The organism is Ammoniphilus sp. YIM 78166, from assembly GCF_004522215.1.
Taxonomy (GTDB): domain Bacteria; phylum Bacillota; class Bacilli; order Aneurinibacillales; family RAOX-1; genus YIM-78166.
Map to the genome: position 1 here is coordinate 459,112 of NZ_SDLR01000001.1, position 56,937 is coordinate 516,048.

The 56,937-nt window shown below is 44.1% G+C and carries 64 protein-coding genes and 1 other annotated feature (2 of these 65 cut by a window edge); of the genes, 55 read left to right on the top strand and 9 right to left on the bottom strand.

Translation table 11 applies throughout. The annotated features are described in order from the left end of the window. Positions 1-526, bottom strand: partial view of a putative lipid II flippase FtsW gene (ftsW, locus tag EIZ58_RS02175; protein WP_134698876.1) — the start only. 623 nt of this gene lie to the left of the window's left edge; only the first 526 of its 1,149 coding nucleotides appear in the window; the start codon lies at positions 524-526; its stop codon lies beyond the left edge, outside the window. Positions 527-685: 159 nt separating this feature from the next. Between ftsW and mce the strand changes: the two genes are divergently transcribed. Then, positions 686-1,114, top strand: coding sequence for a methylmalonyl-CoA epimerase (mce, locus tag EIZ58_RS02180; protein WP_134698877.1), 429 nt, complete (start codon positions 686-688; stop codon positions 1,112-1,114). A 27-nt stretch (positions 1,115-1,141) separates the two neighbouring features. Further along, positions 1,142-2,257 carry a M20/M25/M40 family metallo-hydrolase gene (locus EIZ58_RS02185; RefSeq protein WP_134698878.1) on the top strand — a complete coding sequence of 372 codons (1,116 nt, stop codon included), beginning with the start codon at positions 1,142-1,144 and terminating at the stop codon, positions 2,255-2,257. 21 nt (positions 2,258-2,278) lie between these two features. Here EIZ58_RS02185 and EIZ58_RS02190 read toward each other — a convergent pair whose 3' ends face one another. Continuing rightward, complete coding sequence (locus tag EIZ58_RS02190; RefSeq protein WP_134698879.1) at positions 2,279-2,644, bottom strand: hypothetical protein; 366 nt, start codon at positions 2,642-2,644, stop codon at positions 2,279-2,281. A 74-nt stretch (positions 2,645-2,718) separates the two neighbouring features. Here EIZ58_RS02190 and EIZ58_RS02195 point away from each other — a divergent pair, with 74 nt between their 5' ends. Then, entirely contained in the window at positions 2,719-3,837 is a 1,119-nt protein-coding gene (locus tag EIZ58_RS02195; RefSeq protein ID WP_134698880.1) for a DUF3866 family protein, read from the top strand. On the opposite strand, the gene mciZ is transcribed toward EIZ58_RS02195, so the two are convergent. Then, positions 3,776-3,937: a Z-ring formation inhibitor MciZ gene (mciZ, locus tag EIZ58_RS02200; RefSeq protein WP_240688919.1), complete on the bottom strand. Its 162-nt coding sequence runs from the start codon at positions 3,935-3,937 to the stop codon at positions 3,776-3,778. The genes EIZ58_RS02195 and mciZ overlap by 62 nt on opposite strands. A gap of 41 nt (positions 3,938-3,978) precedes the next feature. Here mciZ and EIZ58_RS02205 point away from each other — a divergent pair, with 41 nt between their 5' ends. The 32 genes from EIZ58_RS02205 (at position 3,979) to EIZ58_RS02360 (ending at position 31,205) form a co-directional block, all read left to right on the top strand. Beyond that, positions 3,979-4,527, top strand: coding sequence for an NUDIX hydrolase (locus EIZ58_RS02205; RefSeq protein WP_134698882.1), 549 nt, complete (start codon positions 3,979-3,981; stop codon positions 4,525-4,527). A gap of 2 nt (positions 4,528-4,529) precedes the next feature. Further along, entirely contained in the window at positions 4,530-5,702 is a 1,173-nt protein-coding gene (locus EIZ58_RS02210) for an endonuclease Q family protein (RefSeq protein ID WP_134698883.1), read from the top strand. A gap of 67 nt (positions 5,703-5,769) precedes the next feature. Then, positions 5,770-6,414, top strand: coding sequence for a stage II sporulation protein M (gene spoIIM, locus EIZ58_RS02215; protein WP_134698884.1), 645 nt, complete (start codon positions 5,770-5,772; stop codon positions 6,412-6,414). A 128-nt stretch (positions 6,415-6,542) separates the two neighbouring features. Next, positions 6,543-6,995, top strand: coding sequence for a ferric iron uptake transcriptional regulator (gene fur / locus EIZ58_RS02220; protein WP_134698885.1), 453 nt, complete (start codon positions 6,543-6,545; stop codon positions 6,993-6,995). Positions 6,996-7,138: 143 nt separating this feature from the next. After that, positions 7,139-7,378: a DUF4227 family protein gene (locus EIZ58_RS02225; protein WP_134698886.1), complete on the top strand. Its 240-nt coding sequence runs from the start codon at positions 7,139-7,141 to the stop codon at positions 7,376-7,378. An 86-nt stretch (positions 7,379-7,464) separates the two neighbouring features. Further along, entirely contained in the window at positions 7,465-8,349 is an 885-nt protein-coding gene (xerD, locus tag EIZ58_RS02230; RefSeq protein WP_134698887.1) for a site-specific tyrosine recombinase XerD, read from the top strand. 115 nt (positions 8,350-8,464) lie between these two features. Then, positions 8,465-9,646, top strand: a complete 1,182-nt coding sequence (gene deoB, locus EIZ58_RS02235) for a phosphopentomutase (RefSeq protein WP_134698888.1) — start codon at positions 8,465-8,467, stop codon at positions 9,644-9,646. A 1-nt stretch (position 9,647) separates the two neighbouring features. Continuing rightward, complete coding sequence (locus tag EIZ58_RS02240; protein WP_134698889.1) at positions 9,648-10,466, top strand: purine-nucleoside phosphorylase; 819 nt, start codon at positions 9,648-9,650, stop codon at positions 10,464-10,466. Positions 10,467-10,478: 12 nt separating this feature from the next. Further along, complete coding sequence (locus EIZ58_RS02245) at positions 10,479-11,303, top strand: purine-nucleoside phosphorylase (protein WP_134698890.1); 825 nt, start codon at positions 10,479-10,481, stop codon at positions 11,301-11,303. Positions 11,304-11,601: 298 nt separating this feature from the next. Continuing rightward, positions 11,602-12,069 (top strand): Lrp/AsnC family transcriptional regulator, encoded by a 468-nt coding sequence (locus tag EIZ58_RS02250; protein ID WP_134698891.1) that lies wholly within the window; start codon positions 11,602-11,604, stop codon positions 12,067-12,069. A 50-nt stretch (positions 12,070-12,119) separates the two neighbouring features. Beyond that, the gene (locus EIZ58_RS02255) at positions 12,120-13,769 is read left to right on the top strand and encodes a peptide ABC transporter substrate-binding protein (RefSeq protein ID WP_134698892.1); all 1,650 of its coding nucleotides are present in this window, start codon (positions 12,120-12,122) and stop codon (positions 13,767-13,769) included. A gap of 242 nt (positions 13,770-14,011) precedes the next feature. Continuing rightward, positions 14,012-14,941, top strand: coding sequence for an ABC transporter permease (locus tag EIZ58_RS02260; protein ID WP_134698893.1), 930 nt, complete (start codon positions 14,012-14,014; stop codon positions 14,939-14,941). Between the two features lie 3 nt (positions 14,942-14,944). Next, positions 14,945-15,871, top strand: coding sequence for an ABC transporter permease (locus tag EIZ58_RS02265; RefSeq protein WP_134698894.1), 927 nt, complete (start codon positions 14,945-14,947; stop codon positions 15,869-15,871). Positions 15,872-15,888: 17 nt separating this feature from the next. Continuing rightward, positions 15,889-16,902: an ABC transporter ATP-binding protein gene (locus tag EIZ58_RS02270; protein WP_134698895.1), complete on the top strand. Its 1,014-nt coding sequence runs from the start codon at positions 15,889-15,891 to the stop codon at positions 16,900-16,902. Between the two features lie 16 nt (positions 16,903-16,918). After that, the gene (locus EIZ58_RS02275) at positions 16,919-17,911 is read left to right on the top strand and encodes an ABC transporter ATP-binding protein (RefSeq protein ID WP_305033848.1); all 993 of its coding nucleotides are present in this window, start codon (positions 16,919-16,921) and stop codon (positions 17,909-17,911) included. A 129-nt stretch (positions 17,912-18,040) separates the two neighbouring features. Further along, complete coding sequence (locus EIZ58_RS02280) at positions 18,041-19,201, top strand: D-alanyl-D-alanine carboxypeptidase family protein (protein WP_134698896.1); 1,161 nt, start codon at positions 18,041-18,043, stop codon at positions 19,199-19,201. A gap of 105 nt (positions 19,202-19,306) precedes the next feature. After that, entirely contained in the window at positions 19,307-19,657 is a 351-nt protein-coding gene (spoIIAA, locus tag EIZ58_RS02285) for an anti-sigma F factor antagonist (RefSeq protein WP_134698897.1), read from the top strand. 1 nt (position 19,658) lies between these two features. Then, positions 19,659-20,105 (top strand): anti-sigma F factor, encoded by a 447-nt coding sequence (gene spoIIAB, locus EIZ58_RS02290; protein ID WP_134698898.1) that lies wholly within the window; start codon positions 19,659-19,661, stop codon positions 20,103-20,105. Between the two features lie 15 nt (positions 20,106-20,120). Next, the gene (sigF, locus tag EIZ58_RS02295) at positions 20,121-20,876 is read left to right on the top strand and encodes an RNA polymerase sporulation sigma factor SigF (RefSeq protein ID WP_134698899.1); all 756 of its coding nucleotides are present in this window, start codon (positions 20,121-20,123) and stop codon (positions 20,874-20,876) included. Between the two features lie 94 nt (positions 20,877-20,970). Next, on the top strand, positions 20,971-21,453 hold the full coding sequence (gene spoVAC, locus EIZ58_RS02300) for a stage V sporulation protein AC (protein ID WP_134698900.1): 483 nt from the start codon (positions 20,971-20,973) through the stop codon (positions 21,451-21,453). Between the two features lie 18 nt (positions 21,454-21,471). After that, a complete protein-coding gene (spoVAD, locus tag EIZ58_RS02305) occupies positions 21,472-22,491 on the top strand; it encodes a stage V sporulation protein AD (protein WP_370297595.1) in 1,020 nt (339 codons plus the stop codon). Continuing rightward, on the top strand, positions 22,488-22,841 hold the full coding sequence (spoVAE, locus tag EIZ58_RS02310) for a stage V sporulation protein AE (protein ID WP_134698902.1): 354 nt from the start codon (positions 22,488-22,490) through the stop codon (positions 22,839-22,841). The genes spoVAD and spoVAE overlap by 4 nt, the downstream gene beginning before the upstream one ends. A 5-nt stretch (positions 22,842-22,846) precedes the next feature. Further along, positions 22,847-23,437: a stage V sporulation protein SpoVABEA gene (spoVAEA, locus tag EIZ58_RS02315; RefSeq protein ID WP_134698903.1), complete on the top strand. Its 591-nt coding sequence runs from the start codon at positions 22,847-22,849 to the stop codon at positions 23,435-23,437. Then, positions 23,418-24,935 carry a spore germination protein gene (locus tag EIZ58_RS02320; RefSeq protein WP_134698904.1) on the top strand — a complete coding sequence of 506 codons (1,518 nt, stop codon included), beginning with the start codon at positions 23,418-23,420 and terminating at the stop codon, positions 24,933-24,935. Before spoVAEA ends, EIZ58_RS02320 begins: the two co-directional genes overlap by 20 nt. A 102-nt stretch (positions 24,936-25,037) precedes the next feature. Next, positions 25,038-26,360, top strand: coding sequence for a diaminopimelate decarboxylase (gene lysA / locus EIZ58_RS02325; RefSeq protein WP_134698905.1), 1,323 nt, complete (start codon positions 25,038-25,040; stop codon positions 26,358-26,360). 105 nt (positions 26,361-26,465) lie between these two features. Further along, on the top strand, positions 26,466-26,903 hold the full coding sequence (locus EIZ58_RS02330) for a peptidylprolyl isomerase (RefSeq protein ID WP_134698906.1): 438 nt from the start codon (positions 26,466-26,468) through the stop codon (positions 26,901-26,903). A gap of 109 nt (positions 26,904-27,012) precedes the next feature. Continuing rightward, entirely contained in the window at positions 27,013-27,774 is a 762-nt protein-coding gene (locus EIZ58_RS02335) for a segregation and condensation protein A (protein WP_134698907.1), read from the top strand. Next, entirely contained in the window at positions 27,767-28,348 is a 582-nt protein-coding gene (scpB, locus tag EIZ58_RS02340) for an SMC-Scp complex subunit ScpB (RefSeq protein WP_134698908.1), read from the top strand. Before EIZ58_RS02335 ends, scpB begins: the two co-directional genes overlap by 8 nt. Before the next feature lie 71 nt (positions 28,349-28,419). Then, positions 28,420-28,764 (top strand): hypothetical protein, encoded by a 345-nt coding sequence (locus EIZ58_RS02345; protein ID WP_134698909.1) that lies wholly within the window; start codon positions 28,420-28,422, stop codon positions 28,762-28,764. A gap of 172 nt (positions 28,765-28,936) precedes the next feature. Continuing rightward, the gene (locus EIZ58_RS02350) at positions 28,937-30,061 is read left to right on the top strand and encodes a D-alanyl-D-alanine carboxypeptidase family protein (protein WP_134698910.1); all 1,125 of its coding nucleotides are present in this window, start codon (positions 28,937-28,939) and stop codon (positions 30,059-30,061) included. After that, positions 30,062-30,658, top strand: coding sequence for a nucleoside recognition domain-containing protein (locus EIZ58_RS02355; RefSeq protein WP_134698911.1), 597 nt, complete (start codon positions 30,062-30,064; stop codon positions 30,656-30,658). It abuts the gene before it with no gap. A 7-nt stretch (positions 30,659-30,665) separates the two neighbouring features. Further along, positions 30,666-31,205 (top strand): spore maturation protein, encoded by a 540-nt coding sequence (locus tag EIZ58_RS02360; protein WP_134698912.1) that lies wholly within the window; start codon positions 30,666-30,668, stop codon positions 31,203-31,205. Here the strand turns inward: EIZ58_RS02360 and EIZ58_RS02365 are convergent. Further along, the gene (locus EIZ58_RS02365; RefSeq protein WP_134698913.1) at positions 31,202-32,062 is read right to left on the bottom strand and encodes an aldo/keto reductase; all 861 of its coding nucleotides are present in this window, start codon (positions 32,060-32,062) and stop codon (positions 31,202-31,204) included. The genes EIZ58_RS02360 and EIZ58_RS02365 overlap by 4 nt on opposite strands. Positions 32,063-32,139: 77 nt before the next feature. On the opposite strand from EIZ58_RS02365, the gene EIZ58_RS02370 reads away from it, so the two are divergent. The 9 genes from EIZ58_RS02370 to EIZ58_RS02410 all read left to right on the top strand — a co-directional run bounded on the left by EIZ58_RS02370 (position 32,140) and on the right by EIZ58_RS02410 (position 40,917). After that, positions 32,140-32,553: an EamA family transporter gene (locus tag EIZ58_RS02370; protein WP_167577444.1), complete on the top strand. Its 414-nt coding sequence runs from the start codon at positions 32,140-32,142 to the stop codon at positions 32,551-32,553. A gap of 38 nt (positions 32,554-32,591) precedes the next feature. Continuing rightward, a complete protein-coding gene (locus tag EIZ58_RS02375; protein ID WP_134698915.1) occupies positions 32,592-33,314 on the top strand; it encodes a pseudouridine synthase in 723 nt (240 codons plus the stop codon). 174 nt (positions 33,315-33,488) lie between these two features. Beyond that, entirely contained in the window at positions 33,489-34,016 is a 528-nt protein-coding gene (resA, locus tag EIZ58_RS02380) for a thiol-disulfide oxidoreductase ResA (protein WP_134698916.1), read from the top strand. A gap of 11 nt (positions 34,017-34,027) precedes the next feature. Continuing rightward, positions 34,028-35,653, top strand: a complete 1,626-nt coding sequence (gene resB / locus EIZ58_RS02385) for a cytochrome c biogenesis protein ResB (protein WP_134698917.1) — start codon at positions 34,028-34,030, stop codon at positions 35,651-35,653. 26 nt (positions 35,654-35,679) lie between these two features. Beyond that, a complete protein-coding gene (gene ccsB / locus EIZ58_RS02390) occupies positions 35,680-36,846 on the top strand; it encodes a c-type cytochrome biogenesis protein CcsB (protein WP_134699605.1) in 1,167 nt (388 codons plus the stop codon). 18 nt (positions 36,847-36,864) lie between these two features. Then, entirely contained in the window at positions 36,865-37,584 is a 720-nt protein-coding gene (locus EIZ58_RS02395) for a response regulator transcription factor (RefSeq protein ID WP_134698918.1), read from the top strand. After that, complete coding sequence (locus EIZ58_RS02400) at positions 37,581-39,395, top strand: ATP-binding protein (protein ID WP_134698919.1); 1,815 nt, start codon at positions 37,581-37,583, stop codon at positions 39,393-39,395. The genes EIZ58_RS02395 and EIZ58_RS02400 overlap by 4 nt, the downstream gene beginning before the upstream one ends. A 58-nt stretch (positions 39,396-39,453) precedes the next feature. Continuing rightward, complete coding sequence (locus tag EIZ58_RS02405; RefSeq protein WP_134698920.1) at positions 39,454-40,581, top strand: HAD family hydrolase; 1,128 nt, start codon at positions 39,454-39,456, stop codon at positions 40,579-40,581. 51 nt (positions 40,582-40,632) lie between these two features. Continuing rightward, positions 40,633-40,917: a hypothetical protein gene (locus EIZ58_RS02410; protein WP_134698921.1), complete on the top strand. Its 285-nt coding sequence runs from the start codon at positions 40,633-40,635 to the stop codon at positions 40,915-40,917. Positions 40,918-40,960: 43 nt separating this feature from the next. Here EIZ58_RS02410 and serA read toward each other — a convergent pair whose 3' ends face one another. Beyond that, the gene (gene serA / locus EIZ58_RS02415; RefSeq protein ID WP_134698922.1) at positions 40,961-42,547 is read right to left on the bottom strand and encodes a phosphoglycerate dehydrogenase; all 1,587 of its coding nucleotides are present in this window, start codon (positions 42,545-42,547) and stop codon (positions 40,961-40,963) included. Positions 42,548-42,653: 106 nt separating this feature from the next. After that, positions 42,654-42,897 (bottom strand) — a binding site (T-box leader). Positions 42,898-43,122: 225 nt separating this feature from the next. Here serA and EIZ58_RS02420 point away from each other — a divergent pair. Continuing rightward, positions 43,123-43,923: a DUF92 domain-containing protein gene (locus EIZ58_RS02420; protein ID WP_134698923.1), complete on the top strand. Its 801-nt coding sequence runs from the start codon at positions 43,123-43,125 to the stop codon at positions 43,921-43,923. A 119-nt stretch (positions 43,924-44,042) separates the two neighbouring features. On the opposite strand, the gene EIZ58_RS02425 is transcribed toward EIZ58_RS02420, so the two are convergent. After that, the gene (locus tag EIZ58_RS02425; protein ID WP_134698924.1) at positions 44,043-44,273 is read right to left on the bottom strand and encodes a ferredoxin; all 231 of its coding nucleotides are present in this window, start codon (positions 44,271-44,273) and stop codon (positions 44,043-44,045) included. Positions 44,274-44,489: 216 nt separating this feature from the next. Here EIZ58_RS02425 and EIZ58_RS02430 point away from each other — a divergent pair, with 216 nt between their 5' ends. The 4 genes from EIZ58_RS02430 to EIZ58_RS02445 are packed head-to-tail and all read left to right on the top strand — an operon-like array spanning position 44,490 to position 47,861. Continuing rightward, entirely contained in the window at positions 44,490-45,074 is a 585-nt protein-coding gene (locus EIZ58_RS02430; RefSeq protein WP_134698925.1) for a CPBP family intramembrane glutamic endopeptidase, read from the top strand. 24 nt (positions 45,075-45,098) lie between these two features. Continuing rightward, positions 45,099-45,716 carry a LysM peptidoglycan-binding domain-containing protein gene (locus EIZ58_RS02435; protein ID WP_134698926.1) on the top strand — a complete coding sequence of 206 codons (618 nt, stop codon included), beginning with the start codon at positions 45,099-45,101 and terminating at the stop codon, positions 45,714-45,716. A 32-nt stretch (positions 45,717-45,748) separates the two neighbouring features. Then, entirely contained in the window at positions 45,749-47,269 is a 1,521-nt protein-coding gene (locus tag EIZ58_RS02440) for a Ppx/GppA phosphatase family protein (RefSeq protein ID WP_134698927.1), read from the top strand. Positions 47,270-47,282: 13 nt separating this feature from the next. Next, positions 47,283-47,861 carry a lysophospholipid acyltransferase family protein gene (locus EIZ58_RS02445; protein WP_134698928.1) on the top strand — a complete coding sequence of 193 codons (579 nt, stop codon included), beginning with the start codon at positions 47,283-47,285 and terminating at the stop codon, positions 47,859-47,861. Between the two features lie 469 nt (positions 47,862-48,330). On the opposite strand, the gene EIZ58_RS33020 is transcribed toward EIZ58_RS02445, so the two are convergent. Beyond that, complete coding sequence (locus tag EIZ58_RS33020; protein WP_167577445.1) at positions 48,331-48,501, bottom strand: hypothetical protein; 171 nt, start codon at positions 48,499-48,501, stop codon at positions 48,331-48,333. 30 nt (positions 48,502-48,531) lie between these two features. After that, on the bottom strand, positions 48,532-48,678 hold the full coding sequence (locus EIZ58_RS33025; protein WP_167577446.1) for a hypothetical protein: 147 nt from the start codon (positions 48,676-48,678) through the stop codon (positions 48,532-48,534). 77 nt (positions 48,679-48,755) lie between these two features. Between EIZ58_RS33025 and EIZ58_RS02450 the strand changes: the two genes are divergently transcribed. The 4 genes from EIZ58_RS02450 to EIZ58_RS02465 all read left to right on the top strand — a co-directional run bounded on the left by EIZ58_RS02450 (position 48,756) and on the right by EIZ58_RS02465 (position 54,575). Next, on the top strand, positions 48,756-50,402 hold the full coding sequence (locus EIZ58_RS02450) for a DNA repair helicase XPB (protein ID WP_134698929.1): 1,647 nt from the start codon (positions 48,756-48,758) through the stop codon (positions 50,400-50,402). Positions 50,403-50,716: 314 nt separating this feature from the next. After that, positions 50,717-51,715 carry a 2-oxoacid:acceptor oxidoreductase family protein gene (locus EIZ58_RS02455; RefSeq protein ID WP_134698930.1) on the top strand — a complete coding sequence of 333 codons (999 nt, stop codon included), beginning with the start codon at positions 50,717-50,719 and terminating at the stop codon, positions 51,713-51,715. Between the two features lie 28 nt (positions 51,716-51,743). Beyond that, on the top strand, positions 51,744-54,044 hold the full coding sequence (locus EIZ58_RS02460) for a thiamine pyrophosphate-dependent enzyme (RefSeq protein ID WP_134698931.1): 2,301 nt from the start codon (positions 51,744-51,746) through the stop codon (positions 54,042-54,044). Positions 54,045-54,140: 96 nt separating this feature from the next. Then, positions 54,141-54,575 carry a hypothetical protein gene (locus EIZ58_RS02465; RefSeq protein WP_134698932.1) on the top strand — a complete coding sequence of 145 codons (435 nt, stop codon included), beginning with the start codon at positions 54,141-54,143 and terminating at the stop codon, positions 54,573-54,575. Between the two features lie 21 nt (positions 54,576-54,596). On the opposite strand, the gene EIZ58_RS02470 is transcribed toward EIZ58_RS02465, so the two are convergent. Continuing rightward, complete coding sequence (locus EIZ58_RS02470) at positions 54,597-55,442, bottom strand: polysaccharide deacetylase family protein (protein WP_134698933.1); 846 nt, start codon at positions 55,440-55,442, stop codon at positions 54,597-54,599. A 275-nt stretch (positions 55,443-55,717) separates the two neighbouring features. Here EIZ58_RS02470 and EIZ58_RS02475 point away from each other — a divergent pair, with 275 nt between their 5' ends. Together EIZ58_RS02475 and EIZ58_RS02480 are read left to right on the top strand one after the other, a co-directional pair. Then, a complete protein-coding gene (locus tag EIZ58_RS02475; RefSeq protein ID WP_134698934.1) occupies positions 55,718-56,320 on the top strand; it encodes a genetic competence negative regulator in 603 nt (200 codons plus the stop codon). A 93-nt stretch (positions 56,321-56,413) separates the two neighbouring features. Then, positions 56,414-56,937, top strand: partial view of a DnaB-like helicase C-terminal domain-containing protein gene (locus EIZ58_RS02480; protein ID WP_134698935.1) — the start only. It continues 967 nt past the right edge of the window; the window shows 524 of its 1,491 coding nt (coding positions 1-524); the start codon lies at positions 56,414-56,416; its stop codon lies off the right edge, out of view.

Below are 56,937 nucleotides of genomic sequence, written 5' to 3' on the forward strand. Positions count from 1 at the left end.
CTAGAGCACTGATAAACAGAATAAACCCGCCTCCGAAATCGTGCGAAGCGATGGCAATGAAAAACGTACCGCTAACAATAAGAGCGGGAAAAAGCCCCTTTTTCCAACTGCGAAACTTGTCTCCTTTTTTGGCAATGAGACCGGCCAGGTAGATAATAAGCCCCAGTTTAGCGAATTCGGCGGGTTGGAATGAGAACGGGCCGATTCGGATCCAGCTTCGTGCCCCGTTGATCACGACACCTAGAGGTGTGTGGAGTAAAAATAGTAAACATACAGAAAGAATAAGGATCAAGGGGAAGTGCTTTTTATAAAAGGTGTACGGAATATTCATCGTAACGAGCATGGCAACAAAGCCTATGATGGCCCACATGACCTGCTTTTTAACAAAGTAAAGGCTATCACTGTAGTTAGGGTCATTGTAGGCAAGGATGTAGCTGGCGCTAAATACCATAAGGATACCAAAGCCAACTAACGCCAAGGTCATAAAAAGTAAAAGGAAGTCAGGGATCCCACGTGATTTGGGCATGAGAGCAGCACCTATTTTTTATAGTTTTAGATCTAGTATCCTATTATAGTACGTTTTAGGTTGGCCTGTAAACCAAAGTAAGAAACATAGAAGAGCAGGATTTTTTGTTCAGGATCTAGAATAGAGTGTGCAATGGATATTAGGATTGGGGGATGTGAGATGGCCACGAAACCGCCGAAGCAGATTGAACATATTGGCATTGCTGTTAGGAATCTAGAAGAATCAGTCAGGTTTTATACCGAGTTAATTGGGTTAAAACTATTGGGATACGAAACCGTTGAAAGTGAGAAAGTAAGAGTGGCTTTTCTAGAAATTGGGGAAACTCGCCTAGAGCTCCTTGAGGCTACCAGCCCTGAAAGTCCCATTGCCCAATTTATAGAGAAAAAAGGGGAAGGCATTCATCATATTGCTCTTCAAGTCGATGATGCAGTTGAGCGACTGGACGGATTAAAATCGAAAGGGATCAAGCTTATCCATGAAGTTCCTAAAGAAGGCGCACATGGAAACCTGGTTGCCTTCCTTCATCCAAAGTCCACGAACGGGGTTCTTTTGGAGCTTTGCCAGCCACAAGTTGAAGCCAAAGAGTAGATCATAATACCCTAGGAGGATACATAGATGATTAATCAGGAAAGATTGCTTCAAGAGTTTATGGAACTCGTCCAGATTGATAGCGAAACCAAGTTCGAACGAGAAATCTGTGATGTACTCAAGATAAAATTGACTGAGTTAGGATTGGATGTTTTCGAAGACGACACGACCTCTATTACGGGACATGGAGCAGGTAATCTCATCGCTACTCTTCCCGGCACGGTACAAGGTCCTACGATTTATTTTACCTGCCATATGGATACGGTTACCCCGGGCAAGGGCATCAAACCTAGCGTGAAGGATGGTTATGTGGTTTCCGACGGAACGACCATTCTTGGAAGCGACGACAAAGCGGGGATTGCGGCCATCCTTGAGGGACTCCGTACCTTGAAAGAACAAGGAATAGCCCATGCTGCCATTCAGTTGCTGATCACCGTAGGGGAGGAGTCGGGCTTAGTAGGAGCGAAGGCTTTTGATCGGAGCCTCCTCCAGGCTGATTATGGTTTTGCTCTTGATAGTAATGGAAAAGTTGGCGATATCATCGTAGCTGCCCCCACTCAGGCAAAAATAAAAGCCGTTGTTCATGGGAAGGCTGCTCACGCCGGCGTGAACCCAGAAGACGGCATCAGCGCAATTCAAGTGGCAAGCCGAGCGATAATGAGAATGCCTCTGGGGCGTATTGATGAAGAAACAACAGCCAATATCGGAAGGATTGAAGGTGGACAGGCGACCAATATCGTATGTCCGCGTGTGGATCTGCTAGCTGAGGCACGAAGTGTAGTTCCAGAGAAGATGGAAGCGCAAGTGGAGAAGATGAAGAAAGCTTTTGCTGAAGCGGCTGAAGAATTCCAAACCCAAATCGATGTGGATGTTCACGTAATGTACCCAGGCTTTAAATTTGGGGAAGGGGATCTTGTCACCCAAAAAGCGATCGCGGCAGTTAAGAAGGTAGGTAGACATCCCCGCTTATTGGCCAGCGGTGGAGGAAGTGATGCAAATGTGGTGGCCGGTTTTGGCATTCCCACGGTGAATCTAGCTATAGGATATGAGGAAATTCATACCACGAATGAAAAAATGCCGATCGAAGAATTGAATAAAGCTGCTGAGCTCGTTGTAGCGCTGGTGCAAACCGCTTTGGAATAATACAGAAAAGAGAGGGAAGAATCAATCTTCTCTCTCTTTTGTCATTTCTTCGTAATGATGTAAAATATAAGGCTCAATGATCTCAAAATCGCCATAACCAAGATTCATGTCTATGTAGGAATCTTGATCCACCATGGGGATATCTTCCGTCTTTTCTGCCATTCCGTAGGCATCTTCCAACTCTTCAGGAAAAGAAGTTCCCTCTTCGAAGCTTCCTCCTAAACCGTTGAGAATTTCATAAGCGGCAATCCAATTCTCTTCATTTATGCCCACCTCAACTTGGGTATCACGAATAGAAACCTGCTCATACCCCGTGTTGATCAGATACGCTCTTGCCCGTTCGGCTTCTTCGGAAGACGAGAAATTTGTACGAATGTGTTGGGTCATGCCGTCATAACCTCCATGTAGAAGCATTATTTTCAATGTTCCCCAAATAAGGAGTGACTATGACGGAGGGATTTATGATTGATACACAAAATGGGAAAGTTCTTTCCATTCTTCATGAGGCTTCCGATATTCAAGAGCTGGTCGTCGAAGTCCAAGGTGAGCAGTCCAAAGCCATTAATTATCCCGGGTTTACAGGCTTCGCATCCGTAGGGGATGAAGTTAGCTTGAATACAACGGCTGTCAATCTCAAGCTTGGGACGGGAGGCTATCACTTTATTGTTCACATTCTGAATAAGCGCCAGCTTCCTTCAGAGGAAGTGAGAGGTCATATCATGAAGCTTAGATATACACCTCTTCAACTAGCAACCGGTTCTTGTGAAGAACAGGGGAGTCCCTATCACAAGCTATTTTGCGAACAACGCTCCTTAGAAGGGATGCCTGTATTAGTTGCAGAGCTTCATAGTATGCTTCCTATTGCTGTTACATATATTAAGAAAATCAATCCAGCCCTTCGAGTAGCGTATATTATGACTGACAAAGCGGGCTTGCCCATTTCCTTCAGCCGACATGTAAGGATCTTAAAAGAGACTGGTGGGCTAGTGGGAACGATTACAATTGGCCAGGCATTTGGCGGGGATTTGGAAGCCGTTAATATTTATACAGGGCTGTTGGCGGCCAAATATATCTTAAGGGCAGACCTCGTGATTGTAGCCATGGGACCCGGGATCGTGGGTACTGGGACGACGTTAGGATTTTCGGGAATGGAGCAGGTAGAACACCTTCACGCAGCCTACTCACTAAGGGGAATGCCGATTCTCGTTCCGCGAGTAGGAAGTGCGGATCCTAGACCACGGCATCAAGGGATTAGTCACCATACGCTAACGGTATTAGAACACACGTTAGTACCAGCTTACATACCGATTCTTGATGAGGTAGTTAAAGACCATCCCCTAAAGATGGGGCAGTCTATATGGGTTATAGGAAGCCAACATCAACTTAGCGGGCTAGAATCGCTTCTGGCTCAATACCCTGAGACCATTACAACAATGGGGAGAACGGTTGAGGAAGATCCGTTATTTTTTTACTCGGTTGGCTTAGCTGCCGATTTTGCCAGCTATATCACGCCAAGGGTTAGTGACCCTTGCGGGATAGAAGATCTTGTACGGTCATGGAGAGATTCGACCATTCTTTAAGTTTGGCTCGAATCTCCCATACTTTTCCTACCACTCGGATTGTATTAGAATGGAAATAGATTTTCAAAGCGGTACCTCCTTTTGGTGTTTTTATAAGCATATGAGTCAGAAGGACAAGCTAGAACATAGGGGGAATCAGGAATGAGTAAGTATCAGGAGAGAACGGTGAACAGTGAACGGATCTTTGAGGGCAAGGTGATCACCTTGCAGGTGGATGAAGTGGAGTTGCCCAATGGTAATTTATCCAAAAGGGAAATTGTCCGCCATCCAGGTGCGGTAGCGGTTATCGCTGTAACGCCGGAGGATAAAATGGTGTTGGTCCGTCAGTTCCGCAAGCCTTTAGAAAAAACCATATTAGAAATTCCTGCTGGGAAGCTTGAAAAAGGAGAAGCCCCCATCGATTGTGCCAAACGGGAGCTAATAGAGGAAACGGGCTACCGGGCGACGGACATGAAGCATGTTAGCTCGTTTTATACCTCGCCAGGTTTTGCTGATGAGCTGATACATATTTATGAAGCAACGGGATTAACGGCGGGGGAAGCTAAGCCAGATCATGATGAATTTGTGGATCTAGTTGAGGTGACCTGGGACGAAGCGAATGGATACATACAGTCAGGCGACATTATCGATGCGAAAACGGTTTTTGCCGTATATTACTGGAAGAACCAACAATTAACCAAGGAAGGTTAGTCATGAAAGATTATTTTGTGGACCTTCATATCCACATTGGGCGAACGAGTAAAGGGAAGCCTGTAAAAATCACCGCATCTCGAGACCTTACCTTTTCTAACATTATAGAAGAAGCTTCACAACGTAAGGGAATGGATATGATCGGTATTATTGACATGCATTCACCAGAAGTACTGGAGGAAGTGGATCAGCTATTGTCTACAGGGGCTCTGGCTCAACTTCCAGAGGGTGGGCTGAAATATAAGAGTACGGTCATCATCATGGGAAGTGAGCTGGAGTTGCGATTTGAGAAGGTTGGAGGCACTGCTCATTTCCTTGTCTTCTTTCCCTATCTAGAGGAAATGAAGGCTTTTTCGGCATGGCTGGGTCAGCGGGTAAAAAATATTACCTTAAGTACGCAACGAGTATACACAACGATGGAAGAGTTGCAAGACCGTGTGTCCTTGGGCAATGGATTGTTAATTCCCGCTCATGTGTTTACGCCATTTAAGAGTATTTTTGGGAATTGTGGAGGGTCATTAGCTGAATTTATGGATCCCTCACGGGTGGCTGCTATCGAATTAGGCTTAAGTGCAGATTCAGAAATGGCCGATCGACTAAGTGAGCTCTACACGAAAACCTTTCTTACCAATTCAGACGCCCACTCTCTTGCGAAAATTGCAAGGGAGTATCAAAAGATACGAATGCACCAGTGCGATTTTGAAGAGCTAAGGAAAGCATTGTGGCGGGAAGAAGGAAGACAAGTCACGGCAAATTACGGCCTGCATCCTAAGCTGGGAAAATATCATCTTACAAGATGCTCCACTTGCGAAGAACTGGTGCGGGACGCTAGTTCCGGGCGATGCCCATTCTGTGGGCATGTGAAGCTTATTAAGGGAGTATTTAATCGCTTGGAAGAAATTGCGGACAGCAAGGCAGCAATACATCCCACCCATCGCCCACCCTACATTCATCAAGTGCCCCTAGAATTTATCCCTGGAATAGGGGCAAGAAAAATCCAGGAGCTCCTCCTCCGCCTTGGAACAGAAATGAAGGTCCTTCATGAAGCAGATGAGGAAAGCTTAACCGCTATTGTAGGGGAAAAAATAGCTAAGCTTATCCTGCAAAATCGTGATGGAGTGATAGATGTCCTGGAAGGTGGGGGAGGGAAATATGGAAAGATCGTTTTAAGCTGATAATCATATTTCAGCTTTTCCCCTCATATAAGTGAAATACATAAGTTTCACGATTGGGGGGAGAGGGATGAAACAAGGTCGATTTGGACAAACTATCCAATCGCATCTAAGGGAGAACTTGTCCTTGTATCTGTTTATTATTGTCCTATTTACGATGGGGGTAAGTTTCGGTGCGATTATCGTCAACTCCCTTTCATTAAGTCAGAAACAAGAGCTGACAGGCTACCTGGGACAATTTTTTCAACAGTTAAAGGGTGGGATTGATGTGAATCCCCAATCTGCATTCCAGCACGCACTGGGAGACCATCTTAAATATATAGGATTTATGTGGATTCTTGGACTTTCCATTATTGGGCTTCCTGTTATTCTTGTGATGATTTTTCTAAAAGGACTAGTGATCGGGTTTACCGTTGGTTTTCTTGTGAACCAGTGGAACTGGAACGGCCTTTTCTTGGCCGGCTTATCCGTACTTCCCCAAAATCTGATTGTCATACCTGCTGTGATTATCATTGGGACGGCTGGAATTTCCTTTTCATTAAGGCTGATTCGCTCACGATTCTTGCGCAGAGGGGAGCCTATCTATCATTACTTTTTGCGCTATTCTGCCTTGATTGTATTTGTGGGTGTTCTCTTAGGAGTGGCTTCCTTATTTGAAGCCTTTGTGTCTCCTCAGATCATGAAGCACATTGTTTTAAGTATGGTGAACTCTTAGTTTTTCCTTCGTACAAATTTCATATTTGACTTCTTTTGCGTGCCTCTTCTATAATGGATAAAGCGGAATGGGTAGTGCCATGACTGGAAAAAAAAGAAGCTTTCGTCAAGGTGCGGGGAGGAATGAACGTGGAAGAAAGAATCGATCGGATTAAACAACAATTGCACTCACATGGATATAAACTAACCCCCCAGCGGGAAGCCACGGTAAAAGTCCTCCTGGAGAATGAAGAAGATCATCTAAGTGCTGAAGATGTCTACTTACTTGTTAAGGAAAAGGCACCGGAAATTGGACTTGCTACAGTTTATCGTACGTTGGAGTTACTTAGTGAGCTTAAGGTTATTCATAAAATTAATTTTGGAGATGGCGTTGCGCGTTACGAATTTCGTGCAGAAGACCAAGCCCATCATCACCATCACTTGATATGCATACAATGTGGAACCGTAGATGAGATTGAAGATGATCTTCTCGATGACGTAGAAGAAATTGTGGAACGAGACTTTAAGTTTAAGATCACGGACCATCGTTTGACTTTCCATGGAATTTGTCATCGTTGTAACGTTGAGGTAGAAACAAACTGATATATTAGGAAATCGAGCGCTTGTGTTTTGAGCGGTTCGATTTCCTTTCTTTTTTTGAGGATAAGTTTTCAATACGTATATTACGCCCATAATAGGAATATGAATGAATTAATCTTGTCCGAAAGGGATTGGGCGGTGAAAAGATGTTTATCTCGTTTCGAAGACTTTTTGAAGGGATTCGTCTTATTATTATTTTTGTGGTTACCACCTTTATATTCTTTAGCGTGATCTCATTTTTTTCTGATGTTATTCGACCTAGCAACCCCTATCGTAAGCCAGAGGGACGAGCAATTAAAGTCATGAAGGTAGAGGAACAGATGTATCCTTCTCAACAAATGGGAGCATGGGAACGACTCAAGTTCTTTTATTGGTATGGGGAATGATATTTTTTTTGTTTGCAGGAAAATGGTTAGATGAAGTGGAATACCTAGGGTAGAATGAAATGCGTAGTCATAAAGGAGAAACAGGAATGCAATCATGGTTGAATCAGTTTATGTCTTACTTGAATACAGAAAAGGGACTTGCTAAGAATTCCATCGACTCCTATCGGAGAGATTTAATTTATTATTTAGATTTCTTGGAATCTAGACAGGTCCGCCATCTGAAGAAAGTAAGAGAAAGTGACCTGACTCATTTCCTATATGACCTGAAGGAAAAAGGACGCGCACCATCAACAATTTCCAGACATCTGGCCTCCATTCGTTCTTTCTATTCCTATCTTCTAAGAGAAAAGGTAGTTCAAAGGGACCCAACAGCCCATATGGAATCACCCAAAGTGATCAAGAAGCTGCCAAAGATCCTGACTATAGAAGAAGTGGAGCTTCTAATGAACGCCCCAGACTTAGATGATCCTTCCGGATTAAGAGATAAAGCGATGCTAGAGCTCCTCTACGCTTCAGGAGCCAAGGTTTCAGAAATGCTAGCCGTTAACCTAGATGAAGTAAATTTGTCACTTGGCTATGTGAAGTGCACGAATAAAACGAGAGAAAGAATTATACCTCTTGGCAAGTATGCGATAGAAACGTTGGATAACTATCTGCAGAAGGGACGTCCTGCCTTCATGAAGGACATTCAGGAGCAATCCTTATTCCTGAATCAACAGGGCAAGAGACTCTCAAGGCAGGGCTTCTGGAAACTAATTAAGAAATACGCACTTAAGGCTGATATCAAGAAGGATATCACGCCTCATACTCTCCGACACTCCTTTGCCGCTCATCTGCTAGAGAATGGGGCAGATCTGAGGTCTGTTCAGGAGATGCTGGGCCATGCTGATATTTCCACCACTCAAATCTATACGAGAGTAACGAAGACAAAATTAAGAGAAGTCTATACTAAAGCGCATCCTAGGGCATAAGCATAAGCATGCCTACGAGCGTTTTTTTGTTCTCCTAAGAATATGGTAATTTTTGATTACATAGGAAAAAATAAATAGAACAACAAAGAACAGTTGAGTTCAGGGGGTTATCAAGATGTTTGATCGTATTTTCCTTATCGTATTGGATAGTGTCGGGATTGGGGAGCTGCCTGATGCTCCCAAGTTTGGCGATAAAGGTGCCCATACGTTGCGGCATATAGCCGAAAAAATGGGAGGATTAAAGGTTCCGAATATGGAATCTATGGGGCTAGCGAATATAGACCCGATACCTCATCTTCAGCCCCAAGTAACTGCGAGCTCCTTTTATGGCAAGATGGCTGAGGTGAGTGTTGGAAAAGACACCAGCACAGGGCATTGGGAGCTCATGGGATTAAAGATTTCTACGCCTTTCAATACCTATCCGGAAGGATTTCCTCAGGATCTTATTGAGGCATTTACCAAGCAGATCGGAAGAGGGGTTATTGGGAACAAGCCTGCATCGGGAACCGAGATCCTTGATGAACTTGGAGAACAGCATATGCAAACAGGTGATGTGATCGTCTATACTTCAGCTGACTCGGTTTTCCAAATTGCTGCGCATGAGGATGTGGTGCCGCTTGATGAATTATATAAGATATGTGAGGCGGCAAGGTCTTTAACCATGGAGGAAAGTGATTATCCTGTACTTCGTGTGATTGCGCGCCCATTTGTTGGGAAACCTGGCCAATTTGAGAGAACGGCAAACCGCAAAGACTATTCGCTCAAGCCACCCGCTCCAACTGTCATGAACACACTTGTGGAAGCAGGCTTGGATTCGATTGCTGTAGGCAAGATCGCGGATATCTATGCGGGGGAAGGCGTGAGTGATTCGATTAAGACAAAAGATAATATGGACGGCGTAGATCAATTGCTTGGAGTTATGGATCGTTCGTTTAAGGGACTAACCTTTTTGAACTTAGTGGATTTTGATGCGAAATTTGGGCATCGCCGCGATCCATTGGGCTACGGCCGAGCGCTGGAGGAATTTGATGCCCGCCTTCCAGAAATTAAAAGCAAGCTGAGAGAAACCGACTTGCTGATTCTAACCGCAGATCATGGCAATGATCCCGTTCATCATGGTACCGATCATACTCGTGAATATGTTCCGTTGCTTGTCTACTATCCTGGACTCTCAAAAGGAGAAGATTTGGGAGTGCGAGAAACGTTTGCAGATGTAGGGGCCACAGTGGCGGAGAACTTTGGAGTAAAAAGTCCTCCGATTGGCAAGAGCTTTTTATCTAACTTAGGAGGAAGATAAGATGTTAAGTATAGAGCAGATTCAAGAGACCAAGCAATATATACAAAATCAACTGAAACAGGTTCCCCAAATTGGACTGATTCTAGGTTCTGGGCTAGGGGTTCTTGCTGATCAGATTGAAGAACCTACGGTTATTCCTTACAACCAGATTCCCCATTTTCCTGCTTCAACGGTTGAAGGGCATAAAGGACAGCTGGTCATCGGAGAATTGCGGGGAAAGATGGTTGTGGCAATGCAAGGAAGATTTCATTATTATGAAGGCTACTCCTTGGATACCGTTACGTTTCCGGTACGGGTAATGGCTGCTATTGGCGTAAAGAGCATTTTGGTTACGAATGCGGCAGGTGGGGTGAATACGAATTTTGCTCCTGGCGATCTCATGCTCATTCAAGACCACTTGAATATGACCGGCAGAAATCCTCTAATTGGTCCAAATGATGCTCAATTGGGTGTGAGATTTCCGGATATGTCAGAGGCCTATTCACGGGAGTTAATTCAAGTAGCGGAACAAGTAGCGAGCCAGCAGGGTATCCCTATCCAAAAGGGCATCTATGCCGGTTTAACCGGGCCGAGCTACGAGACCCCAGCCGAAATTCGGATGCTGCGCGCGCTAGGTGCAGATGCGGTAGGAATGTCGACTGTTCCGGAGGTCATTGTGGCAAGGCACAGCGGGATGAAGGTTCTAGGGATCTCTTGCATTAGCAATATGGCAGCGGGTATTTTGCCACAACCCCTATCCCATGAGGAAGTTATGGAAACGGCGGAGAGTGCAAAAGAGAAGTTTTTAGGTTTGGTCCAAGGAATCATTGAAAAGCTGTAAGGGGATCTGAGAATGCAAAACAGACAACAGAAAATTAACGAGGCTGTACAATATATCCAGAATAAGGTAGGAATAACCCCCTCTATCGGCTTAATTCTTGGCTCCGGTCTTGGGGTGTTAGCGGACGAAATAGAAGGGGCTGTGGCGCTAGATTACCATGAGATTCCTCACTTTCCTACGTCCACAGTGGAGGGTCATGCCGGTCGATTTGTATTTGGTACGCTTCAGGGGAAGCGTGTGGCTGCGATGCAGGGCAGGTTTCATTATTATGAGGGATACGGTATGTCAGAAGTAACGTTTCCCCTTTATGTACTCAAGAGATTGGGGATTGAAACGATCATTATTACGAATGCCGCCGGGGGAATGAACCGCAGCTTTGCTGCAGGGGATCTGATGGTGATCACAGATCACATCAACCTTACTGGTGACAACCCATTAATTGGTCCGAACCTTGCTGAGTTTGGAGCTCGTTTTCCTGATATGTCACAAGCCTACGATAAGAAGTTATCTGCCCTAGCGCTGCTAAAAGCGAAGGAACAGGGAATTTCAATCCAACAGGGTGTCTATGCCGGAATTAGCGGCCCAGCTTATATGACTCCAAGTGAGTTAACCATGCTCGCAAGGGTAGGGGGAGATGCTGTGGGGATGAGCACAGTTCCCGAGGTTATAGTGGCAAGACACTGCGGGCTAAAAATCTTAGGTATCTCCTGTATTACGGATATGGCTATTGGAGAAGAATTGGAGCCATTGTCCCATGAACAAGTAGTTGAAATGGCGAATAAAACGCGTCCTCAATTCATTTCGCTAATGAATGCGGTTATCGCAGAAATTCAATAAAAAAACAATTGAAATCGTGTATTCGCTCTCCGGATTACACGATTTTTTATTCCCCTTGCTAAAGTTCCAATTTTTAAAAAACTAATAATTATACCGTTGTTATCGCTTACATATGTATGGCAATAAGCTTTGGGTTATTTGGTTTGTTTATTAATGCGTGTTTGTGAATGAGTATACACATCAGAAGAACTAAATATATATTTTTTACGAAATGCGTAGAAATTATTGAGGAAAATGTTATAATCGTATTTATGTAAGAGAGAATTTGAGTCATAAACTTAGTACTTGGAGAAATGTTATGAAAAAACTAGACCGTTTAGACTTTGAAATCTTGCAGCTATTACAAGAAGATGGACGCCGTTCTTACACGGAAATGGCCCACTTGCTAGAGGTAAGTGAGGGGACCATTCGTGCACGCATCAACAAGATGCAAGAGGAAGAAGTGTTTGAATTTATTATTCATACCAACCCTAATAGAGTAGGCCTTACTGTCCAAGCCATTATCGGTATAAAGACACAGTTAGGTTTACAAGAAAAAGTAGCGGTAAAGCTTAGAGAATTTCCTTCTGTTCGGTTTATTGGTGCGTTTTCTGGACGGAATGATCTGATAATTCAAGCTTACTTCCGTTCTAATGATGAGTTGGTCCTGTTTGTGAATCACGAACTCTCCAAGATTGAGGGGATTATCTCTGCGGATGTGTCTATAGAGTTAAAACAATATAAAGACTCTTTTTCCTTTATCCGCCCAGATGACTGGGAAGAGTAAGCTCTCGCTAGAAAACAACAACAAGAACACACAATTAAGGGGGTAACAACATGAAAAAACAAACATTCATGAAGATCATGTCTACTGCGATGGTATCAAGTCTATTGCTTACAGCCTGCGGCGGAAATGCTACACCTACCACTTCAGAGAAGCCTGCGGATCAGGGAGCAAAAGAGAAAAACAAAGCACCCCAGCTTCTTCGTTTGAATATCAACAGCGAACCTCCAACTCTTGATCCAGGTCTTGCAGAAGACAGTACATCAGGGACCTTGATCCGTCAAATGTTTGAGGGACTAACCCGGATTGGGGAAGATGAAAATCCGCATCCAGCTGCAGCTGAAAAAATCGATGTGTCAGATGATCTTAAAACCTATACGTTTACCATCCGTGAAAATGCGAAATGGTCAAACGGTGAGCCTGTTACGGCTTATGACTTTGAATTTGCTTGGAAGCGCGTTCTAGATCCAGCGACAGCTGCTAACTATGCGTACCAACTTTATGTGATTAAGAATGCTGAGAAGTTCAACAAAAGTGAGATTAAGGATGTAGCGGAAGTTGGAATCAAGGCTACGGACGAAAGGACCCTAGTGGTAGAGCTTGAGAATCCTACTCCTTACTTCTTAGAATTGACAGCTTTCTATACGTATATGCCTGTTAACAAGAAAGTGGTAGAAGCAAACAAGGACTGGGCGAATGATGCTACAGACAAATATATTTCTAACGGACCGTTCAAGCTAGACAAGTGGGAGCATAACAATGTTGCCGAAATCGTAAAGAATGACCAATATTGGGATGCAGATAAGGTACATCTTGATCGTATTTCCTTTGTAATGATTGAAGATCAAGCCACAGCGTTTAACATGTTTGAAAGCGGAGAGCTTGATTGGGCTGGAGCACCGACTTCCGATCTGCCAACTGATGCGATACCATCCTTGAAAGATCAGGGAAGACTGAATATCTATCCAATCGCAGGTACCTACTGGTACAAGTTCCAAACCGAAAACCCGCCATTTAACAATGCGAAGGTGCGTAAAGCTTTTGCTTATGCCATTGATCGTCAATCCATTATCGACAATGTAACGCAAGCTAACCAACTTCCTGCCATGGGAGCCGTTCCACCAACCATGGGACTTAAAGAAGAAGGGTATTTCAAGGACCATGATGTAGAAACAGCAAAAAAACTGCTGGATGAGGGCCTACAAGAGCTTGGCATGACAAAAGATAAATTAGATATTACCTTAAGCTACAATACGAACGAAGGCCACCAAAAAATAGCCCAAGCTATTCAAGACCAATGGAAGCAAGCCTTCGGAATTGAAGTCAAGCTGCATAACATGGAATGGAAAGTTTACTTGGAAGAAATGCATAAAGGAAACTATCAAATTGGACGTATGGGTTGGCTAGGAGACTTTAATGATCCAATTAACTTCCTAGAGCTTTACAAAGATAAGCTTGGTGGAAACAATGATACCTTCTGGGAAAATGCAGAGTTCCAACGTTTACTGAATGAATCTGCATCTGAGGAAGATCCTGCTAAACGTGACCAATTGTTAGCTCAGGCTGAACAAATCTTGATGGATGAAATGCCGATTGCACCTATCTATTTCTATACGAAATCATATGTTAAGGATGACAAAGTTAAAGGTGTTATGTTGCACGGTCTAGGCGATGTTGATTACAAATATGCCTATATCGAATAGTTTGCTTGGTAATATCTTTCCCTTGTTCACTAGAGTGAGATATGCTAGATTAAGTGAGCGTACGATCAGGAATCTCAACCATACAATAACAAAACTTTAGCAACTAAGAAGTAATTCAGGGTATATGCAGCATGATCAAAAAGGGTTTATTTTGATCTGCCATATACCTTGATTGCTGTTTGAGCAATTCCTGAAAAGTCGAATCTTGTCGAATTAACAGAAAGTTTAGGAGGTGTATTGGGTTGGCACGTTATTTACTGCGACGTTTAATGTTTATGTTCATATCGCTTTTCCTAATAGTTAGCGCCACATTCTTCTTGATGAAGGCCATACCTGGAGATCCTTTTACTTCAGAGAAATCAGTACCAAAGGAAATCCTGGAATCGATGAAAGAGCACTATGGGTTAAATGACCCTCTTCATATTCAATACGTTAAGTATTTAGGTTCTGTAGCTACATGGGATTTGGGACCATCCTTTAAGTATAAAGCGAGAACAGTTAATGATATTATTAACGACGGTTTTCCTGTTTCTTTTACGTTGGGATTATCTGCTTTACTTATAGCTGTAAGCTTTGGTTTAGTACTGGGAGTTATAGCTGCCCTTTACCATAATAAGTGGCAGGATTATACGGCTATGGTTATTGCTGTTTTAGGAATCTCTGTTCCGAGCTTTATTTTGGCGACCTTCTTGCAATATGTATTTGCGATGAAACTAGGCTGGTTCCCAGTGGCCAGATGGGGAACACTGCAGCAAGTCGTTTTGCCGGCCTTTGCTTTATCTGCTCTTCCTATGGCTTTTATTGCCCGTTTAACGCGTTCCAATATGCTTGAAGTACTCGCTCAGGACTATATTAAAACGGCTAAGTCTAAAGGGATGAGTAAATTTACCACAACGTATCGTCATGCTCTGCGTAATGCGTTAATGCCGGTCATTACCTATTTAGGTCCATTATCTGCAAGCATCTTAACTGGAACCTTCGTTATCGAAAGAATTTTTGGTATTCCTGGACTAGGAAGCCATTTTGTTACGAGTATTGGAAATCGTGATTATACAGTGATTATGGGAACGACGGTATTTTACAGTATTATCCTTTTGTTTATGATTCTACTTGTAGACTTAGCTTATGGAATCATTGATCCTAGGATAAAACTCTCCGGAAAGGGGAAATAAATCATGGCACAACCAGTAAAACTAACGAAAGACATGTTCCAACCAATTGAAAAAGATTTAAATAAAGCCGAAGAAATTTCGCGTCCGAGCCTTTCGTTTTGGAAGGATGCTTGGAGGCGTCTAAAAGCAAATAAATTAGCCATGGTTGGTTTATATATCCTTATTGTGCTAGGCTTTATGGCTGCTTTAGGTCCGGTGATTAACGGGTATTCCTATTATGACACCAACTTAAAGCTTAAAAACTTGGCACCTAGCTCTGAGTTCTGGTTTGGTACGGATGACTTGGGGCGTGATATGTTTACTCGTGTCTGGTATGGGGCGCGTATTTCTCTATTCATTGGGATCACGGCTGCAATTATCGACCTTATTATAGGAATTATATGGGGTGGAGTTGCTGCTTTTAACGGTGGAAAAGTAGATGAAATCATGATGCGCATTGCCGACATTCTTTATGGACTGCCATACCTGCTTGTTGTCATTATGTTGATGGTAGTTATGGAGCAAGGTCTCTTTACGATGATTGTGGCCATGACCATAACAGGGTGGATTGGAATGGCTCGTATTGTTCGCGGTCAGATCTTGCAATTAAAAGAGCAAGAATATGTACTGGCTGCTCGTTCGCTAGGAGCTAGTGCTTCTCGCATTCTTTTTAAACACTTAATTCCCAACTCTATGGGACCCATTATTGTTACCATGACCTTAACTGTGCCTTCTGCTATCTTTACTGAGGCCTTCCTAAGCTTCTTGGGACTGGGTGTGCAAGCTCCAATGGCAAGTTGGGGAACGATGGCTAGTGATGGATTAGGGGCGCTGCGTTATTACCCATGGCGATTATTCTTCCCTGCTATTTTCATTAGTATCACGATGCTTGCCTTCAACGTATTAGGAGATGGCTTGCGGGACGCATTGGACCCTCGTCTACGTAAATAACCGGAGGTGAAACGGAAATGGAGAAAATTCTAGAAGTCAAAGACCTGCATGTATCCTTTAACACCTATGCAGGAGAAGTAAAGGCCGTTCGCGGTGTAAACTTCCATGTGAGTAAAGGTGAGTCTGTAGCCATCGTGGGAGAGTCTGGTTGCGGGAAATCGGTTACTTCTCAAACTCTAATGAGATTGATTCCAATGCCTCCAGGGGTTATTAAACAAGGGAAAATCCTTTTCCAAGGCGAGGACATTGTCAAAAAGACGGATAAGGAAATGGAAAAAATACGCGGTAAGGAAATGGGGATGATCTTCCAAGATCCAATGACATCCTTGAACCCTACGATGTCGATTGGGCGGCAGATCATGGAGGGGCTAGTTAAACACCAAGGCCTTTCCAAAGCAGAGGCGAAGGAAAGAGCAATTGACATGCTTCGCTTGGTAGGGATTCCTAACCCGGAAGCTCGTGTAGAGCAATATCCTCATGAATTTAGCGGTGGGATGCGTCAACGTGCGATGATTGCCATTGCCTTAGCTTGCGAGCCCAAGCTACTAATCGCGGACGAACCAACAACTGCTTTGGACGTAACGATCCAAGCTCAAATTATGGATCTCATGAAAGATCTTCAGGTAAAAACAGGTACTTCTATTATTCTTATTACGCATGATCTGGGAGTTGTAGCCGAAACCTGTGACCGAGTTGTAGTCATGTATGCTGGACAAGTAATTGAGACCGGAACAGTTAACGAAATATTCTATAGCCCTAAACATCCTTATACCAAAGGCTTGCTGAAGTCAGTGCCTCGATTAGATTTAAAGAAAGATGAACCGCTTATTCCAATTTACGGCACTCCACCGGACTTATTGAACCCGCCAAAGGGGTGTGCGTTCGCGCCTCGTTGTGACTTTGCTATGAAAGTATGTACGGAGTTTGACCCGCAGATGGAGGAAATGAGTACAACCCATAAAGCGGCATGCTGGTTGAACCATCCGATGGCAAAAGAAGTCAACCACAAGAGTGCAGTTGGATCTGAGTAGAAGGGAGGGTTTACTTGTGGCAGTGAAATTTAAAGACGTGAAGCAAACACAAAAGCATAGCGACGTTTTAGTAGAGGTAAAGGGACTTAAAAAGTTTTTCCCTGCGGGGGAATCTGTTGTTAAAGCCGTTAACGACTTGAATTTTGTCATTCATCGCGGAGAAACGCTAGGATTCGTAGGGGAATCAGGCTGCGGAAAGTCTACCGCTGGACGTACAATCCTTCGTTTATATGATGCGACTGAAGGAGAAGTGTTGTTTGAGGGAAGAGATATTCAAAAGCTATCAGCTAGAGAGTTAAAGGAATCGCGCAAGGAAATTCAGATGATCTTCCAAGATCCATACGCTTCATTAAACCCAAGAATGACAGTAGGAGATATTATTGGTGAGCCTTTAGATATTCATGGATTAGCTAAAGGGGAAAAAAGAAAAGAGCGTATTCAAGAGCTTTTGAAGCTGGTCGGATTGAATCCAGAGCATATCAACCGCTTCCCGCATGAATTCAGCGGCGGACAGCGCCAAAGGATTGGGATTGCTCGTGCGCTTGCTGTCGAGCCTAAGTTTATTATCTGTGACGAACCAATCTCTGCACTTGATGTTTCAATTCAAGCTCAAGTCGTTAACCTGCTAAAAGAATTGCAAAATAAAATGGGACTTACCTATTTATTTATTGCTCACGATTTATCCATGGTTAAGCATATTAGTGACCGTGTAGCCGTTATGTATCTAGGAAAGATGGTAGAGTTGGCCTCTAGTGAGAATCTTTATGCTGAGCCTCTACATCCATATTCCGAAGCGCTATTGTCTGCTATTCCCATTCCAGACCCTGAGCTAGAAAAGAGCCGTGAAAGAATTGTATTGCAAGGCGATGTTCCAAGCCCGATGAACCCGCCGTCTGGTTGTCATTTCCGAACTCGTTGTCCGAAGGTGATGGACATCTGTTCGAAGGTGGAGCCGGAGTGGAAAGAGGTTAAGCCAGGTCATTTTACGGCATGTCATATTTATTACTAAGCGAGAAAGTTCTGCTATGCAGAGCTTTCTTTTTTTGTATCGGGGTTGGTATATTTAACCATTCGTTAGGCCAGACTAGAATTGAAATGCACCTAAACTCTTTGTTTATTCTAGTTTGGAGGGAGATTTATGCAAAACAAGGTTGGGCTGTTTGTCGCCATGATGCTATGTTTACTACCTTTTTCCAGTTTTGCTCAGGAATCTGGTGTTGATTTGGCTCCAAATGCAAAATCTGCAATTCTGGTAGAAGTAGACACAGGAACTGTGATCTACGAAAAGAATTCACATGAAAAATTGCCGCCGGCCAGTATTACGAAGGTTATGACAATGCTATTGATTATGGAAGCTATTGACAGAGGTGAGCTTAAGCTTACAGACAAGGTGCGTACAAGTGAATATGCCGCTTCCATGGGAGGTTCGCAAATTTTCCTTGAACCAGGCGAAATGATGAGTGTGGAAGAAATGATTAAAGGGATAGCCATTGCTTCAGGAAATGATGCTTCCGTTGCTATGGCAGAACACCTTGGAGGAACCGAGCAGGGCTTTGTCACGAAGATGAATCAACGTGTCAAGGAACTTGGGTTGCAAAATACCAATTTTGCCAATACAAATGGCTTACCTGCTGAAAATCATTATTCTACAGCTCATGACATCGCGATGATGTCACGTGAATTGCTAAAGCATGAACAAATAACAAAATATACGAGTTTATACCAAGATTATCTACGTAAAGATTCGAGTAAGCCATTTTGGCTGGTGAATACAAATAAACTAGTGCGCTTCTATCCAGGGGCGGATGGACTGAAAACCGGTTATACATCGGAAGCAAAATACTGTCTGACAGCCACAGCGAAAAGGGATAATATGCGAGTCGTTGCCGTTGTCATGGGCGAGCCGGACTCTAAGACACGCAACAAAGAGATCACCTCGATGTTCGACTATGCTTTTTCTCAATACCAATCCTTCCCCATGGTTAAAAAAGGGGATGTGATTGCTCAAGTGGAAGTGAACAAGGGCTCCGTAGACAAAATGAATCTGGTGGCACCGCAGCAATTTGGAATTCTTGCCAAAAAAGGTGAGAAAGCAGAGGACTTTGAGAAAGAGATCATCGTGAAGGAAAAAGTTGTCGCTCCGATTAGACAAGGTGAAGTTCTGGGTGAAATGATCATTCGTAAACAAGGTACTGAAGTAGCTAAGCTTACTCTAGTTGCCGAAGCGAACGTGGAAAAAGCAACTTGGTGGCAGCTTATGAAGCGAAGCACCAAGCGATTGTTCATGATCCAGGAATAGCGACAAGATTTCTCGCTTTTTTTCTAGTTTTGTCGACTGGCAGGAATTACCTCATCCCTTGTAGAAACATACGGGTAAGACGGAAACTACAAGGAGTGAATGGAATTGAGTTTGCATATTGATCTAGATGTGTTATCGAATGTGCTCATTGTCCGCTTGAGCGGCGAGCTTGATCATCATACAGCTGAGAAGCTGAAACAGCAGATGGAGGATAAGATCCTTAGGGGCAATGTGCAAAATATCGTTCTAAGCCTAGAACACCTCCACTTTATGGACAGCTCTGGTCTTGGGGTTATTTTAGGGAGATACAAACAGATAACTGGACGCGGTGGTGAGATGGTCGTATGCTCCATTAACCCTCTGATCTATCGATTATTTGAGTTATCTGGACTCTTTAAAATTATCAAGATCCGAGAAAATGAAGGCGAAGCACTTCAGCTGTTGGGGGTGGCTTAATATGCAGAACCAAAACTATATGAGAATTGAGTTTTCAGCTAGAAGCGAGAACGAAGCCTTCGCAAGGGTAGCGGTAGCCTCTTTTGTGTCCAAGCTTCATCTCACATTGGACGAGCTCGAGGAAATTAAAACAGCGGTGTCAGAGGCCGTAACCAATGCGATTATTCATGGGTACGAAGAAAATGCGGATCAATTAGTGACGATCGTTACTCATTACAATGATGAGTATATTGAAGTTATGATCGAAGATAAAGGTATTGGAATTGATAATATTGACGAGGCAAGACAGCCGCTCTTCACGACGAAGCCCGAGCTGGAACGTTCTGGCATGGGCTTTACCATCATGGAAAACTTCATGGATTCTGTAGAGATCCTAACAGGGGCTAACGTGGGCACAAGAGTCACCTTGAGGAAAAATTTAGTTAAAAATCAAGCACTTTGCAACTAGTAGGGAGATATGCCTATGGAGACAGACGTACGAAACGCTAATCATCCCTATTTGAGTGACGAAGAAGTCAAGAGGCTGATCGAACAAAGTCAGAATGGGGATCAGGGTGCTCGTGAAAAACTGGTCAATTGCAATATCCGTTTGGTATGGTCAGTTGTACAGCGTTTCCTTAATCGCGGGTATGAAGCAGATGATCTGTTCCAGATAGGTTGCATTGGCCTCCTGAAGGCAGTGGACAAGTTTGATTTGTCTTATGATGTGAAATTTTCAACCTATGCGGTACCCATGATTATCGGTGAAATCCAACGGTTTCTTCGCGATGACGGAACATTGAAGGTAAGCCGCTCCTTAAAGGAAATGGCAAATAAGGTAAGAAGAGCTAAGGATGATTTATCCAAAAAGATTGGGAGAATCCCCACGATTGTAGAAATTGCAGATGAACTTGGTGTTACCCCAGAGGAAGTGGTGTTTGCTCAAGAAGCCAACCGCGCTCCTTCTTCCATTCACGAAACTGTTTTTGAGAATGACGGAGATCCGATTACATTAATGGATCAGATTTCTGACAGTGATGAAGGAAAATGGTTCGATAAAATGGCTTTAAAAGAGGCAATCAACAAGCTTTCTGAAAGAGAAAGACTTATTGTTTTTCTTCGATACTTTAGGGATCAGACTCAGTCTGAAGTCGCTGATCGACTTGGGATATCCCAGGTTCAAGTATCAAGGCTAGAAAAGAAGATATTGAAGACAATCAAAGACCAAATCGAGATCTAATCTCGGTTTGGTTTTTTTTTACGCTTATACTGCAAGCTGGATCGAGGAACGCTATCCCTTACAATCACCTAGAAGATAGCGAGGTTTGTAAACTATGGCTGGCAACCAATCAATGCAAAAGACAGGATGGAAATGGTCAAAGGATGGATATGCAAAGCATGCACAACAATACAAGCCCAAGAAGCCCGTCGCCTTCAATTGCTTTAAGGCCTTTACCATAGGAGGCTTGATCTGTGCCTTGGGTCAAGGAATAACCAATTTCTATATCGCGTTTTTTGGATTTACTGAACAAAACGCTGGCAATCCTACGGTTGCCACCCTCATATTCCTGGCGGTCCTTCTTACAGGCTTAGGGGTCTATGATAACATTGGTCAATTTGCTGGTGCAGGATCCGCTGTACCTGTAACGGGCTTTGCCAATTCAATAGCATCGGCAGCCATTGAGCATCGAAGTGAGGGCTGGGTGCTTGGGGTTGGCGGAAACATGTTTAAATTAGCAGGTGCTGTTATTGTATATGGCGTCGTAGCAGCCTTTCTTGTTGCTTTACTGAAAACGCTCTGGTTATTCATTTTTTAAAAGGAGGAGGGATTTTTGGTGAGCCATTTACCGCGCGTAAGCCGGCAGACGTGGAGATTCAGAAAAGATATCCGGATCCTTGGCTCAGGAGTCGCGACGGGTCCATTAGAAGGGGACGGCCCCTTAGGAAAAGAGTTTGACTGCGTGTTTCAAGATAATTATGCACACGAAGATTCCTGGGAAAAGGCAGAGCGCAAAATGTTGGGCAAAGCCGTTGATGCCGCGCTTCAGAAGGCCAGCCTTACGGGAGAGGACATTGATGTGATGCTCGCAGGAGACTTGCTGAACCAGATTATTACCTCCAATTATACGGCACGAGGACTTGATCTTCCCCTTCTCGGCTTATTCGGAGCATGCTCCACTTCCATGGAGGGGTTAGCGATTGCTGCTTCTCTTGTAGAGGGAGGGTTTGTCCGTCATGCCTTAACCGGTTGCAGCAGCCATAATTCTACGGCTGAACGCCAGTTTCGATATCCAACGGAATATGGGGGGCAGAAACCACCCTATGCCCAGTGGACGGTTACTGGTGCCGGAGCATCTGTCGTTGGCTTAGGGAGCTCTGGACCTAGAATCACTCACGCCACCATTGGGAAAGTAGTCGATATGGGAATTAAAGATCCGTTTGATATGGGAACCGCGATGGCGCCTGCAGCCGCAGATACCATTATGAAGCATTTTCAAGATCTTAATCGAACCCCGGATCATTATGACCTTATTGTGACGGGGGATTTGGGAAAAGTGGGATATGCGATTCTTAAAGACATGCTAAAGGATGCAGGTTATGAGATGTCACCGCATTACCGGGATTGCGGGATGATGATTTATCGGCAGGATCAAGACGTATTCTCAGGAGGAAGCGGCTGTGCCTCAAGTGCTGTTGTTACCTATAGCCACATTGTGAATGGGCTATGCAGCGGTAAATACCAAAAAGTTTTGGTTGTAGCCACAGGAGCATTGTTCAGTCCGGTCAGCTTCCAGCAAGGAGAGTCCATTCCTTGTATAGCACACGGAGTTGCGATGGAAAGGGTGTTAGTATGAGTGAATACTTTATTGCCTTCTTAGTTGGTGGTTTGATTTGTTTAATTGGACAGTTGATGTTGGATCTGACGAAGATGACACCAGCTCATGTAATGAGTACGTTGGTTGTCACAGGGGTTGTTTTGGATGGTTTAGGCTTGTACGATCCATTGATTGACTTTGCAGGGGCAGGTGCCACCGTACCGATTACGAGCTTCGGGCATGCTTTATACCACGGGGCTTGGGCAGAAGCAGAGAAAAATGGCTTAATCGGCATTGTAACTGGAATATTCGAAGTGCCTAGTGCGGGGATTTCTTCAGCCATTGTTTTTGGCTTTCTTGGTGCTCTAGTCTTTAAACCGAAGGGATGATAGAGATGAAGGAAAAAGTCAAACGAGATATCATTATCATAACCGATGGCGATCAAGTAGCTCAGAAGGCCGTGGAAGTGGTAGCGCAAAATATTGGCGGCCGTTGTATTTCCAGATCGGCAGGCAATCCCACGCCCTTGAGTGGAGAGGAGATTGTCGAGCAAGTGATGAGAGCAAAATACGATCCGGTTCTGGTGATGTTTGATGATAATGGAAACGGCAGCGAGGGCGATGGAGAAAGAGCATTGGAAATTGTGGCCAATCATCCTGATGTCAATGTGTTAGGAATTGTCGCGGTAGCGTCTAACACTCCCATGGTGGACGGCGTAGATGTTGATACTTGCGTGAATCTAGACGCTCAGGAAACCGAATGTTCCGTGGATAAGGACGGAGTAGAACACTGCGATTCCAAAACACATATCAACGGGGATACCGTGGACATCCTTAGTCGTATCAATGCTCCTATCGTGGTCGGTGTGGGGGATATCGGTAAAATGCATGGGAGAGATCATTTTACACACGGAGCTCCCGTAACAACGAAAGCGGTAGAGATTATATTAGAGAGGAGCGGATATTATGGCCATCAGAACTCCTGAGAAAACCAAGCGAAAACAGGCTGAGGATCTGACGGTGGCAGACAAAAAAGATCTAAAGTTTTTTAAAAAGCTGGAACTCAACAAGAAAATCTTAAATGAGCGCATTAGCTCTGAGGTTAGCTATGATATGAAATGCCGCGAAATGAACTTTGCGGAAAAAGATATCGCCATTTTTTATACCAACGGTCTGATCGATACGAATCTGATGACGATAATTGCCAATGTCATGACCGACCTGAAGCGTGAAGAAGTCGTTCCTAATACTCTGAAGCAGTTTTTAGAGCGATACGCCACGCATATGTCGGTCGAAACGGTTGAAACCTTTGATGAGGCTATAGATAAACTATTGTCAGGGGTGGTACTGTTTCTCATTGAAGATGAGGATAAGGCTCTTCTCATCGATGCTCGCAGCTATCCTGGCAGAAGTCCCGCAGAGCCAGATACAGAACGGGTGGTTCGAGGCTCTCGGGATGGCTTTATCGAGAATATTGTAGTGAATACCGCCTTAACGAGACGTCGAATTCGCGACGAAAGATTGCGTATGGAAATGGTTCAAGTAGGAACACGTTCCAAGACTGATGTTTGTATTGCCTATCTCGATGATGTTGCAGATCCAGGCTTAGTGGAGCTGCTGAAAGAACGAATACAGAACATTCAAATCGATGGGGTCCCCATGGCCGAGAAAACCATCGAAGAGTTTATTGTTGGTCGAAACTGGAACCCGTATCCGCTTGTCCGGTATACAGAAAGACCGGATGTCGCTGCTTCTCACTTATTAGAAGGGCATGTCCTCGTTTATGTGGATACGTCGCCGAGTGTCATGATTACCCCTACGACGATGTTTCACCATGTGCAACATGCGGAGGAATATCGTCAAACACCGATTGCAGGAGCTTATTTGCGCTGGGTTAGATTTTTAGGGATTTTTTCTTCCTTATTTTTACTCCCCGTCTGGCTATTTTATGCACTGAATAAAGGTTATTTACCTGCAGAGCTAGCCTTTATAGGACCAAAGGAAACGGGAGAGATCCCTATTTTTTGGCAATTTATCTTTGCTGAAGTGGGCTTAGACCTCATGCGGCTTGCAGCCGTACATACCCCTTCACCATTAGCTACTGCGATGGGCTTAATTGCGGCTATATTAATTGGAGACGTAGCCATTAGTGTAGGTTTGTTTATGCCTGAAACGATTCTTTATTTGGCCGTGGCGGCCATTGGGATGTTTGCTACTCCCAGCTATGAGCTAAGTTTAGCGAACCGTATAGTGAGGTTGCTGCTCCTGACCTTAGTATTTTCCTTTGGCATTCCAGGATTAGTTGGAGGCATTACGCTGTTTATCATCGTGCTGGCTTCAACTACCTCCTTAAACACACCTTATTTATGGCCATTTATCCCTTTTAACTGGAATGGAATGAAAAATATTATCTTACGTATGTCCGTACCATCCATGAAAGAACGACCCAGTATCGTTCACCCTCAAAACAACAACAGGCAGTAAGTTAGTAATGTTTACAACTTAGGCAAGTGGGTTGTCACTTCTTCAGTGGAGTGGTATATTTTATAGATATATAAGTTTGTAGCATGGGGAGGGGATAGGAACGTGTACCTTCATGGAACCAGTAAAATTAATGAACAAGGCCACCTGGTCATTGGTGGCTGCGATACAATAGAGCTCACGAAACAATATGGTACTCCTTTGTTTGTTTACGATGAGCAGCTGATCCGTCAAAAGTGTAGAGATTTTATTCAAGCCTTTCACCAATCAGGGTTTTCTTTTCAAGTAGCCTATGCGAGCAAAGCCTTTATGTCTATGGCGATGTGCCGATTAATCGCAGAAGAAGGACTTTCTCTTGATGTTGTATCTGGTGGCGAGCTATATACCGCTCTTAAAGCGAATTTTCCCGCCGAGCGGATTCACTTTCATGGCAACAACAAGACTGTAGAGGAGCTGGAGATGGCTCTTGATGCGGAGATTGGATGCTTCGTAGTCGACAATTTTTACGAACTTGACTTGCTGCATGCCCTAGCGAAAGATCAGAAAAAGAAAGTCAACATTCTTCTTCGCTTAACACCAGGTGTTTCTGCCCATACGCACGAGTATATCTCTACAGGGCAAGACGACTCCAAGTTCGGATTTAGTGTCACAACAGGTCAAGCTATGGAAGCGATGAAGAAGGCGTTAACGATGGACTCCTTCCATGTTCTTGGAATCCATTCCCATATCGGCTCTCAGATTTTTGAGACGATTGGCTTTGTCGGAGCAGTGACAAAGCTTTCCGAGTTTCTCTTTGAGCTTAAGCAGCAAACGAGTTACGAGGTGCAAGTACTGAATCTAGGAGGAGGGTTCGGTATTCGTTATACCGAGGAAGATACCCCTCTTCAGGCGGCTGAATATATTCATCCTATTCTTCATGAGGTACGTACGCAGTTTCAAGCTGCAGACTATACGCTACCGGAAATTTGGATTGAGCCAGGTCGCAGCATTGTAGGGGATGCTGGTACCACTTTGTATAAAATAGGGTCCATTAAGACCATCCCGGGCATTCGCAAGTATGTTTCAGTGGATGGCGGAATGACGGACAATATTCGTCCAGCTCTATATCAATCCCGCTATGAAGCCATGCTTGCCAATCGAGCGATGGAAGCAACAGAAGAATTGGTTTCCATTGCTGGCAAGTGTTGCGAATCCGGTGATATGTTGATCTGGGATATCGAATTACCTACCATCTCTTCAGGAGATATTCTTGCTGTCTCCTGCACAGGGGCTTACGGTTATGCCATGGCCAACAATTATAACCGGATTGCAAGACCTGCAGTCCTATTTGTTAAAGATGGCCATGCCGAAGTGATCGTTGAACGCGAAACCTATGATGACCTGATTCAGAAAGACCGAATCCCTTCTAGTATGTTAGCCTCTAAATAATTTTATGGAAAACCAGCATATTTTGTGCTGGTTTTCTTTTTGTTGACATTTATCGTATAATTAATAGGTATGTTTTACATATCGCCAAAAGGAGTGGAAGTACATATGAGTAAATATGCATTAATTGACATGGAAAATGGTGGACAAGTTAAAATCCAGCTTCACGAAAAAGAAGCTCCAGGAACCGTAGGAAACTTTGAAAAGCTGGCAAATGAAGGATTTTATAACGGTCTAACGTTCCACCGTGTTATTCCAGGCTTCGTAGCCCAAGGCGGATGCCCACACGGAACAGGTACAGGCGGACCTGGTTACACCATCCCTTGTGAAACAGCAGGGAACCCTCATAAGCATGAAAGAGGCGTTCTGGCCATGGCGCATGCTGGGAAAAACACGGGAGGAAGCCAATTCTACCTTACGTACGACGCTTTCCCTCATCTTGATGGCGTTCATACCGTGTTTGGTAAGATTGTTGAAGGTATGGATGTAGTGGACAAGATAAAGCAAGGCGATAAGATGAAAGAAGTAAAGGTTGTCGCTGAATAATGGAAGAGAGGTTGTCCTTTTGCTTAGGACAACCTCTTTTTTTCCTATTCATATCAAGGAATTTTGTTGTATAATAATCAACAGCCCAATAGAGCAGGCGGGGATTATTATGGCATATGAAGTGAAGTTAAATTCCTTTGAAGGTCCTCTAGACCTTTTGCTTCACTTGATTGATAAGGCGGAAGTGGATATATACGATATCCCGATTACGCTTATTACAGAGCAATATATGCAATATCTTTATATCATGCAGGAATTCCAATTGGATATCGCCAGTGAATTTTTAGTCATGGCAGCGACTCTTCTGGAGATCAAGAGCAAGCTTTTGCTTCCTCGCAAAGAAGAGCCGGCCTTTCAACCCATGTTTGAATTAGAAGAAGACTATGATCCACGAATGGAATTGGTAGAACGTCTCCTGGAATATAAAAAGTTTAAATCACTGGCTGAGATGCTTAAGGAGCGAGAAGTAGGGAGAAGTAAGATTTTTTCCCGCTCTCCCGAGGATCTCAGCTCTTTCGTACCGGCTGAGGAAGAAAACCCTGTAGCGGACGTTACATTATATGACTTAATGGATGCGTTGTCTAAGGTGTTAACGCAAAAGGTGAACCCGGAAGAAAAGACGATGTCCAAGGTGCATAGAGATGAGGTCTCGGTAAGAGATCGCATCAAGGAACTGCGAACGATGCTTTCAGCATCAGGGAATCTTCGCTTTTCCCGACTGTTTGATGACAGGCCAACCAAGACGGAAATCGTCACCACCTTTATGGCTATTCTAGAGATGATGCGCAAGCACGAGATTTCATGTGAGCAGAATGCTTTGTTCGATGATATCGTCATTTCTTTTAGCAAGGGAGGGGGCCAGCATGGATAATCGGACGCAATGGAAAAGTGCCATGGAAGGATTGATTTTTGTTTCGGGGGATGAGGGCATTGAGGCTCGAACCATCTCCCAAATTATGGAGCTTGAGGTAGAGCTTGTCCAAGAATTGCTTAACGAATTAAAGGAAGATTTTAAGCAAACATCGCGGGGTGTGCAAATTATTGAAATTGCCGGCGCTTATCAATTAACAACACTCCCTCACCACGCGGTTTATTACGAAAGACTAGCGACGTCTCCCACCCAAGCTACTCTTTCTCAGGCAGCCTTGGAGACTTTAGCTATCATAGCTTATAAGCAGCCGATTGCCCGAGCAGAAATTGAAGAAATACGTGGGGTAAAGTGCGAAAAGGCGATTAATACACTGATTGGAAAAAGATTGATTCAGGAAACAGGTAGAGCGGAGACACCAGGCAGACCTATTCTATATGGAACAACCAAGGAGTTTATGGATTACTTTGGATTGAGGCATATTGGGGATTTACCTCCGATCCCTGCTGTACAGGTGGACGAGGAAGTCGAGCAGGAAGTGGATTTAATCTTCCAGAAATTAAAGGACAAACCTTAAGTAAAAGCTTTGCAGGTTAAAATAAGTTTCTGATATAATATTTTCTTAGTTAACATAGAGGAGTGCTAAAGATGATTCAAGAACTATACAATAAGATGCTAGACTATTTGAAGATGGAAGATGAAATTGATTTCAAAGAATTTGACCAGTATTATAAGGAAGTTATTGCTGAATTACAGAAGAATTATCAGCAATATGATCAGGAACAAGGTCTTCAAGCTCTGTTTGTTGTAGACAACATTAAGACAAACAGCGATTCACGCATGCAACGTAAGTTTGCTGAAGCTAAGAAATACAAGAAAATCTCACAACGAGCACAAATTTGGGTGGAAGCCCTCTTTATCCATTTGGTTAAGGGTGGAATGACCGACAAGGAAATCCATGAGAAAATTGAAGCCATGTACGAAGCTGCTTAAGTAAATAAAGAAGACTATGAAGGGTGCCTAGGAGGATAAATTCTCCTCAGGCACCTTTTTAGTTTGCCGTAGTGAGGGTAGCTTTTGCGCAAGACAATCCTGCCGGGATTCTGACATAACGAATTGGGATAAGCATATACTTGTACAAACTGCTGTGGTTAAGGAGGACTAAATGAATCGGAGAAAGAAAAGGATTTCCTTTATTATCCTATGTGCTTACCTTATTTCCCTGCTCTCCATCCCTGCCGAGGCTGCCCCGGGGATTTCTGCGCAGTCTGCGGCAGTCATTGATGTAGAATCAGGGAGAATTCTTTATCAAAAACAGGGTTACGAAAAAATGAGAGTGGCAAGCTTAACTAAGATAATGACAGCCATCGTGGCGATTGAAGAAGGCCGATTAAGCGACATGGTGGCCGTGCCGGATCAGGCGATTGGGACCGAAGGTTCCTCGATTTATTTGCGTCATGGCGAGAAGCTGACACTTGAGCACTTGCTCTACGGGCTGATGCTTCGGTCTGGAAACGATGCGGCTGTATCCATTGCTCATCATATCGGGGGTTCTTTAGAGGGCTTCGCCCGATTAATGAATGAGAAAGCAGAATACTTAGGTCTGACCCAAACCCACTTTACGAACCCACATGGTTTAGACGATAGCAATAACCATTACTCTACTGCGGTGGATATGGCCAAGATTTCGGCGTATGCCCTTCAAAACGAAGATTTTAAGCGGATTGTATCGACAAAGGTCATTAATATTCCCCAACATGGAGAAAAATGGGATCGCAAATTAATCAATAAAAATAAAATGCTTCATCTTTATGAAGGGGCGGACGGGGTAAAGACAGGTTATACGAAGCTGGCAAAACGATGTCTTGTATCTTCAGCTACCCGTGACGGACGCCAGCTCGCGGTTGTCACCCTGAACGCACCGAGTGACTGGAGTGACCATGCTCGTCTATTGGATTATGGTTTCAAACAGTTCGAACGAGTAGAACTTGTCGGACTAAAAGAAAATGTGGACGCAAGCAAAGGTTTATACTCCATTAATGCTTTTTACTATCCGCTAGCGTCAGGAGAAAGACAGAATGTTCGCCGACAGATCGTAATGGAAGAGGGATATAAGGAATTGTTGCCGGGCGGAGTAGCGGGTTATCTACATATTTATTTGCGTGACCAGCAGATCGGTCGCATCGGACTAGTCTATGAAGGAGATAAGTCAACACTTGGTCCCGGAGGTAAGGAGAGTGGCTGGAGCTTTTTATCAATCTTCAAGTCACTCATTTGGGGGGGCTTGTAGATGGTTAATTTTATTTGGCTTGGCTTAATATTAACAGGTATTGTTATTGCAGGAATAAACGGAAGAATCGAAGTCGTCAGTGAGGCTGCCTTTGAAGGAGCGAAAACAGGGGTTACGGTTTGTTTTGGGCTCATCAGTATATTAGCGTTCTGGCTAGGGATGATGAGAATTGCCGAGGATGCTGGCTTGCTGAAGAAGCTGCAGCGGCTATTAAGTCCTGTCGCTCGGTTTTTATTTCCGGATGTTCCCAAGGATCATCCTGCAATGGGATACATCTTATCGAACATGAGTGCGAATATGCTTGGCTTGGGTAATGCTGCTACACCGATGGGAATTAAGGCGATGCAGGAGCTGCAGAAGCTCAACCCCGATCCTAAAACAGCCACGCCGGCGATGTGTACCTTTCTTGCTCTCAACACTTCAAGTATTACGTTGATTCCAACAACCATCATTGCTATTCGGATGAACTATGAATCGGCTAATGCTGTCGAGATCGTGGGAACAACCCTTTTTGCCACCTTCGTATCGACAGGTGCCGCCATATTATTGGACAAATACTATCGCCTTCGCAATCGTCGGCCGAAAATAAAGGGGTGAAAGTCTATTGTATGAATTAATTAGTTATGCGTCCGTGTGGGCCATCCCGCTTATTTTAGCTACAATTCTAGTGTATGGGATGTTCAAAAAAGTTCCTGTCTATGAATCTTTTGTAGAAGGAGCGAAGGATGGATTCGGCACCGCCATTAAGATTATTCCCCATCTGGTCGGTATGCTGGTGGCGATATCTATCTTTAGACAATCGGGGGCTCTAGAGATGATCACATCTTTTCTGCGACCCGTTTTAGAAGTTTTGCATGTCCCTGGAGAAATCCTCCCCCTAGCCTTGCTGCGACCCATTACAGGGGCAGGAGCTCTCGCTGTGACAACAGATATCATAGGGACACATGGACCTGATTCGTTTCTCGGAAGACTAGCTTCTACCATGCAAGGATCAACGGACACGACGCTGTATGTGTTAACCGTGTATTTTGGTGCTGTGGGTATCCGAAATTCCCTTTATGCCTTAAAGGTCGGGCTTCTTGCTGACTTAGCAGGAATTGCAGCCGCCATCTTTATTGTGACCATGGTGTTTGGTCAAAGCTAGCGGATGGACCAGTTCTCAGCCTTGACCCAATTATCTGTTTTCCAGCGCAGGACGTCTGGGCGAACTAAGTGAATAATGTCCTTAAAGAATTCGACCTGTTCGATTTCTGTAAGAGGCGTAAACGCTCTGGCAATCGCGAGGTTTTGCTCCAGCTGTTTCATTGATTCCATCCCCACGATCGTGGTAGATATAGGTAAGCCCAAGGTGTAGCGCAGCGCTTTTTCATACCACGGAACGAGTTTGCCCAGCGCCATGACCTTCATTCCGATAACCGCTACGCCTCTCTCATTGGCTCTTGGAACAAATTCATGCAGAAAGCTATAGATGTGATGATCTAAAGCGGACAAGGCAACAAGGGCACTGTCAAACGGATAACGATCAATGGCCTCGAGCTGGACCTGCGGGTTCGTATGACCGCTAATGCTAATGTGCTTAATCATTCCTTGTTCCTTTGCTTCGAGCATGGCTTCCATGGCTCCGCCTTTGGCAAAAACCTGATCAAGCTCTTCTTTATACATGATGTTATGAAGTCTCCACTCATCCACATAATCGGTCTGCAGGCGTTTAAAGCTTTTCTCCAATAATCTGAGGGATCCCTCTTTCGTTCGATCGTGGGTTTTGGTTGCGATCCACACTTTGGATCTGCGATGACCTAATGCCTTACCTAAGCGCTCTTCAGATTGGCCATCCGAATAGCTAGGGGCGGTGTCGAAGTATTCAATACCTTGATCGATCGCAGCGTTCACAATGCGGATGGCGTCTTCTTCTGTACAGTCATGCTCATCCACGATACGTTGTGCCCCAAAGCTTAAGAGCGGAAACTCGCGTCCTGTCTTTCCAAACGGTTGCTTTTTCATTAGTCACCCTTCTTTTCTTTATATTTGTGTCTAGTTTTTCCATTTTTCAAGTTTGATACATGGGGGAGCACACTTCTATGTTTTATTTAAGTTTGTTTTTTGCTACAGTTATCTGGGGGTTAAACGTCATTATCGATAAGCAGGCCTTACGCACCGGTCATCCTATAGAAGTAAATTTCATAACAACGATGACAACCGCCTTGGTGGTGTGCGTCTATTTTATGATTGCTAAAAAAAGTGGAGTCCAATTCAACTATACTCCCCAGACCCTAGCGTTTAGCGTGCTGAACGGTTTGTTGATCCCGACTTCGTTTGTTGCCTACTTGTACGCTCTGGCTAAAGGCAATGTAAGCCAAGTCGTGATGATCACAGCTACCTCCCCGATAATTGCCATTCTTTTTGCTGTTTTGGCTTTTAATGAGAGTGTAACCTTGTCGCAGTGGTTAGGGATAATGTGTACGATCTTTGGAATTTTCCTCGTAATCAAGTAGAATAGGTTGAGATCATAAGATAAGGCAGGGTTATGAATATGGAAGAGCGACTACAGAAAGTTTTGGCTGCAAGAGGCGTAGCCTCCAGACGCAAGTGTGAGGAGTTAATCTTAGCGGGAAGGGTTATGGTTAACGGGAAGAAGGTCGACCAACTGGGGTTTAAAGTAGATGATGAGCACGACAAGATCGAGGTTGATGGAAACGTAATCGGCAAGGTTCCATTTGTGTACCTTATGCTGCACAAGCCTACAGGCGTTATTACTAGCGCAAGTGACCCGCAAGGAAGAAAAGTGGTTACAGATCTGGTCAAGGATATTAAAGAGCGTGTATATCCTGTGGGGCGTTTGGATTTAGACACATCAGGCCTGCTTTTAATGACAAATGATGGGGAGCTGGCCAATAAAATTGCTCATCCTCGCTTTGAAATTGATAAAGTTTATTTGGCTACGGTGAAGGGCATTCCCTCAGAGCAAGCGCTAAAGACTCTTCGAGAGGGAGTCATGTTAGAGGACGGTATGACGTATCCGGCTCAAGCCGAGCTCACGTTTAAGGATCCCCAGTTAAATCAGGCAACGATCAAGCTGACCATCCATGAAGGACGAAACCGCCAAGTGCGAAGAATGTGTCAAGCTGTAGGGCATCCTGTGGTCAAGCTGAAAAGGGTTCAGCTGGGGTTTCTCACATTAGGGAAATTGGCGCCAAGGCAATATCGGATGTTAACTCCGCAGGAAGTGGACAAGCTTCGTCAGCTATTTACTTAGGCTTGACAATAGGTCAAAGCCTTTTTTCCTTTTTTCATACAGGAAATAATCGCCTTAAAGAATGTCATATAAAGTTCATAAATCGCATTTTCACTGTCAAAATGTTAAAGTTATAATTAAATTAGTTTTACTAGTAATAGATAAATGGATAACCTGGAGTGGAGGGTTTTTGACGTGAACCGTTCTCGTACACTGATAAGATTTGCAATTCTTGCTGTGATTTTTATTGGAATTGCTGTCGCGCTATACAATGGATTTATTAAAGATAAAGCGGTCGTTCAAACGGGGCAGCCTGCACCTGACTTTGTCCTAAACACACTGCAAGGCGAAAAGCTCCAGCTCAGTGACTACAGAGGAAAAGGAGTCGTTCTTAACTTTTGGGGAACGTGGTGCCAGCCCTGTGAAGCCGAGATGCCGGATTTAGAGAATGCGTATAAGAATTATCAAGATCAGGGTGTAACGGTCATTGGGGTCAATATTAGACAGCCGGAAGTCACAGTGAAGCCATTCGTTGAACGTTACCAGCTGACCTTTCCCATTGTGATGGACCGAACCAACGAGATTACTCAGCTATATGAAATCGGGCCGATACCGACTACCTATTTCATTGATAAAGATGGGATCGTAAAAAAAATAGTGATTGGCGGCCCAATGTCTGAGGAAACCATTTCAGAGAATATGAAGCTTATCGTACCAGAATAAGGAGTGGTATCATGGAAGACATCAAATGCCAGTGCGGACATGCCAATCCGGTAGGAACTTATATTTGCGAGGCCTGTGGAAATCCCATTGGAGAAGCAGTAAAAGATAAAGATGCAGTGTTGGATATGCGCTACGAAGGAGCCGCAAGACGATCTCAAACCTATAATAAGACGATCGTAGATAAGATATGGAATTTCTTCTCCTCCGTTAAGATTGCTGTTTATATGATCATCGTTGTTCTGCTAGCTTCTATAATAGGGACCGTGTTTCCGCAAGAAATGTATATTCCTGTACCGAAGCCAGCGAACATCTATTATTCAGAAACTTACGGGACCATAGGTGAACTCTATTATTTATTAGGCTTTCATAATATGTATACATCTTGGTGGTATGTGAGTTTGCTGCTTATGATCGGAATTTCGTTAATCGTTTGTAGTATCGACCGCATCATTCCGCTGTATAAAGCGTTAAACAAACAGAGAGTAAAGCATAACCCTAATTTTTTAATCCGACAGAAGCTGGCTGCCCAGATCGAAAAACCTGCCCAGTGGAACCAAACGCTAGATAAGATTGAAGAGCAATTAAAGAAGCGCAGATATTCCATCAAACGAGAAGGGGATGCTCTGCTGGCGGAAAAAGCCCGCTTCAGCCGTTGGGGACCTTATGTTAATCATATTGGCTTAATTGTTTTCTTAATAGGTGTATTGCTCCGTCTTGTACCAGGATTTTACCTAGATCAATATGTTTGGGTTCGAGATGGTGAAACAAAAAAAGTGCCGGACACCCATTATTATGTGAAAAATGATGGCTTTATTATTGAATATTATGCTGACCATGAGTTTCCGCAGGATATTGGATTAGAGGAAGGGGCCAAAGTGGTAAAGACGTATAAAACCCACGCGGTGCTTTACGAGAATCTTAACCATGGTTTAGCTGGTGCCGAGCCGAAACTAGAAAAAGTAACGGAGCACGAGATCCTTGTCAACCATCCTTTAAAATATGAAGACCTTCAGTTGTTTCAGGCAGGGCAAAAGCCGAATGCATTATCAGCTTTGAATATGGCGCTGATGAATGAAAAAACGGGAGAAGAGCTAGGAAAGTTTAAGATTGACTTGTACAATCCGCAACCTGAGTACCAAATTACCGCGGATACCAAAATACAAATCCTTGAATACTTTCCGGATTTCGAGTTTACAGAGGATAAAAAACCAATCACCAAATCCACGAATCCGGATAACCCTGCTTTCATTGTCAATACCATCACACCAGATAATCCAGAAGGAGAAAAATCCTGGATCTTCCTGGGTTCGTATTTGCCAGCTGCAGGTGTAGATAATCTGTATGGATTTAAATTTTCCATGCCAGACCTTACGAATATTACAGGGCTCATGGTGCGTAAAGATAAGAGTTTGCCGCTGATTTACTTTGGCTGCTTTGTGACGATGATTGGACTTGTAATGGGCTTTTATTGGCAACATCGCCGTATATGGATCCAGACGGAAGGAAATATCGTTTATTTGGCTGGACATACGAATAAAAACTGGTTTAGTTTAAAAAATGAATTAAAGGCTGTTATGGATAAAGTGAAAGTCCCTGTCCTCTTAGAGGAAAAAGGGAAAGGAGGAAAAGCATCTTGATTGCAGTCAGTGGAAATTTGCTTCTCATGGCGTTTATTGGCTATGTCCTGTCTAGCATTGCTTTTGTATTAGCGGTGACAGGTAAAAGGTGGAGGGATCGCAGTCCTGAACAGCATACCAACCGTTGGGGATGGATCGGTTTTAGTATTGCTGTTATTGGATTTTTGTTTCAAACCGGCTTTATCATAACAAGATGGATTGCTGGGGGACATTTCCCTACCAGTAACATGTTTGAGTTTATGGCTTTCTTGGCCTACTCGATTATTTTAGCATTCATTGTCATCTTCTTGGTGTATCGCATAACGGTAATAGGTGCTTTTGTTATGCCAGTAGGGATCATCATGTTGGCCTACGCGTCCGTGTTTCCAAGAGAGATTCAGCCTCTTATACCCGCTCTGCAGAGCTATTGGCTTAAGATACACGTGACAACAGCAGCTATAGGTGAAGGAGCATTTGCTGTAGGATTCGCTGCTGGTTTGATGTATCTCGTTCGAACCGTTGACCAGGAAAAAAGTACAGTGAGCACGAAATGGCTAGAAGCGACTTTATGTATGGTCTTAATGCTTATTGGATTTATTGGAACAACCACCTGGTTTTCTTCGGCAGGATATCAGGCGACCTTCCAAGTGCCTGTTTCGGGGATCACAACGGAAGTGGTTTATACCATGCCAGCTATTGCAGGACCGAAGGATGCAACGCTAGTGACAGAAGGTGTAATGAAGCCTTGGTTTGAAACACCTTCCTGGATGCAGGGCTTAAATGCAGCAAGGAAGCTGAACACGCTAATATGGTCAGTTCTAAGTGGATTGGTGCTGTATGGCATCATAAGGCTGCTTACACGTCGCAGACTTGCGCAGCTTATTCGTCCCATGGTCCGGGACATCGAGCCGGAAACGATTGATGAAATTAGCTACCGTGCGATCGCTATTGGATTTCCGATTTTCACTTTAGGGGCCTTGATTTTTGCCATGATATGGGCAGCTGAAGCGTGGGGGCGCTTCTGGGGATGGGACCCAAAGGAAGTATGGGCTCTTATCACTTGGCTATTCTATGCTGCTTATCTCCACTTGAGATTGTCTAAAGGCTGGATAGGCGAGAAATCAGCGTGGCTGGCTGTGATTGGCTTTATTGTTGTTATGATTACGTTAGTATTTGTTAATCTGGTTATTGTAGGATTACATTCTTACGCATAGGGATGAGGGGGGTTAATGATGGGTAACGAGGTTCTTCACAAGATTTTGGTGGTAGATGATGAGGAAAGGATTCGCAGGCTGCTTCGCATGTATTTAGAAAGAGAAAACTTTCAGATTGATGAAGCAGCTGATGGTGAAAAGGCCCTTGAGCTGGCCATTCATAATGACTATTCGCTGATCTTATTGGATCTTATGATGCCTGGGATGGACGGCATAGAAGTTTGTCAGAAGCTGCGCGAGGTTAAAGCCACACCCGTGATGATGCTCACGGCAAAAGGAGAAGAAGCCAATCGGATTCAAGGCTTCGAAGCGGGGACGGATGATTATGTTGTGAAGCCGTTTAGCCCCCGTGAGGTGGTCTTCCGTGTAAAAGCCTTGCTGCGAAGATCTTCTACGACGGCTTTCCTGAAGACAGATCAATCCACGCATAATGTGTTAGTCTTCCCTCACTTGACCATTGACAACGATGCACATAAAGTCCTTGCCGATGGGGAAGAGGTGAACCTAACGCCAAAGGAGTACGAATTGCTGTTATATTTGGCTCAGAATCCTGATAAGGTCTTTTCAAGAGAGGATTTACTCAAGGACGTTTGGCATTATGAATTTTTCGGAGACCTCAGAACGGTGGATACACATATTAAACGTCTCCGTGAAAAATTAAATCGCGTATCTGAAGATTCTGCTGCGATGATTACGACAGTATGGGGAATAGGATATAAACTTGAGGTGCCAAGATAGTGGTATGGAATAGTGTAGTTGGTAAACTGTGGATTACAATTATTGGCTTGGTTGCGGTGGTTCTCACCCTGCTGAGCCTTTTGTTGGTTCAGTTCTTGGATCGTTACTACTTTCAGGTCAATTCAGATAATCTTAAAAACCTAGCCATGCAAATGGCATCCATCATTGAAGAGTATCCCGATGTGGAACATGTGGGAGCGGCAAAGGAGCTGGTGGAAGCCTACAATACGAGCATGATCGTGTTTGGATTGGAGCATATCCAGCCAGCCATTGAGAAAGATCTAACAAGTGTCCCTTATTCCTTGCTAATAGAAGATGAACGCTTAAAACGAGCTCTCCAAGGGGAGTTGTCACTAGTTCGCGATCGGTTTCCTTTTCAAGTTAAGGATACGAATGAAACGATCATGACCGATATTTTAGCGGTAGCGGTTCCCCTGAATATCAACAATCAAATAGCAGGCGCGGTTATCCTCTATCAGAAACTAGATCAACTGGCTGATACAACCAAGGAAACAACGAAATATATTTTGTATGCTGCTGCAATTGCCATCTTTTTAACCACCATTTTTGCTTTCTTCTTATCGACAAGAATAACCAATCCATTGCGTCAAATGAGAAAAGCTGCCGACTCTTTTGCAAGAGGAGACTTTACTACGGAAATCTCGATTCGAAGCAATGACGAGATTGGAGACTTGGCATCTACCTTTAACCATATGGCTAGACAGCTTGATGATGTAATTCACGCGCTGTCCAGAGAAAAAGAGCAGTTATCAAGCGTACTCCGGAGTATGGTGGATGGTGTAATCACAGTAGATATTGAAGGCCGAATCATTATCGCCAATCCACAGGCTGAAGATATGTTTAAGGCATTAGCTTTTGAACAATCCTTACCAGAGTGGAGTGCAGGTGAGGCGTCGATAGGCAAAAAGCTGCCTGATCCACTCGCCAATTTTAGTCGTACCATCATGGACGAGGAGCATGAAGCTGTTATGGATATTACGGTTCAAGGACGAACGTGGTCCGTTGTGATGGCGCCTCTATATGATCGCAATCAAGTAGGTGGAGCTGTAGCCGTTTTACGTGATGTGACGAAGGATAGACAGTTAGACAAACTGAGAAAAGACTTTATTGCCAATGTATCCCATGAGCTGAGGACTCCTTTGGCTATGCTTCAAGGATATAGTGAAGCCATTGTCGATGATATTGCAGGAGATCCAGAGGAAACGAAGGAATTAGCACAAATTATCCATGATGAATCAGTTAGGATGAGCCGCTTGGTGAATGATCTACTCGACTTGGGAAGAATGGACGCTGGTTATGTGGAGTTAAATCGGGAGGATGTACATCTTAAACCTGTTCTGGATAAAATTGTGCGCAAGTTTACAGTGGTTGGAAAAGAGAGAAACATTGCCGTTAAAGCAGAATTAGATTTTCCAGATGCGGATGAATTCTGGCTCGATCTAGACCGGATGGAACAAGTGTTTACGAACCTGATTGATAACGCCCTAAGACATACAGATGCTAAGGGACAGGTAACCGTTTATGCTACGATGAAAGACCAAGGCCTATTTATGGAAGTGCGAGATACGGGCAGTGGGATACCCGAGGAGGATCTCCCGTTTGTTTTCGAGCGATTCTATAAATCGGATAAAGCAAGAACGAGGGGCAGATCGGGAACCGGTTTAGGATTATCCATCGTGAAACAGATCGTGTCGGCCCATGGAGGTCAGATTTCTGTGCATAGCAAGCTAGGGGAAGGGACGACATTTTCCATTCATATCCCGAAAGAAGAGAGAAATGTGCTACAATAAAGGTAAGAAATAGGCAAGGCTGGCGCAGGCCAGCCTTTTTTGAATAGGAGCTGTTAGGATGCTGAAGATGATCTTGTTTGATGTCGATGGTGTACTTTTAAGTGAGGAGCGCTATTTCGATGCAAGTGCGCTAACCGTATGGGAGTTATTAATCAGTCCAAATTATCTCGGGTTGAATAAAGAAGGCTTTAGCCCCTCTCCAAAGGAGCAGGAAATCCGTCGCTTGCGGGAAACGGTATTCGCCCAAGATGAGGTATTGGATTTTATGAAAACTCGCGGTATTAACGCCAACTGGGATATGGTGTATCTATCGTTTGCCCATCAATTGATCCGTCTCATGGAAGGGATAAAAGACACCCATCAGGAAGAGATTGAGAGCTTGTTGAGTCAAGAAATAGAAAGAGAATCCATTCAGAAGCTTGGCAAGCTCCTGGGCAATAACACTAGTTCACTCGATTATGTTTCGTTTATTGCCGATTTTAAAGTAAGTCGGGCGGAAAAACAAGAGCTCCTTCTTTATTTGAATGATCTCGCAGAGCTAAGATTAGGCGTTAAAACAACGGTGTTCGGCCGAAACAGCAAACTATGGGAGCTCTGTCAAGAAACGTTTCAGGAATGGTATCTTGGTGATGACTTAGTCGCTCAGGATATTGGACGAGAAACTTACCAAAAAGGGAAAAAAGGTTTCCTAAGCGATGAAATCCCTATTGTCCCACCGAAGGAAATGGCGGAAACACTCGCGATATTGAAGGATAAGGGAATTATACTGGGAATTGGGACAGGCAGACCGTCTATTGAGACGCTGGTTCCGCTAGAGGAAATGGGGTTGCTGCAATACTTTGACCCCGATCGAATTGTCACGGCTTCGCATGTACTAACGGCAGAACAGGAATACCCTGACCACGCCCCTTTAGCGAAGCCTCAGCCATTCACTTATGTAAAAGGCTGGCTCAGTCTAGCCGTAGCGAACCAGGAGTGTATGGAGTATGCTCTGCCGCTAATAAACGGGGAAGAGCTATTAATTGTAGGAGATTCGATTGCGGACTATATGGCTGCGAAGAGTATGGGTTGCCGTTTTGCCGCAACACTTACCGGTCTGACTGGTCAAGAGGCAAGGGAGAAATTTATACAGCTAAAGGCAGATTATATTTTAAACGATATGCGCGAAGTACGTTCGATCGTGTAGCACGCAAGGATCCTCTCTCATATACTCAATAGTACGAAGGGATGGGTCTTCATGAAAAAAACCACATTAAAGATTGTTCGTACCGTTCGATATCCTTTCTACCATGCAAGGCTAGAGGAGAACGAAGAACAATTTCTAGATGAAGAATATAGAATGGTATGGGATGAAGCGGAAAATCAACAGATGGAGTTTACACTCGAAGATCGCATTGAAATATTAAAGCTGCTGACCTGCGTCCGATGTATCCATTGGGAGGGTGTAGATTACTTTTACTGTGTAGATGTTGATGCCTATTGGGAGGAGCTTGCCATTCTTCTTGATGCCAAAGGAAAATGAATGAAGGGGTTTAGCCTAGGTGCTAAACCCCTTCATTTAGGTTTTAGGTTAATTCAATTTCTGTTACGCTGATAATCTCGCTAAGCTCTCCTAAGCTATCAAGGACATCAGGAGATACTTGACGGTCAACAGAAAGGATCATAATGGCATTTCCACCGATGTCGCGGCGTCCTACTTGCATGGTTGCAATATTGACATCATTGTTACCAAGCATGGTTCCCACGCGTCCGATCGCTCCAGGACGGTCGGTATGGTTAATTAGTATCAAGTGGCCCTTCGGTTGAATGTCCACAGAATATTCGTCAACCTTAACAATACGTGCACCATATCCGTTAAGAAGAGTACCAGCAACCTTCTTTTCTTCCTGGTTTGTCTTTAACGTAACCGTTACAAGGCTGCTAAATCCTTTGTTTGCAGATGATTTCTGTTCCACAACCGAAATTTCGCGCGATTTAGCCAAGTGTGGAGCGTTTACGTAGTTGACGCTGTCACCTAAGTGATAAGACAGAGCGCCTTTTAATACGGTTCTTGTAAGAGCTGCTGTATCTACTTCCGTTAGTTCACCGGAGTACGTAACGGTAACTTCTTTTAAGCCGCCGACCGCCGTTTGGGCTACAAAGTGTCCAAGCTTCTCTGCCAATTTGAAATAAGGCTCTAGCTTCTCCATTACGTCCGCAGGAACGGAAGGAAGGTTCACGGCATTTTTGAATGGTTCGTTTCTTAAAACATGAAGAATTTCTTCGGATACATCAATGGCCACGTTCTCTTGCGCCTCAACAGTGGAAGCACCCAAGTGAGGGGTTACAATCACCTGCGGCAAGGTAAGAAGCGGATTCTCCACTGGAGGTTCGACTTCAAATACGTCTAGAGCAGCTCCAGCCACTTTACCACTAACAATCGCTTCATATAACGCTTTTTCTTCGATAATGCCACCGCGTGCACAGTTGACGATACGGACTCCATCCTTCATCTTAGCAAAGCGGTCACTGTTAATGATATACTTCGTTTCTTTGGTTAGTGGAGTATGAACCGTGATAAAGTCAGCTACGCTAACGAGCTCATCAATGGTTGCAGGAGTAATACCCAATTTCTTGGCGCGATCTTCCGTTAAGAAAGGATCATAGGCTACAACATTCATATTAAAGACCTTAGCACGTTTTGCTACTTCCGCTCCGATTCTTCCTAAACCTACAACGCCCAGGGTTTTGCCGCTAAGCTCAACTCCCACGAAGGTTTTACGATCCCATTCGCCTCTCATCATGGAGTAGTAAGCATGGGGAATGCGGCGAGCTAGGCCCATAATCATAGCAAAGGTGTGTTCTGCCGTAGAAATGGTGTTGCCATCTGGAGCGTTGATAACGACAACACCTTGGTTTGTAGCGGCAGGGATGTTAATGTTATCGACACCCACACCCGCTCTACCGATTGCACGAAGACGAGTGCCTGCTTCAATAATGGCAGGAGTGACTTTGGTCTGGCTTCGTACAAGCAAAGCATCATATTCAGGAATGATGTTAATGAGCTCTTGTTCGGATAATCCTGTCTGCTTAACTACCTCGACGTCTTCTGCCTCAAGCAGCTTTTGTAAACCTAGATCACTTAAAGGGTCGCTAACTAAAACTTTAAACATAAATAATCTTCTCCTTTTGTATATTAATGGATAAAAGCTTTAATACAGAGAAATGAAAGCGTATAGAAAAACCTCTCGCCTCCTTACTAGAACTGTGTACGTCTTAGTAAGGGACGGAGAGGTTGTATCTGACTCCGTGGTGCCACCCTTGTTCGCCATCACCTCGCGGTGAAAAGCCTTAGCTGGTCAATGACCACTGCATATAACGGTGCAACCGTCTAGTCCTACATCCCTCACGGGCTCAGAATAGAAACTCAGAAGCGCTCGATTATCGGTAAAATCACCGGTTCGCAGCAACCACCGGCTCTCTGAAGATTCCATCCGTTAATCCTCTTCCTCAACGTTTTTTTAAATTTACAAAAAGTTGTTTTTAATTGATTAATAATGTAACATGCCTCGTACATTCAGTCAAGTGTCTAATGTCTGTATTAAATTCTTAACATTACGTATTGAATTATAGAATATTGTTCGTCATTTTGCAAGACCCACATTCGGGGTTACACTACTCTAGTTTGTCTGGATTCAGGAAGATTATGCTAGAATAGGGGGTAGTGACGTTTGTGGAGGAAGAGAGTATGGACTTTATTGTTGGCTTTATTTTGAGTACGATCATTGCTGTGCTGTCGATGCGACGCCAATCACTCTCACAAAGCGGGATGTTCGCCGCGATTGCAGTAGGTACGATTATTTATTCTTTTGGGTCATTATTCTGGTATGGGGTACTGTTGGCGTTTTTTATATCTTCAAGCGCTCTTTCCCATTTTAAGAAAGAAAGGAAAAAAGGAGCCGAGAACCTGTTTGCTAAAACAGGCAAAAGAGATGCCAGTCAAGTATTTGCAAACGGGGGGCTGGCAGCCATTCTAGTCGTTTTGGCGTGGTTGAGCGTGGAGGCAACCGGAATCATGTACTTTTATCTAGGGGTCATGGCAACGGTAAATGCGGATACGTGGGGAACGGAGATTGGTGTGTTGTCGAAGAGACTGCCTCGACATATTCTAACCGGGAAGAAACTAATCGCTGGAGTGTCTGGAGGAATAAGCCTACTTGGGACTTTTGCGTCGCTCCTAGGAGCCTTCTTTATTGGGGGGGTAGCAACTATCCTTCGTTACCTAGAAGCAAGTGTATGGGAGTGGCAATGGATGGCGATAGGAAGCATAGCTGGGCTAATAGGAGCCTTTTTGGATAGTGTATTGGGGGCTACCGTTCAGCGTATGTATGTCTGCTCGCAGTGTAATCGTGAAACGGAAAAAGCAGTTCATTGTGGAGAATCCTGCAGACCGATCCGGGGTTATCGCTTTGCAACTAATGATCTTATTAATGCCCTGAGTTCATTAGGAGGCGGCGTATTGGCTTGGGTAATGTGGAGCTATTTCTAAGAAAAATAAAAAGGGCCACGAGAGTGGCCCAATTTAGCAGTGAATCCAAACTTTCCTATCGGCATAACCCCCGAAGGGGGAAACTTCCTTTAGGGGAAGTTTTTTTATATTATAAAAAATTACTTGTTGAATGGTTCGTCTTGGATCTTGATCGAGTCTGTAGGGCAACCTTCTGCAGCATCGTTCATGTCATCCCAAAGGATATCAGGAATTTCAGCTACTCCATGGTTATCATCAAGGGTTACATAAGCAATTCCCTCATCATCATAATCGTAGATATCAGGAGCTGTTGCTCCACATGCTCCACAGGCAATACAGGTTTCTTTTTCAACCCAAGTGTATTTAGCCATTAAAAAAACCTCCTCAGATATGTTGCGGCTGTATTTTGTCCTTTTTCAATATACATTGTATTCATATCCAGGCAAAAGATCAAGAAGGTGGGTAAAAATATTTTTTCAGGAAAAAAAATAGGATTACCCTATCAAATCAAGAAGAATTTTGTCGGTTATGGTACAATGAGGTAGATATGGCAATGTCTTTAGCTTGCGTAGATAGGATGATTGGTTATGGACCCAAGAATTCAACAAATGGATGATCGACTTCTATTGCTTAACTTATATCTCACGCAGGCGATTGCTCTTGTACTGGGCTTTTTAGGACTTTATTTTTTTTACCTTAGGCAAGGCGTTTCTTTCACATCTCTGTTTAGTCTCGGGGAAAACGGATATAGCACTCTTGGCTGGGCTCTTTTGCTTGCTGCCCTTATTATTGTGATAGAAGTCTGCCTGGTCTATTCCTTGCCTGCTACTTATTTTGACGATGGGGGGATTAATAAAAAGCTGTTCTCTAATCGGACTGTAGGGCATATCATCGTCATGACTGCCATTGTAGCGTTCTGTGAAGAACTTCTTTTTCGCTTAGTTCTCCAAGATCAAATTGGACTTTTTTGGACTAGTGTCATTTTTGCCTTTGTACATATAAGGTATATTTCCAAGTGGGTGATGTTTACAACGGTTTTTCTAGTAAGTCTTTCTTTCGGCTGGCTATATATTTATACAGGTAGTGTAATTGCTCCCATGGTCAGCCATTTTGTAGTGGATCTCATTTTGGCCTTGTTTATTCGATTTGACTTGCTGAAGGATAAAAAGTGATGTTGGAATGATGAGGAGACAAGAATGGAATTAAGAAGAGTGAAGAAAAGTCCAGATGAAAGAAAAGACCAAGAACAGGAGAAAATGATTGTAGAAGTTGAGGATATGGAAGAAGAGGCGAGTGCTGGTTCAAAGATTCCTCCTAGGAGTGCAATCCATGGAAGAAAGCAGAAACCAACTAACCCGAATAGACGCGGACGTGTTTTAGCCTTGCTGCTTCTTCCTATCTTTCTGTGCGGTGCCGTTTGGTGGTACTTCGGAGAGACCATCGTAAATTATGAAGCATCATCATCGCCCCCATCACCAGCGTTGCGACTGGAGAAGGAGGAACCTTCTGTTGACTCTATAGCTCCTGTTCAAGCAGAGACTAAGCCAGAGGTGGAGGAGCCGACTGAGCCTCCAGCAGCACAAGTAGAAGAGAAACCAACAGCTCCACCTGCTGTACCCGCGCCTGCGAAGCCTGCCTATGATCGGATTACCAAGCATAAGGTTGAGGTAGGCGAAACCCTATACAGAATTTCACTACGCTACTATTCTACGGGTAAATATGCAGATTTCTTAGGACGTCATAATAAGCTTAAACAGCCTTCAGACCTCGTTTCCGGCACTACCATCGAGGTCCCGTTTCCGCCGGTAAGGTAAACGGCTGAAGTCAGATTCCAATAAAGTAGGGAATGAACATGGATAACTTTGCTGTTATTGATCTTGGCTCGAATTCCGTACGATTAGTGCTATACCATCACGATGACAGCGGTACGGTGCAGGAGATCGATAATATTAAATCGGTATTACGCTTAAGTGCCCATATCAATGATCAAAAAGAAATTACTGAAGAAGGTTTGCGAATAACATTAGAATGTCTAAAGAGATATAAAACGATTTGTGAAGGTAAAGGGATTGATCATGTTCTTGGAGTGGCGACAGCTGCAGTTAGACAAGCAGGGAATCGTGCGCAAGTAATTGAGGCGATCTATCAAGAAACCGGCATTCCTTTTCGGATACTTACAGGGCAGGAGGAAGCTTACTTTGGCTATCTAGCCATCGTAAATACCCTTGATTATCAAGACGCAGTTACGGTGGACATTGGTGGAGGCTCAACTGAAGTGACGTACTTTAAGGGTCGCAGTCTTCAGCAGGCGCATAGCTTTCCTTTTGGAGCCGTGACTCTCACCCAGAGTTTTCTCCGGAGTGACCCGCCTGCCCCCGCCCAAATCGAAAGTTTAAAGCAATTTTTAGCTGAGCAGATTGGGACTCAGTCTTGGATTCAGGGCTTAAATTGTCCGCTTATTGTCATGGGGGGGACCGCTCGCAACTTAGCGCGGATGCATCAGAGGAAGGTGGGCTATTCGTTATCGAGCCTCCATAATTACCGACTCAGTAGGGCCCAACTTGTGGAATTAATGGATCAGCTCGCATTCATGCCTTTAGATTGTAGAAAACATGTGGATGGGTTGTCTAAAGACAGGGCAGATATTATTTTTGCCGGTCTTATGGCATTTGACGAAATCATGAAGAGAGTGGGATCTAGAGAGCTAATATCGAGCAACAAGGGATTGCGTGATGGGCTCGTGTTTGATCTTATTCTCGATGATCAAGAGAAAAGATTACCGGATGTTTTAGAGTATAGCACCGCCCAGTTTATGAAAAGGTATCGGGTTAACCTATCCCATGCTAACCACGTTGCTTTTTTAACAGGGCAAATGTTTGATCAATTAAGAGAGATGGGCGTTCTCACCCTTGGCGACCGAGAGCGCATCCTCCTTCAGACTGCCAGCCGGCTATTTGACATAGGACGATCCATTAACATTATCGAATCTGCGAAGCATACGTTTTATTTAATCGAGAATGTATTGTTACTAGGGGTTACTCATCAAGAACGACTGATGATCGGACTAATGGCTTCCTATAAGAGTGCCAAGCAGATGAAAAAAACGGCCGAGCCATACGGCGACCTCCTAGGAAAAGAACAGTTGCAGACCATTCAATGGTTGGGTACACTCGTTCAGTGTGGGAGAGTCATGGATCGAATGATGGATCAGAAGGTAAGAGAGGTATCGTTTAGTTTTGGTAAAAGCAAGCTTCAATTGAGAGTAAGCGGAGTGAGCGAGGAAGATTGGGTTTATTTAATAATAAAAGATCAAATGGGTAAATTGTCGAAATTGCTTGGTATTACAATTCAATTAAAGACGACCTAGAAAGGAAAATGTTATGGTTTATCAATTTGTTCGATTTGTGGTACGTATGTACCTTCATTTGCGTTTCCGAGTTAAGATCGAAGGGGTTAATAACATCCCTGCAGAAGGATGCATCTTGGCCATGAACCATCAAAGTAATTATGACTCTCTTATGGTGGGTGTACACACCCCTCGCAAAATGTTCATCATGGCTAAAGAAGAGTTATTTAAAAATCGCTTCTTCGCTTGGTTGATCACGGAGATGGGTTCCTTCCCAGTTAAAAGAGGAAGTGCGGACTTAAAATCTCTCAAGCATACGCTTAAGCTAATTAAAGAAGGCAATATTTTTTCTATCTTCATTGAGGGAACTCGTTCACAGACGGGAGAAATGCAGGAGCCGAAAAAAGGAATTGGCTTTATTGTCGATAAGAGCAAAGCTCCTGTCATTCCAACTTACATTTACGGCGTCAAAGGCGGCTGGGGTTCTCCTGCGGGAGTGATCTTTGGCAGCCCTGTCTCCATCGAGGGCCTCACGGACTACGAAGAAATCGCAGCTAAAGTAGCAAGCTCCATTGAGGAGCTGAAGCAGAGTGTGTTGAGTAGAGGAGTGTAGGTGGGCGGAGGGATTTAGAGAATCAGGGAATTAAAGTCGAGGTTAGATGCCCTCAAAGTGAGCTGAGGTGAGGATCAGGGCATCAGAGCGGTCGTATGATGCCCTCAAAGCGAGCTGAGGCCCGAATTAGGGCATCAAAGGCGTCGTATGATGCCCTCAAATCCTGCTGAAGCCCCGAACAGTGCATCAAAGGCGTTGTTTGATGCCCTCAAACCCTTGCCGCAGCCTGGATCAGGGCACCAAAGCCATCGTATGATGCCCTCGAACCCAGCCTAAGCTCGGATTTGGGAATCAAAGCCGCCGTTTGATGCCCTCAAAACCAGCCGCAGCCCGGATCGGGGCACCAAAGCCCCAGTTTGATGCCCTCAAATCCAGCCGCAGCCCGAATCAGGGCACCAAACCCCTCGTTTGATGCCCTCAAATCCTGCTGAAGCCCGGATCAGGGCACCAAACCCCTCGTATGATGCCCTCAAATCCTGCTGAAGCCCGGATCAGGGCACCAAACCCCTCGTATGATGCCCTCAAATCCTGCTGAAGCCCGGATCAGGGCACCAAAGCCATCATATGATGCCCTCAAACCCTGCCTCAGCCCGACCATGCCCTCCATCCCAATCCCAACTACAAAAACGAGGGTGTCCATCTATGACACCCTCGTTTTTGTCTTCTCCGACTATTCTTTTTCCTCATCAGGCGATTCCGAGGAGTGTGGGAACTCCATATCAATGGCCATTTCCATAAAGTAATCGGTGTCTTCCGTTTCCTTTTGATTCTTTTTGTAGTTAAGCATCTTGGAAATAATAGAACGATCATGGCTCATCGTTTGTGACCCCCTTTCTCGTATGCTATCCTTAAAAGTATCTAAACATTCAAATCAGAAGGAGTCCTTAAAGGAAAATGGAAGTTAGACTCGAGAACCCCTTGATTGTGCAAAGTGACCGTACCTTATTGCTTGAAGTGCAAAATACTCGTTTTGAAGCAGCTCGGGATGCCATCTCCCCTTTTTGTGAATTGATGAAAAGTCCGGAATATATTCATACGTATCGAGTTACCCCACTTAGTATTTGGAATGCTTCAGCTTTAGGTTATACAGCGGAGCAGATGGGAGCTGCTTTGGAGCAATTCGCTAAGTATGGCGTGCCTCCAGGACTACTGCGCGACATTCATGAAATCGCCTCAAGATATGGGCGAATTAAGCTAGAGAAACAGGATAACAAGCTTTACTTGACTTGTTCGGATTCCACGTTGCTAAATGAGTTTCTCCGGTATCGAGACATTCAAGGCTTCCTTGCAGGAGAGAGGTCTGAACATGCTGTTGAAATTGCTCCCTATGCGCGGGGAGTGATTAAACAAGAATTGATACGATTAGGTTACCCTGTCCAGGATATTGCAGGCTACGCTCAGGGAACAGCGTTGGAGATTCAGCTAAGGGCTACCTTAAGGGACTATCAAGTGCATGCGGTTGACTCCTATTATGCTGGCGGATCTGACTGGGGAGGCAGTGGCGTTCTCGTCTTACCTTGCGGGGCTGGCAAAACGGTTATTGGGATTGCGGCAATGGTTAAGACCGGGATGGAGACCTTGATACTAACAACCAATGTGACTTCCGTAAGACAATGGATTCAAGAAATTGTGGAGAAAACAGATCTAACACTAGAACAGGTGGGGGAGTACTCCGGTACAGTGAAGGAAGTGAAGCCTGTAACGGTGTCTACCTATCAGATGCTAACGTACAGAAAAGATAAAGAAGCGGAATTTGATCATATTCATCTCTTTAGTGATCGGGACTGGGGGTTCATAATCTATGACGAGGTTCATATGCTTCCAGCGCCTGTTTTCCGGGTAACAGCCGATATTCAAGCGAAACGGCGTTTGGGTCTTACTGCAACGCTCGTAAGAGAAGATGGCAGAGAAGAGGATGTCTTTACCCTAGTTGGGCCGAAGAAGTTTGACCTTCCTTGGCGGGATTTGGAAAGAAGCGGATGGATTGCAGAAGCTCATTGTTCGGAGATTCGTGTTAGCATGCCGTTTGACCTTCGTGAAGAATATATTTATGCCAGTTCTAGGGAAAAATACCGGGTTGCGGCCGAAAACCCGGAAAAAAAACGAGTCATTAAGCAAATTGTCGAGCGCCATACGAACGATCAAGTGTTGATTATAGGGCAGTATGTAAGTCAGTTAGAGGAGCTGTCAAAAGAGCTCAACATCCCCGTGATAACGGGAAGAACAACTCAAGGTGAGCGCGACAGGCTTTATGCCGAATTCCGAAAGAATGCAATTAAAAGACTGATTGTTTCAAAGGTAGCCAACTTTGCTGTGGATCTGCCGGATGCTAATGTGGCTATTCAGATCTCGGGAACCTTTGGTTCAAGGCAGGAAGAAGCTCAACGCTTAGGAAGGGTTTTACGACCCAAAGCGGATAATGCTGCCTACTTCTATACTCTAGTGTCTAAAGGGACGAAGGAAGAAGAATGGGCCCAGAAGCGCCAGTTATTTTTAGTTGAGCAAGGGTATCAATATAAGATTATGGACTCAGTAGAATAGCAAAATCATCTGCAAAGACTGATCAAGGAAGTCGTATAAACCGACCTTTTTTGATCAGTCTTTTCGTGTGTTATAACAACATCGAGACCTGTTGCATAGCAGGTGGGAATAACTGTTTTAAGGCTAATGAGTTGAGTTATCAACAAATAAAGCGATTACAGAAGCAGAAATAATAATTTTTTTTTATCTGAAAAAACTCTGTTGCAATAATAAAATTTATCTGTTACAATTCAGAATATGAAAATACTGAATTATTGAAAGAATATATCATGTAAACACTTTACTAATAGTGTTAACTTACTGACTGGGGAGGGATCAGCGTGTTACCGAAAAAGAATGAGTTGGGCTTTTTTGAGATTCGCTTGGAATCAATTGGGGGTCTAGGTGCGAACTTAGCCGGAAAAATGTTAGCTGAAGCTGGGGTAATGGGTTTAGGTTATAACGGAATGAACTTTTCCTCTTATGGATCTGAGAAAAAAGGATCTCCTGTAAAGGCATTTGTTCGATTCTGTGAGCCAGAGATTGAAGTTCGTGCACACAGCCCGATCGAACAGCCACATGTTGTGGGAGTATTCCATGAAGCACTATATAAGACAGTTGATGTGTGCAGCGGGATCTACCCAGACAGCATCGTCCTGGTCAATTCAACCCGAGATTTTGATGAAGTTCGCAAGGACTTAAAACTAGAGTATGGAACATTAGCGATCGTGGATGCCTTAAGCATTGCGGTAGAAGAAAAAACAAAGGTCAATACGGCGATGTTAGGCGCCTTATTCCGAGTTTGCGACTTCTTGGATCCGGATGCTATGAGAAACATCATCCGCCAGACCTTCGAGAAAAAATATCCGCATATGGTGGAGCCGAATATTCGTACGTTTGATCGTGGTTTTGAAGAAGTTCAATTTAAGACGTATGAGCCAGCTGAAGATGCTCAATCGCGCGCGTTTGTTCGTCCGGTTTCGCCACTAGGCTATGAAACACAGCCAATCGGTGGTGTGATCGTAAACCCTGGAAACAGCGTATTGAAAGACCTAAGCGGATCCCGCCAAGGCTTCCTTCCTGAATATCACGATGATAAGTGTATCCATTGTGCAGCCTGTGACACCGTATGTCCAGATTACTGCTTCGTATGGGAAGAGAGACCGGATAAAAAAGGAAGACCACAAATGTTTCTACAAGGGATCGACTACCAGTATTGCAAAGGCTGCTTGAAGTGTGTGCAGGCCTGTCCGGTTGAAGCTTTAACCGATAAGCGCGAAGAAATTGGCTACGCGGAAGACCACCGTGTTCCTCACAAGTTTGTAATGGCTTAAAAATTCGAGTAGACAGGAGGAATTAAGTATGGCAATCGATTATGAAAAGGAAAAAGCAAGATTAGAACAAAACAAGCCCGTGCAAAAGTTAGTATTTGAATCCGGAAATGAAATGGCAGCTATGGCAGCCGCGCAAATCAACTACCACATTATGGGGTATTTTCCCATCACTCCATCTACAGAGGTTGCTCAGTTCCTTGATGGCATGAAGGCTAAGGGGCAGCATGATATTGTGTTAATTCCAACTGATGGTGAGCATGGTTCAGCGGGCTCCTGTTATGGGGCAGCTGCAGCGGGAGCTCGTGTATTCAACGCTACATCTGCCAACGGTTTCTTGTATATGCTTGAGCAATTACCAGTCCAATCGGGTACTCGTTACCCTATGGTCATGAACCTGGTTACCCGTGCGATCAGCGGACCGCTGGATATCCGCGGAGATCACTCTGACTTATACTATGGTTTGAACATTGGTTGGCCTATCCTGTTAGCGAGAACTCCGCAGGCGGTTTACGACATGAACATCATGGCCTTGCGATTGGCTGAACATAAAGACGTACGCCTTCCTGTGTTGGTTGCTTACGATGGTTTCTTCACTTCCCACCAGAAGCGACGCGTTCAATACTTTGAAGACCGTAATGTAGTACAGAATTTTGTAGGACCACAGCCAAGAGAGTACAATTTTGCATTGGATCCTGCCAATCCGGTTACGATTGGACCTTACATGAATGATCCGGACTTGATTAATAACAATTATCAGCAATCCGAGGCCATGTATCGCGCTTATGAAGTGTTCCAGGAGATTGCCAAGGAATACTACGAGATTTCCGGTCGCGAATATCCTATTTTAGATTTGTATCAGATGGAAGACGCTGAAGTAGCCGTATTCTTATTGAATTCCGCTTCAGAAACAGCGAAAGACGTTGTGGATAATCTTCGGGCCAAAGGGATTAAGGCAGGCGTAATTAGTCCTAATATGATCCGTCCATTCCCTCTTAAAGAGATTCAAGCGGCACTGAAGAACGTCAAGGCGGTTGTTGTGGGTGAACGTGCTGATTCGTACGGCGGTCATGGGGCAAACATGACCCTAGAGGTGAAGGCTGCCCTTCAGAGTGCCAACAGCAATGTTATGGTAATTAGCCGCATCTTCGGTGTAGGGGGTAAAGATTTCTACGCTGACGATGCCGAGCACTTCTTCCAGCTTGGATTGGATGCTATTGAAAAGGGCTTTGTCGAGAAGCCGTTTGACTATTATGGTCATACTCCTGGTCAACCTGAATTGGCTCCGAAGCGTGTTCTTGAGCCATTGCATGGAGACGCATTTAAAACTGGGTTAATTAAAGTGACTCCAAACGAAACAACAGGGAAGCTAGACGTGAAGATCCCGCCTCTTCGCAGTTTGACTGGTAAGCCTAAACGAATTGCCCCTGGACACGGTGCATGTCCTGGTTGCGGAATCTTCCCAGGGCTAGAGATGTTCTTTAAAGGAATTGAAGGGGATATCGTGGCTCTATTCCAAACAGGCTGTGCGATGGTTGTTACCACGGGATATCCATATAGTTCCCATAAGCAAACGTATATTCATAACCTGTTCCAGAATGGTGGAGCTACGCTGTCGGGTGTGGTTGAAGCTTTCTACGAGCTGAAGCGCCGCGGAGAAATTGATGTGCCGGAAGACTTCACGTTTGTGATGGTCACAGGGGATGGCGGTATGGATATTGGAATGGGGCCTGCAATCGGTGCGGCGCTTCGTAACCACAAGATGATTATTCTTGAGTATGATAACGAAGGTTATATGAATACCGGTAGCCAGTTGTCTTATTCCACTCCGCTAGGTCATATGACAACGACTTCTAACGTTGGGAAGTTCCAAGGTGGGAAAGCATTCCATCATAAGGACACCGTGCAGATTATGGCCTCTACGAACATTAGTTATGCCTTTACAGGGACGGAAGCTTTCCCGCAAGATCTTCTGAAGAAAGCAGCTAAAGCACAGTGGTATGCGCAGAACGTGGGCACGGTCTATGGGAAGATTCTCATTGCTTGTCCACTCAATTGGAAGTCAGCTGATGAGTTAGGAGAGCCCATTGTGGGCACGGCGGTTAATACCTGCTTCTTCCCGCTCTATGAAATTGAGAATGGCGTAACCAACATTACTTATGATCCAGAAGAAAAAGGGAAGCGTGTGGATGTTTACGAGTGGGTAAACTCGATGGGTAAGACCAAGCATTTGACGAAGCCCGAATATGCAGAAATGCTGGATACCTTCCGCCAGGAAGTCGAAAGACGCTGGAGAAGATTAAAAGAAAAGCATAATAATCCATATCTATAAGAAGAAGTAAGGGCGATGACTAGAACATCGCCCTTTTCTATCGAATACAAGAATATTTTGTCCATCAGCCTAATAGAATGTAAATGGGGTGTATACATGCCTTTATTTCATTCCTTTCTTCTTTTGGTTGCATGGACACTAGTTTTGGTTTCTGAAAAGGCATTTCCAAAGGCTAATCGGATGGTGGCTTTGGAAACGGAGTTTTTGACTTTATTCTTGTTCAAGCCATTTCATTTGTTTCTCTCATTTTTCTGTTTTCTATTAGCTTTTCTTATTTTCCGAGGCATTACCTTACTTCATTTACGAAATTTATTTCTCAAGGGGAATCGAACAGGACTGCTAACCAGTTTGTTCGTACTTGTTTTGGGCTGGGGGATGCTAGCTATTGTTATAACCAAGCATCCTGTTCCAACGGCTATCCTTTTAGGAACGATGCTTCTTTATGACTCTCTTCAATGGATGTCACTAGTACGCAGGAATAAAAGGCTTAAATCCGCATTTGAGAAAAACCCCACTCGTCACGATTGGTGAGAGTGAGGTTTTTTGAACTTTTTATTCTTGTTTCACTTCCGTCGGAAGGACAAATTTATACCCTTGGTCTGAAAGTTCTTTCAATAGAGGATCTAGAGCTTCTGCAGTAATAGGGAAATCGTGCAGGAGAATATTGGCTCCGTTATGCATCGTGGAAACCACTTGCTGAACGACTTGTTGAGGCTCTTTAAGTTCCCAGTCCAGTGAGCCTACAGACCAATTCATCCACTGCATCCCTTCGTCCCGCATGACTTGCTTCTGAGCGTCGGTATAAGCTCCGAAAGGAGGGCGGAAATACTTCGGCTTTTCACCCGTAATACTTTCAAGAAGAGTATTCATTGAAAGAATTTCTTGTCTCTGTTTTTCTGGGGTAAGCTTTCTCAGGTTCTGATGCTCCCAGGTATGATTGGCTACGATATGCCCTCGTGCGTGAATTTCTTTAATTAAGGTGATGAACTGTTCTTCTTTTTGCGGGTTAGGCTTATAGTCCCAGCCATAGTTGAAGCCATTAACAAACCAAATGGACTTTGCTCCGTACTTATCTAGAATGTCCAGGATTTGTAGGGTAACAACACCCTTTGGGCCATCATCAAAAGTTAATAGAGCAATTTTTTCACCCTCTTCAGCGGAATGAATCCTATAGTTCTTCATGTCTACATAATAGCTGCTGAAGTTTGCAGGTGGTTCAATGGCTGCTGGGGGCTCTTGCGCTTCAGGTGGATCTTCTTGAGGTGTGGGCGCGGGATCGGCAGGTTGGGGTAATGCAGGCTGTTCGACAGGTGGAGCGGATGACTGGGTTGAGCAAGAGGAAAGGAGACTTAAGCATAGGATCCATACAAGGAGTGATAGCGTACGAGCTTTTATCATTCAAAGTTCCCCTTCGTTTCTTTTTAATTCATTTTAATATACAAGCTAGTAAATTAGAACTTGAAAAAAAGGTCAAATTGTATGGGAAAGAGCATAGGATAGTAATACTCCCCTTTTATTAGGAAGGGATTTATCTTGGTCTAGCAGATTTATTGTTGTTTCATTGACCTTGGACATGGTATCATAAAACAAATTACGAGTTATGTACCTTAGAACATGAAAAAGCCTTACTTCATAACCTATAGTACTACCGGATTGGCAAGGGAGGGTCGTGAATGCGTGTAGAACGCCTTAGCAGTGATAAGATAAGGATTTTTTTAACGTTCGATGATTTACACGAAAGAGGAATAGAAAAAGAAGACATCTGGCGTGATATCCCGAAGGTCCACGATTTGTTCAATGACATGATGGAGCATGCCTATCAGGAACTGGGATTTGAAGTCATGGGACCCGTGGCTGTTGAGGTTTTCGCTTTGCCTGCACAAGGGATGGTAGTCATCGTTACACGAGGCAGAAGTCAGACATCTGCCGAAGATGATGCAGATTATGATGATGAAGATATATATGAGATGGAAGTCACGCTTGAAGAAAGCGAAGATATCATATTTTTCTTCCATGATTTTGAACACCTGCTAGAAGCCTGCCAACGTTCCAGTACCGTATTGGCAGAAGGCGGCAGGGTTTATAGCTATAATAATCGTTATTATCTTGTCTTAGATGATATTGATATGGATAATCAGCAACTCTACCATACCATCATTGCTCTGCTCTCTGAATATGGAGAGGCATCCACGGTCACCAAGTATGTTTTAGCAGAGTACGGCAAGTGCTTAGTCGCTGATAACGCAGTGCACGTGCTATGTCAATATTTTAAATAATACTATTCCTAACAATAGATGTAGAAAAAGACGCGTAGGTATTACGCGTCTTTTTTTGACTCTTAAGATAAAGAAAATAGGAGGGTGATATGGATGGAGATATTGCCTAAACGGTTGTGTACAGAAGACTTACAGAAGCTGCATGCTCACTATCAAAAAAATCTCAATCAAGAAGCATTAGACTACCTTAAAAAGAGAGGGATTTTGCCTGCTACTGCTGAGAAATTCCAACTGGGGTTTGAGCCGTTTCAGATTGGGTTTAACTCACAGAGAGGCAAGGCAAGCGGGCATTTTACGAATTGTATTGTCTTTCCCGTGAAGGATATGCAAGGACAAATGGTGGACTTGATCGGAAGATCTATCTTTGACGAGCAACCTAAATACAAGACGTTGGTAGGGCGTGGGGAGATCTTTTACAATGAAAAGACTATAGCGGAGTCTGATGATATATTATTATGCAGAAATGTGTTTGATGTTTTATCCTTGGAGCAAGGGGACTTGCCGGCACTTTGTGTCCATGATTATGCTGGTTTCAAGGAATCGCATGCGCAAAAGCTGACGGGAAAGCGTGTGTTTATTTGTTACCCTAATGATGAAGCTGGCCGAAGAGAGAGCAA

Bases quoted from the DNA above. Each gene is read 5' to 3' on its own strand.
- mce (WP_134698877.1), top strand. From the start codon at position 686: ATGGCCACGAAACCGCCGAAGCAGATTGAACATATTGGCATTGCTGTT.
- EIZ58_RS02185 (WP_134698878.1), top strand. From the start codon at position 1,142: ATGATTAATCAGGAAAGATTGCTTCAAGAGTTTATGGAACTCGTCCAG.
- EIZ58_RS02190 (WP_134698879.1), bottom strand. From the start codon at position 2,644: ATGACCCAACACATTCGTACAAATTTCTCGTCTTCCGAAGAAGCCGAA.
- EIZ58_RS02195 (WP_134698880.1), top strand. From the start codon at position 2,719: ATGATTGATACACAAAATGGGAAAGTTCTTTCCATTCTTCATGAGGCT.
- mciZ (WP_240688919.1), bottom strand. From the start codon at position 3,937: ATGCTTATAAAAACACCAAAAGGAGGTACCGCTTTGAAAATCTATTTC.
- EIZ58_RS02205 (WP_134698882.1), top strand. From the start codon at position 3,979: ATGAGTAAGTATCAGGAGAGAACGGTGAACAGTGAACGGATCTTTGAG.
- EIZ58_RS02210 (WP_134698883.1), top strand. From the start codon at position 4,530: ATGAAAGATTATTTTGTGGACCTTCATATCCACATTGGGCGAACGAGT.
- spoIIM (WP_134698884.1), top strand. From the start codon at position 5,770: ATGAAACAAGGTCGATTTGGACAAACTATCCAATCGCATCTAAGGGAG.
- EIZ58_RS02225 (WP_134698886.1), top strand. From the start codon at position 7,139: ATGTTTATCTCGTTTCGAAGACTTTTTGAAGGGATTCGTCTTATTATT.
- xerD (WP_134698887.1), top strand. From the start codon at position 7,465: ATGCAATCATGGTTGAATCAGTTTATGTCTTACTTGAATACAGAAAAG.
- deoB (WP_134698888.1), top strand. From the start codon at position 8,465: ATGTTTGATCGTATTTTCCTTATCGTATTGGATAGTGTCGGGATTGGG.
- EIZ58_RS02240 (WP_134698889.1), top strand. From the start codon at position 9,648: ATGTTAAGTATAGAGCAGATTCAAGAGACCAAGCAATATATACAAAAT.
- EIZ58_RS02245 (WP_134698890.1), top strand. From the start codon at position 10,479: ATGCAAAACAGACAACAGAAAATTAACGAGGCTGTACAATATATCCAG.
- EIZ58_RS02250 (WP_134698891.1), top strand. From the start codon at position 11,602: ATGAAAAAACTAGACCGTTTAGACTTTGAAATCTTGCAGCTATTACAA.
- EIZ58_RS02255 (WP_134698892.1), top strand. From the start codon at position 12,120: ATGAAAAAACAAACATTCATGAAGATCATGTCTACTGCGATGGTATCA.
- EIZ58_RS02265 (WP_134698894.1), top strand. From the start codon at position 14,945: ATGGCACAACCAGTAAAACTAACGAAAGACATGTTCCAACCAATTGAA.
- EIZ58_RS02270 (WP_134698895.1), top strand. From the start codon at position 15,889: ATGGAGAAAATTCTAGAAGTCAAAGACCTGCATGTATCCTTTAACACC.
- EIZ58_RS02280 (WP_134698896.1), top strand. From the start codon at position 18,041: ATGCAAAACAAGGTTGGGCTGTTTGTCGCCATGATGCTATGTTTACTA.
- spoIIAB (WP_134698898.1), top strand. From the start codon at position 19,659: ATGCAGAACCAAAACTATATGAGAATTGAGTTTTCAGCTAGAAGCGAG.
- sigF (WP_134698899.1), top strand. From the start codon at position 20,121: ATGGAGACAGACGTACGAAACGCTAATCATCCCTATTTGAGTGACGAA.
- spoVAC (WP_134698900.1), top strand. From the start codon at position 20,971: ATGGCTGGCAACCAATCAATGCAAAAGACAGGATGGAAATGGTCAAAG.
- spoVAE (WP_134698902.1), top strand. From the start codon at position 22,488: ATGAGTGAATACTTTATTGCCTTCTTAGTTGGTGGTTTGATTTGTTTA.
- spoVAEA (WP_134698903.1), top strand. From the start codon at position 22,847: ATGAAGGAAAAAGTCAAACGAGATATCATTATCATAACCGATGGCGAT.
- EIZ58_RS02320 (WP_134698904.1), top strand. From the start codon at position 23,418: ATGGCCATCAGAACTCCTGAGAAAACCAAGCGAAAACAGGCTGAGGAT.
- EIZ58_RS02330 (WP_134698906.1), top strand. From the start codon at position 26,466: ATGAGTAAATATGCATTAATTGACATGGAAAATGGTGGACAAGTTAAA.
- EIZ58_RS02335 (WP_134698907.1), top strand. From the start codon at position 27,013: ATGGCATATGAAGTGAAGTTAAATTCCTTTGAAGGTCCTCTAGACCTT.
- scpB (WP_134698908.1), top strand. From the start codon at position 27,767: ATGGATAATCGGACGCAATGGAAAAGTGCCATGGAAGGATTGATTTTT.
- EIZ58_RS02345 (WP_134698909.1), top strand. From the start codon at position 28,420: ATGATTCAAGAACTATACAATAAGATGCTAGACTATTTGAAGATGGAA.
- EIZ58_RS02350 (WP_134698910.1), top strand. From the start codon at position 28,937: ATGAATCGGAGAAAGAAAAGGATTTCCTTTATTATCCTATGTGCTTAC.
- EIZ58_RS02355 (WP_134698911.1), top strand. From the start codon at position 30,062: ATGGTTAATTTTATTTGGCTTGGCTTAATATTAACAGGTATTGTTATT.
- EIZ58_RS02365 (WP_134698913.1), bottom strand. From the start codon at position 32,062: ATGAAAAAGCAACCGTTTGGAAAGACAGGACGCGAGTTTCCGCTCTTA.
- EIZ58_RS02370 (WP_167577444.1), top strand. From the start codon at position 32,140: ATGTTTTATTTAAGTTTGTTTTTTGCTACAGTTATCTGGGGGTTAAAC.
- EIZ58_RS02375 (WP_134698915.1), top strand. From the start codon at position 32,592: ATGGAAGAGCGACTACAGAAAGTTTTGGCTGCAAGAGGCGTAGCCTCC.
- resB (WP_134698917.1), top strand. From the start codon at position 34,028: ATGGAAGACATCAAATGCCAGTGCGGACATGCCAATCCGGTAGGAACT.
- ccsB (WP_134699605.1), top strand. From the start codon at position 35,680: ATGGCGTTTATTGGCTATGTCCTGTCTAGCATTGCTTTTGTATTAGCG.
- EIZ58_RS02395 (WP_134698918.1), top strand. From the start codon at position 36,865: ATGGGTAACGAGGTTCTTCACAAGATTTTGGTGGTAGATGATGAGGAA.
- EIZ58_RS02405 (WP_134698920.1), top strand. From the start codon at position 39,454: ATGCTGAAGATGATCTTGTTTGATGTCGATGGTGTACTTTTAAGTGAG.
- EIZ58_RS02410 (WP_134698921.1), top strand. From the start codon at position 40,633: ATGAAAAAAACCACATTAAAGATTGTTCGTACCGTTCGATATCCTTTC.
- serA (WP_134698922.1), bottom strand. From the start codon at position 42,547: ATGTTTAAAGTTTTAGTTAGCGACCCTTTAAGTGATCTAGGTTTACAA.
- EIZ58_RS02420 (WP_134698923.1), top strand. From the start codon at position 43,123: ATGGACTTTATTGTTGGCTTTATTTTGAGTACGATCATTGCTGTGCTG.
- EIZ58_RS02425 (WP_134698924.1), bottom strand. From the start codon at position 44,273: ATGGCTAAATACACTTGGGTTGAAAAAGAAACCTGTATTGCCTGTGGA.
- EIZ58_RS02430 (WP_134698925.1), top strand. From the start codon at position 44,490: ATGGACCCAAGAATTCAACAAATGGATGATCGACTTCTATTGCTTAAC.
- EIZ58_RS02435 (WP_134698926.1), top strand. From the start codon at position 45,099: ATGGAATTAAGAAGAGTGAAGAAAAGTCCAGATGAAAGAAAAGACCAA.
- EIZ58_RS02440 (WP_134698927.1), top strand. From the start codon at position 45,749: ATGAACATGGATAACTTTGCTGTTATTGATCTTGGCTCGAATTCCGTA.
- EIZ58_RS02445 (WP_134698928.1), top strand. From the start codon at position 47,283: ATGGTTTATCAATTTGTTCGATTTGTGGTACGTATGTACCTTCATTTG.
- EIZ58_RS33020 (WP_167577445.1), bottom strand. From the start codon at position 48,501: ATGGACACCCTCGTTTTTGTAGTTGGGATTGGGATGGAGGGCATGGTC.
- EIZ58_RS33025 (WP_167577446.1), bottom strand. From the start codon at position 48,678: ATGAGCCATGATCGTTCTATTATTTCCAAGATGCTTAACTACAAAAAG.
- EIZ58_RS02450 (WP_134698929.1), top strand. From the start codon at position 48,756: ATGGAAGTTAGACTCGAGAACCCCTTGATTGTGCAAAGTGACCGTACC.
- EIZ58_RS02460 (WP_134698931.1), top strand. From the start codon at position 51,744: ATGGCAATCGATTATGAAAAGGAAAAAGCAAGATTAGAACAAAACAAG.
- EIZ58_RS02465 (WP_134698932.1), top strand. From the start codon at position 54,141: ATGCCTTTATTTCATTCCTTTCTTCTTTTGGTTGCATGGACACTAGTT.
- EIZ58_RS02470 (WP_134698933.1), bottom strand. From the start codon at position 55,442: ATGATAAAAGCTCGTACGCTATCACTCCTTGTATGGATCCTATGCTTA.
- EIZ58_RS02475 (WP_134698934.1), top strand. From the start codon at position 55,718: ATGCGTGTAGAACGCCTTAGCAGTGATAAGATAAGGATTTTTTTAACG.